The 55,525-nt window shown below is 41.1% G+C and carries 53 protein-coding genes; 37 read left to right on the top strand and 16 right to left on the bottom strand.

The annotated features are described in order from the left end of the window. Positions 1 to 355 precede the first annotated feature (355 nt). From ED605_RS08010 to ED605_RS08000, 3 genes are all read left to right on the top strand, one after another. Positions 356 to 1,264, top strand: a complete 909-nt coding sequence (locus ED605_RS08010; RefSeq protein ID WP_121978384.1) for a magnesium transporter CorA family protein — start codon at positions 356 to 358, stop codon at positions 1,262 to 1,264. Positions 1,265 to 1,544: 280 nt separating this feature from the next. After that, positions 1,545 to 2,399 (top strand): tyrosine-protein phosphatase, encoded by an 855-nt coding sequence (locus ED605_RS08005; RefSeq protein ID WP_121978383.1) that lies wholly within the window; start codon positions 1,545 to 1,547, stop codon positions 2,397 to 2,399. 135 nt (positions 2,400 to 2,534) lie between these two features. Beyond that, on the top strand, positions 2,535 to 2,786 hold the full coding sequence (locus ED605_RS08000; RefSeq protein ID WP_121978382.1) for an SHOCT domain-containing protein: 252 nt from the start codon (positions 2,535 to 2,537) through the stop codon (positions 2,784 to 2,786). Between the two features lie 80 nt (positions 2,787 to 2,866). Here ED605_RS08000 and ED605_RS07995 read toward each other — a convergent pair whose 3' ends face one another. Together ED605_RS07995 and ED605_RS07990 are read right to left on the bottom strand one after the other, a co-directional pair. Next, positions 2,867 to 3,886, bottom strand: a complete 1,020-nt coding sequence (locus ED605_RS07995) for a sugar kinase (RefSeq protein WP_121978381.1) — start codon at positions 3,884 to 3,886, stop codon at positions 2,867 to 2,869. Positions 3,887 to 4,359: 473 nt separating this feature from the next. After that, complete coding sequence (locus ED605_RS07990; RefSeq protein WP_121978380.1) at positions 4,360 to 5,019, bottom strand: GntR family transcriptional regulator; 660 nt, start codon at positions 5,017 to 5,019, stop codon at positions 4,360 to 4,362. Between the two features lie 253 nt (positions 5,020 to 5,272). Between ED605_RS07990 and uxuA the strand changes: the two genes are divergently transcribed. From uxuA to ED605_RS07975, 3 genes are all read left to right on the top strand, one after another. Further along, positions 5,273 to 6,349: a mannonate dehydratase gene (gene uxuA, locus ED605_RS07985; RefSeq protein ID WP_121978379.1), complete on the top strand. Its 1,077-nt coding sequence runs from the start codon at positions 5,273 to 5,275 to the stop codon at positions 6,347 to 6,349. A gap of 392 nt (positions 6,350 to 6,741) precedes the next feature. After that, entirely contained in the window at positions 6,742 to 8,040 is a 1,299-nt protein-coding gene (locus ED605_RS07980) for an MFS transporter (RefSeq protein WP_121978378.1), read from the top strand. Positions 8,041 to 8,192: 152 nt separating this feature from the next. Next, positions 8,193 to 9,764, top strand: coding sequence for a glycoside hydrolase family 30 protein (locus tag ED605_RS07975; RefSeq protein WP_121978377.1), 1,572 nt, complete (start codon positions 8,193 to 8,195; stop codon positions 9,762 to 9,764). Positions 9,765 to 9,860: 96 nt separating this feature from the next. Here the strand turns inward: ED605_RS07975 and ED605_RS07970 are convergent, their stop codons facing one another. Further along, the gene (locus tag ED605_RS07970) at positions 9,861 to 10,847 is read right to left on the bottom strand and encodes a LacI family DNA-binding transcriptional regulator (protein WP_121978376.1); all 987 of its coding nucleotides are present in this window, start codon (positions 10,845 to 10,847) and stop codon (positions 9,861 to 9,863) included. A 184-nt stretch (positions 10,848 to 11,031) separates the two neighbouring features. After that, entirely contained in the window at positions 11,032 to 11,670 is a 639-nt protein-coding gene (locus tag ED605_RS07965) for a bifunctional 2-keto-4-hydroxyglutarate aldolase/2-keto-3-deoxy-6-phosphogluconate aldolase (RefSeq protein ID WP_162919778.1), read from the bottom strand. A 376-nt stretch (positions 11,671 to 12,046) separates the two neighbouring features. Here ED605_RS07965 and ED605_RS07960 point away from each other — a divergent pair, with 376 nt between their 5' ends. Both ED605_RS07960 and ED605_RS07955 read left to right on the top strand, forming a co-directional pair. Further along, the gene (locus ED605_RS07960) at positions 12,047 to 13,951 is read left to right on the top strand and encodes a glycoside hydrolase family 2 TIM barrel-domain containing protein (protein WP_121978374.1); all 1,905 of its coding nucleotides are present in this window, start codon (positions 12,047 to 12,049) and stop codon (positions 13,949 to 13,951) included. After that, a complete protein-coding gene (locus ED605_RS07955; protein ID WP_121978373.1) occupies positions 13,938 to 14,894 on the top strand; it encodes a beta-galactosidase small subunit in 957 nt (318 codons plus the stop codon). The genes ED605_RS07960 and ED605_RS07955 overlap by 14 nt, the downstream gene beginning before the upstream one ends. 404 nt (positions 14,895 to 15,298) lie before the next feature. Here the strand turns inward: ED605_RS07955 and ED605_RS14620 are convergent, their stop codons facing one another. Continuing rightward, the gene (locus ED605_RS14620) at positions 15,299 to 15,466 is read right to left on the bottom strand and encodes a hypothetical protein (protein ID WP_162919777.1); all 168 of its coding nucleotides are present in this window, start codon (positions 15,464 to 15,466) and stop codon (positions 15,299 to 15,301) included. Between the two features lie 641 nt (positions 15,467 to 16,107). On the opposite strand from ED605_RS14620, the gene ED605_RS07950 reads away from it, so the two are divergent. The 4 genes from ED605_RS07950 (at position 16,108) to ED605_RS14615 (ending at position 18,575) form a co-directional block, all read left to right on the top strand. Next, a complete protein-coding gene (locus ED605_RS07950; RefSeq protein ID WP_121978372.1) occupies positions 16,108 to 16,890 on the top strand; it encodes an HAD-IIB family hydrolase in 783 nt (260 codons plus the stop codon). A 185-nt stretch (positions 16,891 to 17,075) separates the two neighbouring features. Further along, on the top strand, positions 17,076 to 17,270 hold the full coding sequence (locus tag ED605_RS07945; RefSeq protein ID WP_121978371.1) for a hypothetical protein: 195 nt from the start codon (positions 17,076 to 17,078) through the stop codon (positions 17,268 to 17,270). Positions 17,271 to 17,385: 115 nt separating this feature from the next. Further along, positions 17,386 to 18,180: an alpha/beta hydrolase fold domain-containing protein gene (locus ED605_RS07940; RefSeq protein ID WP_121978370.1), complete on the top strand. Its 795-nt coding sequence runs from the start codon at positions 17,386 to 17,388 to the stop codon at positions 18,178 to 18,180. Between the two features lie 218 nt (positions 18,181 to 18,398). Next, positions 18,399 to 18,575, top strand: coding sequence for a hypothetical protein (locus ED605_RS14615; protein WP_162919776.1), 177 nt, complete (start codon positions 18,399 to 18,401; stop codon positions 18,573 to 18,575). 84 nt (positions 18,576 to 18,659) lie between these two features. Here ED605_RS14615 and ED605_RS07935 read toward each other — a convergent pair whose 3' ends face one another. After that, positions 18,660 to 20,282 carry a peptide ABC transporter substrate-binding protein gene (locus ED605_RS07935; RefSeq protein ID WP_121978369.1) on the bottom strand — a complete coding sequence of 541 codons (1,623 nt, stop codon included), beginning with the start codon at positions 20,280 to 20,282 and terminating at the stop codon, positions 18,660 to 18,662. 359 nt (positions 20,283 to 20,641) lie between these two features. Between ED605_RS07935 and ED605_RS14610 the strand changes: the two genes are divergently transcribed. Further along, positions 20,642 to 20,803 (top strand): hypothetical protein, encoded by a 162-nt coding sequence (locus ED605_RS14610; RefSeq protein WP_162919775.1) that lies wholly within the window; start codon positions 20,642 to 20,644, stop codon positions 20,801 to 20,803. Here the strand turns inward: ED605_RS14610 and ED605_RS07930 are convergent. Beyond that, positions 20,800 to 21,102, bottom strand: coding sequence for a hypothetical protein (locus ED605_RS07930; protein WP_225419088.1), 303 nt, complete (start codon positions 21,100 to 21,102; stop codon positions 20,800 to 20,802). The genes ED605_RS14610 and ED605_RS07930 overlap by 4 nt on opposite strands. Positions 21,103 to 21,248: 146 nt before the next feature. Between ED605_RS07930 and ED605_RS07925 the strand changes: the two genes are divergently transcribed. Together ED605_RS07925 and ED605_RS07920 are read left to right on the top strand one after the other, a co-directional pair. Beyond that, a complete protein-coding gene (locus ED605_RS07925) occupies positions 21,249 to 22,043 on the top strand; it encodes a CPBP family intramembrane glutamic endopeptidase (protein ID WP_121978368.1) in 795 nt (264 codons plus the stop codon). 22 nt (positions 22,044 to 22,065) lie between these two features. Then, on the top strand, positions 22,066 to 22,581 hold the full coding sequence (locus ED605_RS07920) for an LURP-one-related/scramblase family protein (protein WP_121978367.1): 516 nt from the start codon (positions 22,066 to 22,068) through the stop codon (positions 22,579 to 22,581). On the opposite strand, the gene ED605_RS07915 is transcribed toward ED605_RS07920, so the two are convergent. Continuing rightward, positions 22,582 to 23,019: a hypothetical protein gene (locus tag ED605_RS07915; RefSeq protein ID WP_121978366.1), complete on the bottom strand. Its 438-nt coding sequence runs from the start codon at positions 23,017 to 23,019 to the stop codon at positions 22,582 to 22,584. A gap of 142 nt (positions 23,020 to 23,161) precedes the next feature. Between ED605_RS07915 and ED605_RS07910 the strand changes: the two genes are divergently transcribed. Both ED605_RS07910 and ED605_RS07905 read left to right on the top strand, forming a co-directional pair. Further along, positions 23,162 to 23,455 carry an ArsR/SmtB family transcription factor gene (locus ED605_RS07910; RefSeq protein ID WP_121978365.1) on the top strand — a complete coding sequence of 98 codons (294 nt, stop codon included), beginning with the start codon at positions 23,162 to 23,164 and terminating at the stop codon, positions 23,453 to 23,455. A 52-nt stretch (positions 23,456 to 23,507) separates the two neighbouring features. After that, positions 23,508 to 24,710 (top strand): MFS transporter, encoded by a 1,203-nt coding sequence (locus ED605_RS07905; RefSeq protein ID WP_121978364.1) that lies wholly within the window; start codon positions 23,508 to 23,510, stop codon positions 24,708 to 24,710. Between the two features lie 283 nt (positions 24,711 to 24,993). Here ED605_RS07905 and ED605_RS07900 read toward each other — a convergent pair whose 3' ends face one another. Next, positions 24,994 to 25,815, bottom strand: coding sequence for a matrixin family metalloprotease (locus ED605_RS07900; protein WP_225419087.1), 822 nt, complete (start codon positions 25,813 to 25,815; stop codon positions 24,994 to 24,996). 331 nt (positions 25,816 to 26,146) lie between these two features. Here ED605_RS07900 and ED605_RS07895 point away from each other — a divergent pair, with 331 nt between their 5' ends. Beyond that, positions 26,147 to 26,935 (top strand): helix-turn-helix transcriptional regulator, encoded by a 789-nt coding sequence (locus ED605_RS07895; protein ID WP_121978363.1) that lies wholly within the window; start codon positions 26,147 to 26,149, stop codon positions 26,933 to 26,935. Positions 26,936 to 27,045: 110 nt separating this feature from the next. On the opposite strand, the gene ED605_RS07890 is transcribed toward ED605_RS07895, so the two are convergent. Continuing rightward, positions 27,046 to 27,264 carry a hypothetical protein gene (locus ED605_RS07890; protein ID WP_121978362.1) on the bottom strand — a complete coding sequence of 73 codons (219 nt, stop codon included), beginning with the start codon at positions 27,262 to 27,264 and terminating at the stop codon, positions 27,046 to 27,048. A 33-nt stretch (positions 27,265 to 27,297) separates the two neighbouring features. Continuing rightward, positions 27,298 to 27,903, bottom strand: coding sequence for a hypothetical protein (locus tag ED605_RS07885; RefSeq protein WP_121978361.1), 606 nt, complete (start codon positions 27,901 to 27,903; stop codon positions 27,298 to 27,300). A gap of 254 nt (positions 27,904 to 28,157) precedes the next feature. Between ED605_RS07885 and ED605_RS07880 the strand changes: the two genes are divergently transcribed. After that, positions 28,158 to 29,612, top strand: a complete 1,455-nt coding sequence (locus ED605_RS07880) for an endonuclease/exonuclease/phosphatase family protein (protein ID WP_121978360.1) — start codon at positions 28,158 to 28,160, stop codon at positions 29,610 to 29,612. A gap of 91 nt (positions 29,613 to 29,703) precedes the next feature. Here ED605_RS07880 and ED605_RS07875 read toward each other — a convergent pair whose 3' ends face one another. Further along, on the bottom strand, positions 29,704 to 30,198 hold the full coding sequence (locus ED605_RS07875) for a GNAT family N-acetyltransferase (RefSeq protein WP_121978359.1): 495 nt from the start codon (positions 30,196 to 30,198) through the stop codon (positions 29,704 to 29,706). Positions 30,199 to 30,295: 97 nt separating this feature from the next. Here ED605_RS07875 and ED605_RS07870 point away from each other — a divergent pair, with 97 nt between their 5' ends. The 4 genes from ED605_RS07870 to ED605_RS07855 all read left to right on the top strand — a co-directional run bounded on the left by ED605_RS07870 (position 30,296) and on the right by ED605_RS07855 (position 35,287). Continuing rightward, on the top strand, positions 30,296 to 31,771 hold the full coding sequence (locus tag ED605_RS07870) for an MFS transporter (RefSeq protein ID WP_121978358.1): 1,476 nt from the start codon (positions 30,296 to 30,298) through the stop codon (positions 31,769 to 31,771). A gap of 146 nt (positions 31,772 to 31,917) precedes the next feature. Next, a complete protein-coding gene (locus ED605_RS07865; protein WP_191981359.1) occupies positions 31,918 to 33,945 on the top strand; it encodes a KUP/HAK/KT family potassium transporter in 2,028 nt (675 codons plus the stop codon). 70 nt (positions 33,946 to 34,015) lie between these two features. Continuing rightward, a complete protein-coding gene (locus ED605_RS07860) occupies positions 34,016 to 34,213 on the top strand; it encodes a hypothetical protein (protein WP_121978357.1) in 198 nt (65 codons plus the stop codon). 105 nt (positions 34,214 to 34,318) lie between these two features. After that, positions 34,319 to 35,287, top strand: a complete 969-nt coding sequence (locus ED605_RS07855) for an aldo/keto reductase family protein (RefSeq protein ID WP_121978356.1) — start codon at positions 34,319 to 34,321, stop codon at positions 35,285 to 35,287. 65 nt (positions 35,288 to 35,352) lie between these two features. Here the strand turns inward: ED605_RS07855 and ED605_RS07850 are convergent, their stop codons facing one another. Beyond that, positions 35,353 to 35,709, bottom strand: coding sequence for a hypothetical protein (locus tag ED605_RS07850; protein WP_121978385.1), 357 nt, complete (start codon positions 35,707 to 35,709; stop codon positions 35,353 to 35,355). A 471-nt stretch (positions 35,710 to 36,180) separates the two neighbouring features. After that, a complete protein-coding gene (locus ED605_RS07845; protein WP_121978355.1) occupies positions 36,181 to 37,083 on the bottom strand; it encodes an ArsR/SmtB family transcription factor in 903 nt (300 codons plus the stop codon). A gap of 346 nt (positions 37,084 to 37,429) precedes the next feature. On the opposite strand from ED605_RS07845, the gene ED605_RS07840 reads away from it, so the two are divergent. The 7 genes from ED605_RS07840 to ED605_RS07810 all read left to right on the top strand — a co-directional run bounded on the left by ED605_RS07840 (position 37,430) and on the right by ED605_RS07810 (position 48,472). Beyond that, positions 37,430 to 38,881, top strand: coding sequence for an alpha-N-arabinofuranosidase (locus tag ED605_RS07840; RefSeq protein WP_121978354.1), 1,452 nt, complete (start codon positions 37,430 to 37,432; stop codon positions 38,879 to 38,881). 85 nt (positions 38,882 to 38,966) lie between these two features. Continuing rightward, positions 38,967 to 40,256 (top strand): MFS transporter, encoded by a 1,290-nt coding sequence (locus tag ED605_RS07835; RefSeq protein ID WP_121978353.1) that lies wholly within the window; start codon positions 38,967 to 38,969, stop codon positions 40,254 to 40,256. Positions 40,257 to 40,382: 126 nt separating this feature from the next. Then, positions 40,383 to 42,695 carry an alpha-L-arabinofuranosidase family protein gene (locus ED605_RS07830; RefSeq protein ID WP_121978352.1) on the top strand — a complete coding sequence of 771 codons (2,313 nt, stop codon included), beginning with the start codon at positions 40,383 to 40,385 and terminating at the stop codon, positions 42,693 to 42,695. 13 nt (positions 42,696 to 42,708) lie between these two features. Further along, the gene (locus ED605_RS07825) at positions 42,709 to 45,132 is read left to right on the top strand and encodes a beta-L-arabinofuranosidase domain-containing protein (RefSeq protein ID WP_121978351.1); all 2,424 of its coding nucleotides are present in this window, start codon (positions 42,709 to 42,711) and stop codon (positions 45,130 to 45,132) included. Positions 45,133 to 45,228: 96 nt separating this feature from the next. Continuing rightward, complete coding sequence (locus ED605_RS07820; protein ID WP_121978350.1) at positions 45,229 to 45,609, top strand: hypothetical protein; 381 nt, start codon at positions 45,229 to 45,231, stop codon at positions 45,607 to 45,609. Between the two features lie 156 nt (positions 45,610 to 45,765). After that, positions 45,766 to 47,160, top strand: coding sequence for a glycoside hydrolase family protein (locus ED605_RS07815; RefSeq protein WP_121978349.1), 1,395 nt, complete (start codon positions 45,766 to 45,768; stop codon positions 47,158 to 47,160). Then, a complete protein-coding gene (locus ED605_RS07810; RefSeq protein WP_162919774.1) occupies positions 47,129 to 48,472 on the top strand; it encodes a DUF5776 domain-containing protein in 1,344 nt (447 codons plus the stop codon). The genes ED605_RS07815 and ED605_RS07810 overlap by 32 nt, the downstream gene beginning before the upstream one ends. Positions 48,473 to 48,650: 178 nt before the next feature. Here ED605_RS07810 and ED605_RS07805 read toward each other — a convergent pair whose 3' ends face one another. Continuing rightward, a complete protein-coding gene (locus ED605_RS07805) occupies positions 48,651 to 48,974 on the bottom strand; it encodes an ArsR/SmtB family transcription factor (RefSeq protein ID WP_121978347.1) in 324 nt (107 codons plus the stop codon). 252 nt (positions 48,975 to 49,226) lie between these two features. Here ED605_RS07805 and ED605_RS07800 point away from each other — a divergent pair, with 252 nt between their 5' ends. Both ED605_RS07800 and ED605_RS07795 read left to right on the top strand, forming a co-directional pair. Further along, entirely contained in the window at positions 49,227 to 49,919 is a 693-nt protein-coding gene (locus ED605_RS07800) for an acyl-ACP thioesterase domain-containing protein (RefSeq protein WP_162919773.1), read from the top strand. A 184-nt stretch (positions 49,920 to 50,103) separates the two neighbouring features. Continuing rightward, positions 50,104 to 51,075: an alpha/beta hydrolase gene (locus ED605_RS07795; RefSeq protein ID WP_121978345.1), complete on the top strand. Its 972-nt coding sequence runs from the start codon at positions 50,104 to 50,106 to the stop codon at positions 51,073 to 51,075. Positions 51,076 to 51,230: 155 nt separating this feature from the next. Here ED605_RS07795 and ED605_RS07790 read toward each other — a convergent pair whose 3' ends face one another. Beyond that, positions 51,231 to 51,668, bottom strand: coding sequence for a universal stress protein (locus ED605_RS07790; protein ID WP_121978344.1), 438 nt, complete (start codon positions 51,666 to 51,668; stop codon positions 51,231 to 51,233). Positions 51,669 to 51,839: 171 nt separating this feature from the next. On the opposite strand from ED605_RS07790, the gene ED605_RS07785 reads away from it, so the two are divergent. The 5 genes from ED605_RS07785 (at position 51,840) to ED605_RS07765 (ending at position 55,409) form a co-directional block, all read left to right on the top strand. Beyond that, a complete protein-coding gene (locus ED605_RS07785) occupies positions 51,840 to 52,295 on the top strand; it encodes an NUDIX hydrolase (RefSeq protein ID WP_121978343.1) in 456 nt (151 codons plus the stop codon). 129 nt (positions 52,296 to 52,424) lie between these two features. Next, on the top strand, positions 52,425 to 52,661 hold the full coding sequence (locus ED605_RS07780; protein ID WP_121978342.1) for a hypothetical protein: 237 nt from the start codon (positions 52,425 to 52,427) through the stop codon (positions 52,659 to 52,661). A gap of 243 nt (positions 52,662 to 52,904) precedes the next feature. Then, positions 52,905 to 53,879, top strand: a complete 975-nt coding sequence (locus ED605_RS07775; protein ID WP_121978341.1) for a zinc-binding dehydrogenase — start codon at positions 52,905 to 52,907, stop codon at positions 53,877 to 53,879. Between the two features lie 95 nt (positions 53,880 to 53,974). After that, positions 53,975 to 54,709: a glucose 1-dehydrogenase gene (locus tag ED605_RS07770; protein WP_121978340.1), complete on the top strand. Its 735-nt coding sequence runs from the start codon at positions 53,975 to 53,977 to the stop codon at positions 54,707 to 54,709. Between the two features lie 175 nt (positions 54,710 to 54,884). Then, positions 54,885 to 55,409: a hypothetical protein gene (locus ED605_RS07765; protein WP_121978339.1), complete on the top strand. Its 525-nt coding sequence runs from the start codon at positions 54,885 to 54,887 to the stop codon at positions 55,407 to 55,409. Positions 55,410 to 55,525 lie beyond the last annotated feature (116 nt).

Raw genomic sequence — 55,525 nt, 5'->3', positions numbered from 1 at the left:
TGGTTCATACCGCCCGTCGCATTCAGTTAAAGTTAAGTGCGACCCACGTCTATCAAGCGGTTTTCAAGCGGATTCTCCTGAATATCCAGCAATTATAGGTAAAAGCAACTGAGCGTGGTCTAAAAAATTTAGGATTTTAAAGGGGCTTATTTGGCGTGCTTTCAGCAGCTGGATAAAGCCCCTAATCCCTCAAAATGTGACGGTTAGTGACCAGTTAAGTTTTGTCAGCGATCAAAAGTGCCTGAAAGGATAAAAAATGGCCCTCAAAAGGACCAAATCAGGCAAATTTTAAAAGTAGAGATTATTCAGGGGTAAAATGATGATGTAATTTAAAAAACATAAGGGAGCGGGGCCGATGATAAAACCAGAGCAGCGGGTGGCGGGCATTCAGTGGATTGAAACGGAACGATTAACGGTTAATGAACGACAGTTACTTCAAGAGCGATATGCCATTGATGAAGATATTATGACCTATGTTACCGATAAGGATGAAAGTGCAAATTACGTTCATGATATTAATGAGGGTGACCAGTTGTTTATTTTCTTGGCCCCTTATCCACTCGATCGGAAAAACCTGCGTTATATTACCAGGCCATTTGCCATTTTGCTACATAAGGGTCGGCTGTTTACGTTCAATGAAAGTCGAATTCGAGAAGTTAATGCGGCTTTTCGCGAAACTGTTGATAATCCGGAAGTCCAGGATGTGGATACGTTTATTCTCGAATCACTGTTTGCACTTGCAGATAGTTACATCCCAATTTCCAGAGAGGCGTCGAAGCGGCGGAACCATTTGGATAAAATGTTGAATCGAAATACCAAGAACGCTGATTTAATTGCGTTATCCCATTTGCAACAGACCTTAACGTTTTTATCAAGTGCCACTCAAATCAACTTGAATTTATTGAACCGACTGCCGCGAACTTATTTTGGGCGGGATGCCGATCAGGATAAGAAGGACTTATTTGAGGATGTGCAGATTGAGGCAGAGCAGGTGCAGCGGATGCTCGAAATTGAGACCCAAGTCGTCGATCGAATTGATCATACTTTTAATAATATTGCCAATAATAATCTAAACGATACGATGAAATTTTTAACAATTTGGTCATTAACGATGGCGGTGCCAACAATTATCACCGGCTTTTATGGAATGAATGTGGCGTTGCCGTTGTCAAAGATGGAAGACGCATGGGTGATTGTGATCTTAATTTCCGTTACTTTAATTGTCTGGCTGTTAATTATGTTGAAGGTGCATCACAAAATGTAGTGAGTGGATTCAAGCGGTTAACACCCGGATGATAAGGGATCAATCTGGGAAATCGTGGTTTTGGATTTTTCAGATTGATCCCTTATCAGGAGCGGTGTTGCTTGGTGAAGCTGTCCTAAGATCAGTGAGCGAACAAGTCGCTTTCCTGACATGTCGGTGTCAACTCAATGATACGCAACTTTTACTGAATTTTTACAGGAATTAAGCCAAACTAATTACTAAACGAACTACAATGAACGTGTTACATTAGATTATGTGAGACTAAAAGGGGGTTGAGAAAATGAAGCGTCATAATGCAGCATTTTCAAACACAACATCATCATTGGAAGCCGGTGCCATTCCAATCTCCGAATCCCAAGATGTTCAAATTAAAACTCTGGCACCTGTAAAGGCGGAAGCCGATCATGAAATTAAGTTGACCGGTGCGTTTAACGTTCGTGATCTCGGTGGCTTTGTCACTCGGGACGGTCATCGAATTAAAGATCACGCGCTTTTGCGATCAGCTCGTTTGAACCAGCTAACAAAACATGACGTTGACATACTTATCCATGAATATAACGTCGGAATCGATTTCGATTTACGACGACCCCAAGAAGTTGCAGCACAACCGGATGTTAAAATGCCGGGCGTTCAGTACATTAACGATTCAGTTGATACGGACGAAAGCTTTCACTATCAGATTAATCATCGGAATAATCGGCAGCATTACCGTTCCTATATCACCAATCAACGGGCACGAACGGCTTATCACGACTTATTCATGGCTTTGCTGAAGACCGATGGCAAAGCGGTTTTGTGGCACTGTGCGTCTGGTAAAGACCGAACCGGCCTTGGTGGCGCACTGATTATGTATGTTTTAGGCGTCGATATGCAGACCATTTTTTCTGATTATGTTGCGTCAAATGACTTTTTGCGGGCACATAATCAAAAGCGATTGGCGTTAATGAAAAAGGCTGGTGCGACTGAAGCTGAACTTGCAACTGCAAGAATTGATGGTGGCGTTGACCGGTCGTATCTTGAGTCCGCGTTTGATGAAATTGCGCGTGAATTTGGGTCGATTGACCAGTATTTAGTTGACGGTTTAAAAATTTCAAGACGGCAACAACGCAAGTTACGAAAAAAATATTTAATTTAATAGAACGTTAATTTCTCAACTATTCGAGCAGGTAATTCGCCTAATTCGGATAGTTTTTTCTTGGGGAGGGTTGTTCTCAGGATACCTATGGGGGTATGATGAAAGTAGAGAAATTAAGAAAGAAGGCCGATGCTTATGATGAGATCTTGGGGTTGTGGTTCCGGTTGGTCCGGGTTTGGTCACATGAGTGGCTGGATGGGATCCGGCTTCAGTTACTTAACCATTGTGTTGGTGGTTATTTTACTAGTCGTGATTTACTTGGCTTTTCGGAATAACCACCGCTCTAATCCACAATCGTCTGCTTTGACAATTTTGGACGAACAATACGCTATGGGAAAAATTAACGAAGATGAGTATTTGAAACGTAAGAAAACCTTGGAAAAATAGATCTTTCTTAAATAAAATGGCCCACCTCAACCAAAGTACGAATTAGTTGGGATGGGTCACTTTGTTTTAAGAAAGGTGGCTTATCGGTTCATAGCTGAGCCACCTTGAGCAGCTAATTTGGCAATTTCGTCAGCATATGCTAAGTTGAAGTCTCCGGAAATTGTTAGTTTAGTGACACTGGCAGCGATCGCGAAGTCAACTTGGGCTTGCACATCTTGATGGTTTAAAACCCCATGCATCAAGCCGGCTGCAAACGCATCTCCACCGCCGACGCCTTCATACACGTCGACATCGTAAACCGGACTTTCGTAATAATGGTCATTTTTTAGGAGGATTGCGGACCACTGGCTTTTTTCAACTGTATAGATATTTCGAAGTACCGACCCCACCATTTCCAAGTTTGGATAACGAGTGACTAATTGCTTCATAGCCGCTTTAAACTGCGCCTTTTGGGCAATCCCGTTTGTCATATCGCCATCAAAAGCTTTAATTCCAAATGAAGCTTCAAAGTCTTCGTCGTGGGCAAGGACAATTGAAACAAATGGCATGATTTTTTTGGAAAATTGTTGGGCATCCTTTGAAGACCATAATTTTCCCCGGAAATTAGCATCGTAAACGACTTTAATCTGGTGAGTATGGCAATAGTTGGCCGCGTCCAGTACCGCTTGCTGCAATTCCGATGAAAGGGCAGGGGTAATTCCGGAAACGTAAAAATAATCGGTTCCTTTTAGCAATTGATCCCAGTTGTATTCGTCACTGGTCGAAGTCGCAAATGAGCTGTGGGCTCGATCATAAACGACGTTAGTGCCACGAAGGCTAGTCCCCTTTTCAAAATAATAGGTGCCGACTCGTTCACCGCCGCGAAGAATCTGGTTCGTTTCAACACCGTATCCGCGTAGACGATATAAAGCTGCTTCACCCAGCATGTTCTGAGGCAGTTTGGTCAGATAACGGCTTTGATCGCCAAATAGTGCCAATGAGACGGCAACATTAGCCTCTGCACCACCAAATGAAGTTTCAAAAGCAGTGGCCTGAATGATTCGGGTCCGATCCGCTGGTTTGAACCGTAGCATCAATTCGCCAAAAGAAGTTAATTTCATTATAATCCTCCTAAATTCGAAAGTGTGGTTCCGCTTACACTTAATTATATATTAATATATCAGATCGTCAACTGCCAAAACTAAAAGCCACACTGCCAACAAAATTTGTTGACAGTGTGGCTGGGAGTGTGGGGGAATTGCTTACTCCATTTGAAAAAAATCCAAGTTCCGGCTTTTCACCATAAGACGCCTTAGTCTTCGTGAATTAGCCGCTTGAATCCGCTCACTGCTATCAGGACAGCTACACCCGGCAGACTCCTCCATGTAAGGGATCACTTGGAAAAATCCAAAAACAGGATTTCCCCAAGTGACGCCTTACACTCCGGAGTCTAACCGCCGGGCTCCGCTCACTGATCTTAGGACAGCTATTTCAAGCAATTCACTGCGTCTAAGGGATCTCATGGCAAAAAGCCAAAATCCGGCTTTTCACCATGAGACGCCTTAGTCTTCGTGAATTAACCGCTTGAATCCGCTCACTTCACAAAGTAATCCGGGAACTCCGCTACCAACGTACCTTTTTCCGCTAACATTAGGTTGAGATGATCGTAGGCGCGCTGACCACTTAGCACTTTATCATGGTTTTTAACCGCTTCTAAAATTCCCTGATGTTGGTCAATCAGTTCCTGCCACGGCATTTCAGTTTTTTGAATTCGCAGGAATCGGTACCGATCCAGTTGCAGTGTGAGGACTTTTAACCAAGTCCACACTTCGCCCTTTTGGATGGCAGTGTAGAACTTTTTATGGAAATCATCATCCAAAGAAAAGAAGTCGACACTACTGTGATTGCTTGCCGCCAGTTTTTGTTTTTCAATCACATTTTGGGCGTCCAGAATATCAAAATCGCTCATTGTCTGGGAGGCTTCTTCCACCACACTTCTTTCGACACTTTGACGGACAAAGCGGGCGTTTAACGCACTCTTCAAGCTGATTTTAGTGACGTAGGTACCACTTTGGGGAACTGTATCCATTAAGCCGTCGTTTTTTAATCGCAAAATAGCTTCTCGGACAGGGGTTCGACTGATGTTTAACTGGTCAACCAGGTTTTTATCCTGAACCCGTTCGCCAGGCGTTAATTTTAATTTTAAAATATCTTCAAGAATTGTTTGATACGCAATTTCGTTAAGACTCTGCATGAGTAAACTCCTCGGATCTTATATTGATTAAGATCAAGTATACTAGTATTCCGTTATTCCGACAATGTTTTAGTGATTAAAGCCGCTCAGTTTATTGGTAAACTATCGTTGTAAGGGTGGCCATTAACGATAATTTCTTTATTTCAATTTGTGAAATTTCATTTGACAGCGTTTTCTATCAGTGTTAAATTATTAGCTAGGTAATATACTAGAATATTAGTTTTGGTAGCTTTTATTGATTAAGGAGGAAAGTATGGCAAATCTTAAAATGGGATTTCGCTGGTTTGGTGAAAAGGATGACCCAATCTCCTTAGCCGAGATCAGACAAATTCCCCAAACAAAACAGGTGGTTGGTGCGTTATTTGATGTTCCGGTGGGCGATGTTTGGCCGCAGGAAAAAATTAACGCTTTGAAAAATCAGGTTGAAGATGCCGGCTTGAAGTTGGAGGTCATCGAGTCGGTTAATATCCACGATGATATTAAGATCGGACTTCCCAGCCGGGACCAATACATTGAAAATTACATTCAAACAATTAAAAACCTTTCCAAAGCGGGGATTAAGGTCATTTGCTACAACTTTATGCCGGTTTTTGACTGGTTGCGAACGGATTTACACCATCAACTTGCTGACGGGTCAAATGCCATGATGTACGAAGAAAGCAAATTACCAAAGGACCCCGAAGATTTAATGGCCGAAATGAATTCTGGGTCACACGGCTTTAGTCTGCCGGGATGGGAACCTGAACGCTTGGCTGCTTTAAAAGAGCTTTTTGCGGCCTATAAAGATGTTGATGCCGATAAACTGCGTGAAAATCTAAAATACTTTTTGGATGCTATTATTCCGGTTTGTGATAAATATGATGTTCGCATGGCGATGCATCCGGATGACCCGCCTAAGCCATTATTTGGACTGCCAAGAATCTTTAAAAATCGTGACGACATGCTAAAGATTGAACAGCTTCATGAATCACGCTATAACGGTTTTACGATCTGTACAGGTAGTCTTGGTGAGAACCCAAAGAATGATTTACCGGCAATTATTCGTGAATTTGTTCCTAAAGATCGGGTCCCATTCATGCATGTTCGAAACATCAAATATGTTGGCCCAGCAGCCTTTCATGAGTCGGCCCATCCTTCTTCAGAAGGCTCATTAGACATGTTTGAAATTATGAAAGCCTTACATGACACCGACTACGATGGTTACATTCGGCCAGATCACGGTCGCAACATTTGGGGCGAAGACGGTCGTCCCGGGTATGGCCTATACGATCGGGCACTTGGCATTACGTACCTGTTAGGATTGTGGGAAGCGCTTGAGAAGAACGCTTAAAACAGGTTAATTAAATTGAATAAGCTAAAAACGGTTTTGACGAATTTGTCGAAACCGTTTTTTTAACAATTTTTTGATATGAAATTTACTAAAATACGTTTATTAATCCAGGATATTTTTGCAATAATTTATTGCATAAAAATCAATTTAGTATCAAAAAGAGACTTTTGGTGTTGAAAAATAAATTCGAATAATATTGACAGCGCTTTCTGTAAGTGTTAAATTCTAGATAATTGATATATTAAAATTTCAATTCGACCTAATTTTTTAGTAAAAAATATATCAATAAAATTTAAAAAAAGGGGGGGCTTGGGTCACAAGCTTTGATGTGGGGGCATGGTTTCTCAAAAATGTAAGCGAAACCAAAATTAATTATATGAGGAGTGAACAGTATGTCTCAAAATAACCAACCTGATGAACCAAAAGAGGTCAAAACGGCTGTTGGTGAAATTACAAATGCGCGGGTCAAAGATTCACAACAGCCCAAGCTGCCTTGGATGATTTCCTCAGCCATGTTTTTAGCACCACTTTGCTGGTATGGGCCAATTGGATCGACTCGAAGTGTGTTAATTCCGCAATTATTCAGTCAAATTGATCCGGCTCAAAAGGTTTGGGCTGTCGGCATTTTAGCCACGGTCGCTTCAATTACCGGTGCGATCGCTAATCTGTTATTTGGCGCCTTTTCCGATGTAACCCGTTCCCGGTTTGGTAAACGGAAACCATACATCGTTTTAGGAACCATTGTGATTGCGATTTCTTTAGTCGTGATTGCTAACATTCAATCGATTCCAGCTATTATTGCGATTTGGATCATTGCGGCTGCGGCCGAAAATGCGATTGCCGCGGCGATTTATCCACAGATTTCTGACCGGGTAGCCCCGAAATGGCGGGGAACCGTGTCAACGTTCTATGGCGTTGGCTTTACGATTGCCCAACAAGGTTTTGCATTATTAGCAGCTCAATTCCTGGGCAATGTTAAGTTTGGGATTTATACAATGGCTGCCTGCACGGTAGTTTTAGCGATTATCCATGAGTTGTTGATTCAGGAAAAAGGAAACTTGGATGAGCCAAAAGTTCATTTAAACAAGGATACCCTTAAGAAGTACTTCTTCTTCCCAACACATGATGCTCGTGATTTTTACCTGGCGTTAACTGGAAAATTCTTTATGGTGGTTGGCTCAACGATTGTGACCACTTTTCTATTGTTCTTGTTTACCGATTACATTGGTCAAAGTACCGGGGCAGCTGGTAAGTCAATTTCGGTTTTCTCAATGATTATGTTAGTCATCGGTGTCTTCTTCGCACTGGTTGGTGGCCCGTTAGCCGATAAGCTCAAGCGGGTTAAAGCACCAGTTGTGATTGCCACGTTTGCCTTGGGTGGCGCAGCACTGTTTCCACTGTTTGTTCAAAAGCCATGGGCCATGTTTGCCTACGCTGTTATCGCCGCTTTTGGAAATGGGTTGTATAACTCCGTCGATGGTGCTTTGAACATGGATGTGCTGCCATCATCCGATACTGCAGGTAAAGATTTAGGTTTAATTAATTTGGCCAACACCCTTGGGCAAATGTTGGGGGCCATGGTGGCCTCAGCTATTGTGGAAGCCTTTGGTTATCAAGCCATCTTTATCTTTGCAGTCTGCATGGAAATTGTTGGTGGAGTTGCTATTGCAATGATTAAACGAGTCCACTAAGTAGGATTAAACGAGTTAAACTTGATTTTGAACACATGGAACGAGACACCTGGGAGCTTGCCAAGGGCAGGCGTTAAACCAAAGTGGCGACTGTCATCGCCAATCATTAAATTTTGTTATGAAAGTTGTTTTTAGAAAGGATGTTTAAGTAAATGTCAGAGAACACATCAAAGGGACTATTTCCAACCGAATTTTGGACGGCAACAGCGGGGGATCTTTCGCAAAAGCGGGATCACATCGATACGCCACAGCCACAAGATGATGCTAGGGATGCCGCAAAGATTGTGATCGATCCTGCCGACAAGCACCAGGATTGGTTGGGCGCCGGTGCAGCAATTACCGATGCGGCTGCTTCCTTAATTTGGAAACAGAGTAAGGAACAACGAAGTGCGTTGCTGCACGAACTATTTGATCCAAAGGAAGGGAATTACTCAACGATTCGTATTCCGTTGGGCTCATGTGAACCGGCTAGTCAACCGTATTATACTTACGACGATGTCCCATTTGGCGAGCACGATGCCAGCTTATCGAAATTCTCGATTGGCGAGGGTCAGCCGGGTGCACCGGATGCGACTAAGGACTTGAAATATATTGTGCCGGTGGTTCAAGAAATTTTACAAATCAATCCAGCGGTTAAGATTATGGCGTCACCTTGGTCGGCACCGGCTTGGATGAAGAATACTGGCGAATTAAAGATGGGTGGTCACTTCCGATTCGGTGAATATACCGGTAATGGTTACGATCAACAAAAGGATACTTTTGAAGGCGTTTACGCCCAATACTTCGTTCGTTATATTGAAGCCTACAAGAAACTGGGGATTCCGATCTATGCGATTACTATTCAAAACGAACCGTCGAATGCCGCAGCTTGGCCGGCAATGATTTGGAAGATTCCGGAATTGGCCAACTTTGGCTATAAGTACTTGCGGCCGGCATTGGATAAATCTTTCCCTGATACGAAGATTTATTTCTGGGATGGCAGTTTGAACGTCTTAAATGATCAGATTGCAAATGAAATTACCCCGGAACAGGCCAGTGCCTTTGACGGGTTTGCTTTCCACACATATGATGGGCCGTATACCAACCTGTTTAAGGGCAGTCGCTCGTTTCCACATTGGAAATTGGCCATGACGGAACGTCGCTGCATGATTGAAGAAACACCAGAAGATGCTTCTCACATTATGTTTGGCTTGATTGGTAATTGGCTGGTTCGTCAGGGACTCTCATCGATTTTTCTATGGAACATGGCGCTTGATGAACGTGGGCTGCCAAATATGGTCGGCTCAACTGGTCGACGGGGTGTCGTGACGATTGATCATACAACTGGTAAGGTGCAACGAAATTTGGAGTATTACATGCTCAGAAACTTTGGCCAAGACGTTGTTCCCGGTTCAAAGGTGATCGGCTCAACCACTTACACGCAGGATGGGTATACAGGCGGCCTTGGCTCGGTGGCTTTCTTGGCACCGGATGGCTCGATTTCAGCACACTTGTATAATCCAACGGGTAAGCCACTTGAAGCGGCAGTTACCGTTAACGGTCAACCATTAACTTGGCAGCGGGTAACTGTCCCGGCTTGGGGAACCGTGACGCTTCACAAAGCCTTTGGCGAGGTTAATGAAAGTGCGCCGCGTCAGGACGAAGCCTTTAAATTGAACCCTTATCCGGCTAATTTGGCAGACGATGAAGCACCGGGCAAAGGTGTTAATAAAGATAAAAAGTAGTCAACAGTTTAACTTGATGGTTGACCATAAAAAATCGGCAGTTCTCTCAGATAAATGCGAAGGACTGCCGATTTTTACATGGTGGTGTCAAAGAAGTTAAGTGCTTTGGCGTTCTGTAATTTTAATTGGCGTATGCCGCGATTGAAATTGGCCTCGGGTTTGACTAACGATGGTTTCGACACCCTTGACGCCCATTTCGTGGAATGATTGGGTGACACTGGTAATTTGGGGTCGCATAATCGAGCACAAAAAAGTGCCATCAATACTGATAACCGCAAAATCTTCCGGGATTCGCAGTCCCTGACTTTGCGCCTGGTTCAGCATGCCAATTGCAGCTAAGTCACTTGAAGCCACAGCGGCCGTCAAAGCCGTTTTTTTAGTGTAGTGGGCCATGGCGGCCAAGCCATCGTCATAGGTGAATTCGCCGTCGTAAACCCAATTCAACTGTGGGGTGATGTGATGATCTGACAAGGCCTTCCAGTAACCGGCTAATCGCAGTTGACCGATCACCGTTTCAGGATCTGCAGCCGCAAAGCCGATTTTAGTGTGACCTTTCCTAAGCAGAAAGTCGGTTGCTTGGTAGCCAACCTGAAAATCGTCCGATGAGATAAAGGGAAAGCGATTTTTTAGGAAGCCAATTGATAAGAATAAAAATGGAATGTTGGCCGATTTAAGTAATTGATCGTTCTGTGGATCCAAATCGATTGCCACTAAGAGAATCCCCATTACAGACCGTTCAATCACCGTTTCTAACGCCCGTTTTTGCAAATCAGCGTTCTTCTCACCGGCGTACAAAATAATCACGTCGAGATTCTTTTTAATGGCAGTTTCCTGAATGCCGTTAATAATTTGGTCGGCGGCGTTGGTTTGAATCGTACTGATGATCACAGCCAGCACGTGGCTCTTTTGGGTAACCAGTTCGACGGCATTGGTATTTTTCTGATAGCCTAATTTTTTAGCCGCCTGACGGACTTTCTTGGCGGTTTTCTCTGAATAGAAGTCACTTTGATTGGCTAAAACCCGCGAAACTGTCGCTGGTGACACGCCCGCCAATTTGGCAATATCTTTAATGGTGATTCCCAAAATACCCGCTCCTCGTTTTTCTACTAAAATAATGAACTTAACTCATAGTTTACCATATTCGGCCAATTGACAAAAAAGCACTGTGTTTAAAACCAGCTAAACTAACAGTTTTAAACACAGTGCTTTTGAGGTTACAAATCAAGTGGTGCAATTCTTTAAAAAGGATGGTTTAAAGCAATTGTGACTACTTTGACTTAATTTCTTGGTACTTCTTGATATAAGCCTTGGCGTTTTCAGTAACCTGATCATAATCACCAGTTGCACCTGGGCCAACCAAATTACCACCGGCACCGACACAGACGGCACCAGCCTCAAACCAGTCTTGGAGATTATCCAAGTTGACACCACCAGTTGGCATCACGTTGATTTGTGGGAACGGACCGTGAAGTTCCTTGATCATACTTGATCCTGAAACGACAGCCGGGAAGAGTTTAACAATATCCGAACCGCCCTCAAGTGCTTTTTGCATCTCACTCATGGTACTGCAACCAGGAAGGTAAGGAATTTGATATAGGTTACATAACTTAGCAATATCGACATCGAAAGTCGGACTAACAATGTAGCCGGCTCCGGCCATAATTGCTAACCGGGCGGAAGTAGCGTCCAGAACAGTTCCGGCACCAATCACACCATTTGGTAATTCAGCAGTTAATTTTCCGATCACTTGGTCAGCGTGGGGAACCGTAAAAGTTAATTCGATTCCGGTCACACCGCCCTTAATTGCAGCCTGACTAATTGCCACTGCTTTTTCCGGAGTATCAGCACGGACCACAGCGATAATACCGGCGTCGACAATTTTCTGCAAGCTGGTTAATCGATTCATTGACATCTCAGCGAAATCTCCTTTGACATTTTTGAAAACGGGCAAATAAATAATTTCAGTTTAGTATATCAGTTTCATATATTAATATATTACTTTTACGATAAAAAATCAACCATTCTAGTCCGATATCTAATTAAAATTGAAAGCGGTTGAGGTTTGGCGGCAGTGAGCGTTGGCACTACTAATTCACACTGAGTTGGTTAATGGGCTTTTAGGAAACCAGTTCATGTTGACTGAGAGGAATGAAACGTTCTGCAATTCTCATTAAAAATAATTAAACATCAATGAAAAAATTTAATAACAGATTGACAAAATAATGTGAAGCGCTTACATTAATGGTAGGACGTTAATTTGTTAGTTAGGAGTGTGAGAATTCATGAGTCAAAAAACGGTCACTCAAGCAGCATTACGTTGGTTGGACGACCCGGAAGTCTTTCGGGTAAACGAAATACCGGCTCATAGCGACCACCAATTTTTTAAAAATCAGGATGAAGTAAACCAGCACCAAAGCAGCTTCGTTCAGAGCCTGAATGGGGATTGGCGGTTTGCCTATGCCCAAGATCCAATGAGTCGTCAAAAAGACTTTTATCAAGCTGATTTTGACAGTAGTAATTTTGACACCATTCGAGTACCGGGATTAATTGAATTTGCCGGTTATCATAAAATTAAGTACATTAATACCTTGTATCCATGGGAAGGTAAAATTTTCCGCCGGCCGGCTTATACGATGGGACCGGATCAGGACGGTGCCGGCATGTTCAGCGAGGGTAAAGACAACCATGTTGGTCAATATGTTAAGAAATTTACGTTGGCTCCGGCTTTGCAACATCATCAGGTTCGCATTCGGTTTGAAGGTGTTCAAACGGCGATGTATGCATGGTTGAATGGCCATTTTCTGGGATATGCGGAAGACAGCTTTACGCCGCATGAATTTGATTTAACCCCTTACTTGGTCGATGGTGAGAATACGCTGGCAGTCGCCGTTTTTAACCGAAGTACGGCCAGTTTCCTGGAAGATCAGGATATGTTCCGATTCTTTGGGATCTTTCGGGATGTCTCGCTCATCGCCCAACCGGCAGTCCATTTGGAAGACTTATCGATTAAACCAACGGTCAACGATGACTTTCAATCTGGCCGGTTAACGGTCGATGCGCAGTTCAACGGCCAGCAAGCCGGAACGGTCGCTCATCTAAACGTAACGGATGCTGCAGGCCATCAAGTTTATGAGAGCAGTCAAAAAGCCGATGGGGATGTTCGCCTGGCCGATACGCCACTTGAAAGCATTCACTTATGGGACCACGATAATCCTTATCTTTATCAATTAACCATTACGTTGACGGATCAGGCCGGTCAACCATTGGAAATTGTGCCATATCAGTTTGGGTTTCGCCGAATTGAAATTAATCAGGCCAAGGTAATCACCTTAAATGGTCAACGCTTGATTATCAAGGGCGTCAACCGCCACGAGTGGGATGCCAAATCCGGTCGGGTTGTAACGATGGCTGATATGCAGGCCGACATTGCTACCTTTAAGAAGAATCATATTAATGCAGTGCGGACTTGCCATTATCCGGATCATCTTGCCTGGTATCGCCTATGTGATGTCAACGGCATTTACATGATGGCTGAAAATAATTTGGAATCCCACGGAACTTGGCAAAAGTTGGGAGACGTGGAGCCTTCGGATAATGTGCCGGGCTCACTACCTCAATGGCGGGCAGCGGTTCTTGATCGAGCCAAAAATAATTACGAGACGTTTAAGAATCACACCAGCATTTTATTCTGGTCGCTTGGAAACGAATCGTATGCCGGGGATGATATTGAGGCTATGAATCAGTATTATAAGCAAACGGACCCATCCCGGCTGGTTCATTATGAAGGGGTCTTCCATAATCCGAAATATAAAGCCACCATTTCCGATGTTGAAAGTCGAATGTATGCCACCCCAACTGAAATTGAAGATTATTTGAAACATGATCCACAAAAGCCGTTTCTGCTTTGTGAATACATGCATGACATGGGCAATTCCATTGGTGGCATGAAGTCGTACATGGACTTGCTTGATAAGTACCCGATGTATCAAGGCGGCTTTATCTGGGATTTCATTGATCAAGCGATTGAAGTTAAAGATGAAGTAACCGGTCAAAAGGTCCTGCGTTACGGTGGGGATTTTGACGATCGGGTTTCCGACTATGAATTTTCCGGTGACGGCCTCATGTTTGCCGACCGAACTGAAAAACCAGCCATGCAGGAGGTAAGATACTATTATGGTAAATACTAAGCAATTAAGAGTTGTTTACGGTGATGGCACGCTTGGCGTTGGTGGGGATGATTTTCACTATATCTTTAGTTATTCACGGGGCGGCTTGGAATCACTGGTAATTGGCGGTAAAGAATGGTTATATCGTGAACCCAAACCGACTTTTTGGCGGGCAACCACCGATAATGACCGGGGCAATGGCTTTTCAAAAAAGTCAATTCAGTGGCTGGGGGCTGACATGTTTATTGACGTTAAGTCGATTGACATTAAGGTTAATGGTCAATTAATTGAGTTCCCCAAGCCACCGTTAAATAATCAATATTCCGATCACGAAACGGCGGCACAAGTTGAAATTAGTTACCATTACCAAACGCTGACGATCCCTCAAACAACCGTCGATGTTACTTACTCGGTTACCCCTGACAGTGCCCTTCAGATAAAGGTGCACTATGCGGGGAAGAAGGGACTCCCGGAATTACCGGTCTTTGGGATGCGGTTTATCATGCCCACCAAGGCCGTTAGCTATCAATATAATGGCCTATCAGGGGAAACCTATCCGGATCGAATGGCTGGCGGCATCCCAGGAACCTATCAAGTAGCAGGTTTACCGGTAACGAAGTATTTGGTCCCGGAAGATAATGGCGTTCATATGCAAACCAATTGGGTCACGGTCACCCGGCAGAGTACCAAGGATAATTCGGATGCTTCAACGGTGCCGTTTAGTTTGAAGTTTGAAAAATTAACTGGACCATTTGCCTTTAGTGCCTTGCCTTACACGGCTGAGGAGTTGGAAAACGCCACCCACATTGAAGAACTGCCATTACCAAGGAGAACGGTGGTCTCAATTTTGGGCGCAGTTCGGGGTGTTGGCGGTATTGACAGTTGGGGTGCCGATGTGGAACCACAATACCATATTCCGGCTGATCAAGACATTGATTTTGGCTTTGTGATCAAAAGAGGTTAAACTGAGGAGTGTCCATTGAGATTTCTTTTCTACTTCGAATGGGGCTTCGATTAGAGTGAAATGAATTCGAATGGTAAAGGACCTTTAGGTCAGTTTTTAGACTGATTTAAAGGCCCTTTTGAGGTTTGGCTTCGTTAAGGAAGCCTTATTTTTTGTTTTGAAGCTTTTTGAGAAATAGGTGATTTATGATCATAAAGACAGGAATGTAGATTATAAATGAAATAGCAAAAAAGATAACCCATTGCGGCAAATGAAGTGGATGCCAGTTATTTAAGAAATAGTCCATCATCAAAGTAGTTAAAATTATTGGAATAAGAGTTGTGGCAGCCAAAGCCAACCGCTCTTTTTTAGTAATCCTTTTTTAGCCATTAGTAATTCCTCCTTAAATAATGACGATTGAAATACTATTTGTATTTTTCAAAAAGGAGTACCAACCAAATACAGAGTGTGTAGCCGGTTGCCACAACTAAAATTAGAAATGGTTTGTCAACGGATTGAAACTCTGTAAGAATGTAGATTATCCAGAAGAATGCCAAGAATAGTGGTGTTAGTTTAATGACAAAATCTCTCAATGTTGATCATCTTCCTTGTGAGCGTATTTATTACCAACCAAACACTAAGAAGCAATATGATGATTGCCTACCGATCAAAATTCATCGCAATTCCATTTATGAAAATTTTATTTTTGGCTTCTAAATTTTTTAAGAAACAGTCGATTCATGATCACAAAGACAACAGTAGAAATCGTAAAATAAATAGCAGCGACGATTAGCCACTGTGGCAAATGAAATGGGTGCCAATTATCCAAAAAATATTCCATTATCAGATCAGTTGAGATGAATGGTGTAAGAACGACGATGACTAGCCAAACTAATCGTTCTTTTTTGTAATTACTTTTTTAGTCATTATTAGCGCCTCTTTTAGCTTAATATTCATTAAATCTCAAAGGAACTACGCAGAAATTACCCATCAATTTAAACTTATCATACTGCTAATCGAAAAATAGTAAAATGAAATGCTTATAAATATCGCGCATATTTAATTTTAATCGTATTTTTATACAATGTTTTAACTATAATGAATAAAATAATACTGAGCTATTGTAGAAAATGAAAATGTTTTGAATCGATCTCAGTTATGCTATATTTTTATTAAACGTAATGTGAGATTTTGAGAACATTTATTTTTTAAAATGGACGGTGATATTTAAGTTATGAAACTAGTTTTTGATGTTGATGGTACCATTAGTTTTGATGGTCAAAAAATTGACGATCAAATCATTAGGGAGATTAAAGCACTGCCAGTTAAGCAAGCTGAATTAGTCTTTGCTTCTGCAAGACCAATTCGAGATTTGTTGCCAATTGTCAGGATGTTTTCTAATTCAAGTTTAATCGGCGGAAATGGCTCAATCATTTCCTTGAAAGGACAAGTTTGCGTGACCAGCCCCATCAAGAGTCAGGATTACCAGTTTTTAAAGATGCTGATTAAAGCTAATCATTTGGATTATCTGATTGATGGAAAATGGGATTATTCAGCCCATGTCCAACAGGGAAGCCCTATTTTGAGGCAACTTGATCCTGATCACCTAGCACACAATGTTGACTTAAAGGGGTTAAGACAACCAATTAAAGCAATCTTATTGAATCTGAGCAACCAACAAATGCAATTATTGGTAAAGCGGTTAAGGGGCCAGACAGCCCTTTCCATTGTTGAACATCACGGTGAACATAATATAGATATGACGGCAACCGGCATCAACAAGTACGCAACCCTTAGAAAATTGTTTCCAAAAGATGATTATATTGCGTTTGGAAATGATGATAACGATCGTGAATTATTAGCTGGTGCCAGAAAAAGTGTTTGGATTGGGCCGTTAGATCGAGCTGAACAGGCGGGCGTTCTTCATCCGGATTTTAATTATTCAGCCAATGTTTCAGGTGCCATGCAGGCAATCGAGCATATAAGAAACTTTCTGAAAAATGATATGATTCGCTAATCCTTGGTTTTAGAGGCGACGTTGTCCAGATAGTCAGCGGAAAAATATTTAGGACTGTGTCAAGTTCTAACCAGGTTTGCCCTCCACCTGTTTAACCATGATGACATGGCACAAAATATTTGATAAACTTTCAATAGTTAACGGCTGGTATACATTTAACAGATTGAACTTGAAAGGAAAAATTAATGAGCGTTTATCTATATATTGGCCTGGTCATTGGCATCCCGGCAATTCTAGCAGTTGGCCTCGTTCTTTTTGGCAAACAGGTTGTAAAAAGCCGAGATGAAAAAGACACTTATTTCAGACGGTTAAGGATTTTGGGACCAATAATAATCGTTTTGTATGTGCTGATTTTTTGGTTATCGGTTCGTTTAGTGTAACCAGTATTGGTACTTAGTAATCCAGCAAAGCGTTTTAGTTGATTTGTCCCAGACTTGGGTAGATACTGCCTGTGAGAAGTATTAATTGGTAAGATCTATCTAAGGGGATTTTGACATGGCAAATTTAGTTGTTAAAACCGACATTGAGTATGATGCTGTTAATCATCAAAAGACTGACATCTATTATGATGGGGATGTACAAACCGCTAAGGGCGCCATCATTGATATTCATGGTGGTGGTTGGTTCCGCGGTAATAAATCAAAGGATGCCGATTCATCCAAGTGCTTTGTTGAACTCGGATATTTGGTTGTGACACCGGCTTACCGGATTACGCCAAAAGCCTATTATCCGGCGCCACTTGAAGATATGGATCGGTTATATGATTGGCTAAAGCAGTCAGATTTACCATTTGATCATGATCACATTGGCGCCTTTGGCTCATCAGCTGGCGGCAACATGGTCGTTGAGCTGGCGATTAAATATGGCATTCCGGTGGCGTCGCTTTCTGGCATTTTAGATATCGATCATTGGCTGAGCCAGCACGAAGATGTGGTGGCCGCAGAAGGTGATACCAGCGGCTTTAACAGTACGGCCAGCGCTAATATTAATCAGACCGGTGCCAATGATCCATTTTATAAATGGTTTGTCACCAACTACTTTAACGGCCGCACAGATCAGTATGAAGCGGCTACCCCCTATCATCGGGTGACTGACCAAACCGGACCGATGTATCTGGCCAACTCGTTAAATGAGTTTGTGCCGACCAGCGGCGTTTTGACGATGGCGCAAACATTAACTGAGCATCAAATTCCCTATACAACCAGGATGTTGACGGGAAGTCGACATGCCAAAGGGTATTTGGATGATGTCTGGGATGATGTGGCCGCATTCTTTGCTCGGACTGTTTAATGTATTGGCAAAATTAGTTTAAAACCTGATATGATTGAAACCATTAAGGAAGTAATGCAATTACCTAAAAATCGTGATTACATCACTGCTTTTTTGCCAATAGCCATAGCACAAGCCTATAGAAAATGGTTGCGTCAGTAACCGGACCTATGATAAGTTGATTAGGTCGACAATTTATTGTCGCGAGTACAAGTTAACCATCCAAAAGGAGATTTCCTATGACGGTTCTGATACCAATCTTTTTTCTGTTACTGATTATTTCAATTATTGTGGCATTCACTGATCTCATGAGAAAAGGACGTGTGCGAAAACGGCGAATTGGTTCGATTATTTGTTTTGCCGTCCTTTTAGGGTACAGTCTCTACGAAGCAGTTTTTGTTTATCATCTTTATTAATGGCTTCAAGTGACACGCAGAAAATTGAGTCACCATTAAAAAAACGATTGCGTCCTTCTTTTTAGGGATGTAATCGTTTTTTAACTATTTAACGTAAGCCTCTTTGAAATTATAGTTTGGTCCAGCAGTATTATAAATGACGTTTTTAACTTTTGAGCGCACAAGCCATTTTTCACCTGATTGATAAAGCGGCACGATGGCTTGATCTTTCAAGGCCAGATTCTGGGCTTGGATCATATCCTGCCACCTGGCAGTTGGTTTGTCAGCATCCTGATCGTTACTCTTGGCAATTAAGCGATCGTAAGCAGCATTTTTCCATTTCGAAATATTGCTTGGATTTTTAGAGGTCAAAATGTTTAGGAAGGTCACCGGGTCTGCGTAATCTGCAAACCAGTCCGCTACTGTAACCTGAAATTGATGGTCGGCTTGACGGGAAAGCACTACTCGGGCCGGGATGTTGTTAAGCGATACTTTTAATCCCGGCAGCTTTTCAAGCGCACTTTGCAAATACTCGGTCAGCTGCTTGGTGTCGTAATCATCTCCCGCCATCAAGGTGAACTTAAGTGATTTCATGCCGACCTGTTTTAATCCCTGCTCGAACAGCTTTTTGGCTGCTGGTAGATTGTAGGTCATTGAAGCTGGTGCCGTGGTTTCGGCGGTAAAATCTTTGCCATTTTTAGGAGAAACTGCCAGCCCCTTTGAGACAAAGTTGTCGTTTTGAATAGCACCGCCACCCACCACTTTATTAACTAACATCGGCCGATTAATGGCCATCGAAATGGCTTGACGGATTTTTAAATTCTGAAAGACCTTTTTCTTTTGGTTGAAGGCGATATAGTAGCTGGACGATTGTTTTCGGGTGACCAAGTTTTGATTATGGCGATATTGCTTGGCCTGATCGTTGGAAAGACCGTTCATATCTAGCTTCTTTTGATTATAAAGGTTCAAACCAGTTGATGGATCCTTGACGACACTGTATTTAACGTCATCTAATTTAACATGTTGATGATCCCAATAATTAGGATTTTTCTTCAATGTCCAAGAGAGGTTGGAACCGGTCCACTTGGTTAGCGTAAACGGCCCATTATAAACTTGTTTGTTGGCCGCGGTACCGTAGCGACTACCATATTTTTGAACAGCTTTAGCATCCTGTGGGAAGAATACTGGAAAGCCCATCAATAATTTAAAGAAGGGTAGCTTGCTTTCGAGGGTCACCGTTAATTGATAACGTCTATTAGCTTTGATTCCCAAGGACGAAACTGGTGCCTTGTTGTTTTGAATCTTATCAGCGTTTTTAATGCCTGAAAACAGGTAACCATATTGTGAAGACGTTTTGGGATTCAGCGTCCGTCGCCAGGAATAAACAAAGTCCTGAGCCGTGACCGGATCACCGTTGCTCCACTTGGCGTTTTTGCGAAGATGGAATGTATACGTTTTGCCGTCTTTTGATTCAGTGTAACTTTTCGCGATCCCTGGCTCGATTTTACTATTTTTGCCAAGTCGAAAAAGTCCCTCATCAACGTTATTTAAAACGGTGAAGCTATTTAGTGCCGTTGTTTTGGACAAATCGACCGATGTTAATTCAGAATCGATTGATGTGCGGATGACTTGCTTCTTAGCGCTTTGTTTGGCCTGCCCGCAACCGACCAGTAATAAGGCGGTTGCGGCCAAACCTAACCACAACTTTGTTCGTTTAAATGACCCCATATGATAATCCTCCCTATTTTGCCAACTTTTCAGCAAATGCATCAAAAAATGACTGGTGTTTTACTATCAACTCATGTTAGCTTTCTTAACATTTTAATCTCATTATACTTTAATGGAAATTTAATGCAATCTTTTTTTGACAAAATAGGGAAGGCTGCTTTTTAAAGCGTGTTAATTATTTTCTGAATTTGCCAAAAAACTCACGAACGGAGTTCCCAGTTGTGAGAAACCTAATTCGTGAGTTTTTGATAATTGTTTAAAATGATCACTAAGATTTGTCCACCAGACTTCAATTGGTTGGCAAACCGCATTAAGCTGAAACATAACTGAATACTTGAAATGTCGGGAGGTAGTTTGAAGTGTTAGTGATTGGTTTTGTTATTTTAATCATCACGGTTTTGGGAGGCTTAATTGAGTTGATTCAAAGAAAGAAGCTGTCATCGACTGTCGTTGGCGGCTTCTGGTTTGCGATGGTTGTTATTTTTGGATCGCTTTTGCTTTTCTTTATTCGGGATTGTTAAAAATAGTTGAGCGCCAGCACGGCAGCTAAGTAACCAATGCCGATTACCAACACCAGATAGTGCAGTTGATTAGTCAGCTTTAGTAGCCTAGTGGTGGCGTAATCCTTATTGAAAAAAGTATGAAACCAACTCAATGGCAGTAAAATTAGCAGAACGCCATAGCCGACCTGCTCGTAGAAAGTGCCCATCGCTATGACAACAGGGGCCAGTAAACTCATCATGGCCGAACCGATGAGGTACATGATGGCAAATTTACTCATGAATTTTGGTTTAATCAACTGGTGATTTGAATTCAACAACTGACATCATCTCCATTTTGAAGTGGTTACACTGGCATTATAACAAGTCAAAGTTGTTAAAACCATATTGAAAATGAAAATCTAAATTTAATCGACAGTCAAAATATGATACTCTGTCATTATGTTACCAAGAAAGTAGGGATAATTTGAAACAGACACGTTGGACATGGCAAATTCTTTTAGTACTTGCCATTATCTTATTTGCACTTTTGTTTGGCATTGACTTGGGTGCTAAACTGATTTTATTTCCGGGAACCAGTGCGACAGCCATCAATTTACGAGCGGCCATTCGATTTACGTATGCGGTGATTGTTGGCGGGATCGCATACTACGGCCTTGGCGGGACTCGCTTGTTAAACCGGCTTCCATCAATGACTAAGTTTTTAAAAATCATGATGACGGTGATCGGTGTACTACTGGGGTTGTTATTGCTGATCAGCAATTTTCCGTACCGTGTGATTCTCATGAGCCATTCAAATTTATTTTTGGCTAATACATTAGTGGCACTTTCCGCCGGCATTTTTGAAGAGTTTACCTGCCGGGGGTTGCTATTGTCGACGTTTGCGACGACGTTTAAATTTAGTAAATACCAGTATACGTGGGCGGCAATTGTGTCCAGCGGTTGCTTTGGCTTGCTACATCTATTTAATATAATTGCTGGTCAAGGCCTGATGATCACGATTCAACAGGCCATTTACGCCTTTATTTTAGGAATCTTATTTGTGACCATTCGCCTCACAACCAATTCATTAACTTGGGTCATTGTCATTCACTTCTTTATTGATTGGCAGCCCGCAATTGCCTCGCATGTGATGACCGGGGCTGGGAGCCCTTGGGGACCATTTTTAATGATTTGGTTACCGGTTCTGATAGTTGGCTTGATTTATATGATCGGTTTTGACAGAAATGTTTGGCGGCATGCTGGCCTCTCGTTCTTTTAAAAGTTGGGAGGAGTGAATAATAGTGACAACATTAGTCGTTAGACGAAAGTGGTGGCAGCTGGGCGGTCGATTCATCGTCACAACTCAACAGGGGCAGGTAGTTTATACTGCTCAGGGGGATTTTTGGAAGTTTTCCAAGCACTTCGTCATTGATGATCGAACTGGCCAAGAAATTGCCCAAGTGACCCGGCAAAAATTAACATCACCACCCGTTTTTGAATTAAGAATGCGTGGTCGAATAGTTACGACATGGTCGCCCAAAATAAGACTTTGGCGACTTGATTATGGGACGGCTAATGATGAGATTCAGTTCTTGAGTAATTGGGCAAATCTAACTTTTTCGGTTGTTAGAAATAATCGACCAATTGCGATCGTTCATGAACCCATTCACGGTTTAGGTCACGCTTACAAAGTTGAAGTGAAGGACGATCATTATATTGACTTGGTAATGGCAATGTTGCTGATGATTGATCATGTGAAAGTAACCCGTTGGTGGTTGGGTTTGGGGAACTTCATTAGTTTTTTTAGTTTCTGGTAGTTAGCTGCGGTGAACCAAGTATCGATGCTTGAGGTAATTAATCACTAAAATGATTGGACCAAATAATCCATAAACCAGACTCATCCCGATATTAATGACCAGTCCCCATTGATCGTCGTGCAGCTCCAAATAGAAAAGTTCCTGTGATAGGCGTTGCTTTCGGTGATTGAAAAGGGACTGATTTTGAGGATTAATGGTGGTGATTTCTTCGTTTTTTAGTTTAGCCATCCCTCGAGTTGGTAGAGATCGATTGTGCAGGAAAAACTGCTTTTGATTAACCAAAACTAATTGTGAAAGCCATGATCCGATTAACCATAGATTCCAAGCGTTCAAGGTGAAGACAAAGTGCATGTTGCTATCTGCGTTAAAGAAGTATATCAAGCCAATCATAACCATTGATTGGCAAATGAAACGACTGGCTTTTTTGTAGAAGGGCATGGGAGACATCTCCATTCATACTAAATTTCTTAAGGCTATCATGATATAAGCACTAAAGAATGTAAATGGTTATTTTTAAATAAATTTGAGAAGGCATTTTTATACTCTGGCTTTTTTATTGAGTTAATGTTATAACAGTTTTATGGATATCGAAGTAATTGAAGACAAAAAACGTGCAGAAATATTTAAATGTTTATCCGACCCCAATCGGTTAAAGTTGATTCGGCTTTTATACAAAAACAAAAGGGAGATGAGTTGTTCCGAACTTGGCGATAACTTGGATTTAAGTTTATCAACGGTTTCGTATCATTTTAAGGCCCTTCGGCTAGCCGGATTGACCAACACGGTTAAGGATGGAAGAACTAAGTATGTATCTTTGAGATATGATACATTCGAAAAGTATTTGCCAGGATTTTTAAATACGCTCCTTGAGTAAAGGAGTTATTTTTCTTTCTGACACTTCGATACATTTAAAAGTATAGAATAAAATGATTGGAAGTAATAAGTTGATTTCAAAAAGCTACAAAGTTTCAGTAATCTTCTTCTTGGTTATGTTTGTCATTGGGACAGACACCTTTTTAGTTTCACCGCTATTACCGACGCTTGTCAATTACTATGGTATTTCGACAAGTTTATCAGGCATGATTGTCAGTGCATATGCGTTGGGCTATACGCTTTCGGCTCTAACGGCAGGACCAATTTCTGACGGTCATAGTCGCCGAAAAATTCTAATTGGTGGGTTACTTTGCTTTTCAGGGGCCACTGCATTTTGCGGCTTTGCCAATACCTTTTTTCTAATGATTAGTGCACGCTTTTTGGCAGGTGTGAGTGCGGCCTTCGTAGGGCCACAAGTATGGGCATCAATTCCAGTCGTTGTGTCAAAGGATAAAATTGTCTCAACAATGGGAATTGCCTCTGCCGGATTAGCCGTTTCGCAAATTATTGGCATTCCAATTGGAAGTTACTTAGCTGTTTTTTCATGGCGATTTCCATTTTTCTTTATTTCTGCTATTTCAATATTATTGTGTTTAGTTACATCGTTACAATTACCAGCAATTGATGTCGATACTCAAAAAAGCAAAACAAGTTTTTGGCGTATTTACAAAAATTTATTTATTAATCGACGAGCGTTACTTTATCTGGTCGCATACTTCACCTTTCAAATTGGTAATTTTTGCTCATTATCATTTATTGGAACGTGGTTTAATAAAAGTTTTTCGTTATCAGTCGGTCAAATCGGATCAGCGATGATTTTAATTGGCGTCGGTAATCTGCTTGGAACAATTTGTAGTGGTAAAATTGTTAACCAAATTGGGATTCCCAAGGCCCTTTTCTTTGAGCTGATTGCATATATTGGATTATATGCATTAGTATCTTTCTCCACTAACATTTGGATCGCTCAAATATTACTTGCACTTATTTTTCTGATTGGCGGTTTCATTTTCCCATTATTCATGACCACTTTGCAAGCAACCACTGATACTGCGAGAAGTACAATTTCATCTCTTTCGAATGCCGCAATGTATTTAGGTGAAACCTTAGGCGGTATGGCAGGCGGTGTTTTAATTACCAAAATAACCGGTTTTTGGGGAATTAGTCTTTTTACAGTCGTTTTAGCAATGATTTCGTTACTTCTGTATGGTAAAGCTGGGTTATTTAGAGGTGTGAAAAGGTTTCACACTGGTAGTTGAAGATCCTGCATAAGCTTTTTACAGCAATTGATGCCAAATTCTTTAATTTTTGCTAAACTCCATCTAGGTTTTACTTCAAAAGTGGAATGTTATTTAGTTAAAGGTGATGGGGAATGTCAGGTTTATTGTTCGATAATAATTACTTCCAAAACTTAGATTTAGAATTTTTTTATTATATGCTCAACTTCAATTGAGATTGAGTTAGGACAAAAAAATCGGAAAAGCAATTTGCTCTCCGATTTTTGAACTATTGACTAATTTGGGCTTAAATTAAGAATCTGTCTCACCAATACCCCAATAATTTAGTCAATTTAGCCCGGTTAACATCCCGCTCAGACAGCACATTAGTAAACCCGGCAAAGGTACCATTACCTTTTTTGGCCGTTGTCCACGAATATTTAATACTGCCGGAACGTTCGCCTGATTGGGCATACATAATATCATCCTGATAAGGGGAGTGATCCAATCCCAGACTATGGCCAAGCTCGTGGGTGATCGTGGCTTCCCAGAATTTTCGATAATAATTTTGGTAGGCGGCTTTGTCCGCAGCCGTTTTGGCCTTTGTTACTTTTCGGCCGCTGACGGCACCCAACACCGTCAAAATGTAATCGTTGCTATAGAAGTGGGATTTGTTGATCCAGAGTTTATTGGTTTTATATAGGCCGTCCCACAAGCTGCCATCCTTACCGCCGGTGCCAAAGCCAACCCGAATGGTGTAATGATGGCTGGTTCCGGTTTTGAAAACGGCACTTCCCAAGGCGTGGTTCCACGTCTTCATTGAGACGGTTAAGTATTTTCTGAGTTGAGGTGAAGCTGTATAGACCCACGCGTGGTGTTGACGGAAAACACCTGTCAGACTCATCTGGTCCACGTTATATTCTTTATTAAAAGTCGACTGATATCGCTGATAAGTTGAGCTTGAAAATGATCGGACACTAGAAGTCGGATTTAAATCAGGCGTTTTTTTGATTTTAGAAATCACCGTTGCTTTAGCAGTTGTCTTGGCAACTACGGGTGCTTGAAAAACAGTAGCTGAGATTGGTAATGTCGTGACGATTGCTAAAGAGGTCAGTAGGCTGGTAACTAAACGTTTGTGCTTCATCATTTAATATTAACTCCTCATATACTAAAAGCCATTATAAGTTAGTGGCATCATACCACCATCATGTTAAGAGTACAAATATGATGGCGTTAAACTTTAGAAATTTATTTTTTTGTTGAAAAATTTAGGCTTAAACGATGATAAAAAACAATGCAGTTATCAAAATGTGGATAATTCAGGAAAATGATTTATACGCTATTAATATTCACTAATAATTCATACTTTTTTCAAGTATTATTCACTTTTGTTTACTAGAGTTGAACACTAATGGTTATTTGGGTTTTAACTTTTAATATTGCTTTGAATTTTTTGTACTTACGGAAAGGAAATTAAAATGAAATTATTTCAAATTTTAAGAAGTAAGCGTAAAGCAGTTCATTTGACACAAGATGACGTTGCAAAAAAGCTTCACGTTTCTCATCAAGCTGTATCTAATTGGGAAAACAACAAAACTATTCCTAGCCTGGACTTTATAAAATTATTGAGTCAATTATATTGTTGCTCAGCCGATGATTTTTTGATTCTTGAAAAGGAGAACAATCTAAATCAATTTTCGAATAATTCTTTTGAAAATTTTCAGTTATCTAGAAAGTACAGCGAAGCAACAATTGAAATGAGAAAGAATAGCGAGCCTTCATCATCTAAAAAAATTGATATTTATAGGGCTACCGATCCGCGGATAGATATAGATATTTCAAATGTTCCGTTAGATACTGGCTACTTTTGTAATTTGCCCAAAAATTTGGTTTTTCAGGGTAAAAATATCTCTTTAAGATTAAGATCAAAGTACAATAGCCATTCAGTAAGATTAAAAAAGTCTGAACTTGATCAATCTAGTCAAATAGATCGAGTTGAATTAATTGGGACAACTGTTGAAAATTTAAAAATTAGTAAGCATTTAGGGATCCCTTCGCCGATTATTAAAGTCAATTTATTGAGTAGAGCTTGTGATTTGTTTTGTGAATTTATGCGGAAGCAACGTGATTTTTCAAAAATAGCAATGATGATTGATCCGTTAAGGGTTCAAGTATTTCTGGAAACGGATAAGGGGCATTCAGCAGTTAAACTAGAAACTAAAATTTTGGATACTTGTGCGCTTTCGGTTATCAATAACAAGATTTAAAGACAGAAAATCCTTAACGACATGATTGATAGAATACGAATTATGTCGTTAAGGAAAATGAATAGCGAATTTAATTGACTAATTAGCTGCTTGATGAAAGACAAGCTGCCTTATAGTTTCTTTTGATTATAAAAATAGATAATAATTTTCATAATCAAATAAAAAATGTAAAAGATCACCATAAATACAATAAGGTCAATCCAAAAATTCTTCATTACCGGTAGATTTTCATCCACTAATGCGTACACTAAGAAAGTGAACAAGAGAACCAAGGTATAGGGCCAGAAGTTTGTTGCTTTAGTATTGAAAATTTTCTTGAATAAATCCATTTGCATTCCTTCTTAAAATTTTTGGGCTTTTGATTAAGCTTTAATCCAGGTGTATTTTTTAACCACGGTTGTTACACCACCTGAAGTATTTTTTACGTCTAAAATGTGTACACGCAGTTTGTAGCCAATTTTATACCTTTGAATAATGTATTCGGCCACAGGAATTACCACTGGGGCTAATGGTGGCACTTTTGCAGCAATAATGCCACCAGCTGCAATTGCAGTGAGGTCTTTTACGGTGTTAATCGTACCTTTTGAAATTGTATACGTGTGTTTGCCTACAATTTCAGAGCCACTTTTGAGCATGCTGTTCAACTGTTCTCCAGAATAATTTTCGTTTGGACTTGCATATGTTGTGGTTGAATTAAACGATTCATCATTCGATGAAAGGGTTGATGCAAGAGAGTTATCTGTATCAGTAGAACTTTGGGTTGTTGGACCATCTTGTCCTTCGGTAGTGTAAACAACATTTTGATCACTACCTGTATTTTGTTCAGAAGATGACTCATCCGTTTGTGAATCATTATTCACGGTTGCCTGCTGAGACGTCGCACTGGTAGCAGCTTGAATGGTTGGAGCTGATAGTCCACCTAAGATTGTTCCAGCGAATAAGGCAATACCAAATTTCTTAAATTTCATTTAAAATATCCTCCACTAGTTATTGTAATGTGTAAGCAATTGAAAACGATTACTTACACACATAGTACTTTCTTCTTCATCGAAAATGTAGCAATTATTCATTGCATTAACGCAATGGATAGTTGCTTTACTTTTTGTAAAAATTACCATTACTCAATCGATACAAAATAATTGCAAAATTTTTACGTTCAGTTGCTAAACTATTTTTGTCGCAAAAACGTGACGACAAAAAATAATCCGAGGAGAGTTAGAAGATGACAGTTAAATCGCAACTGGCACTAGTAGTTTCATTATTGGCATTAGGAGTATCAGGAAGTGGCATGGTGGCGCAAAAGGCTCATGCGGCAGAGGTTAATAATTCCGACATTCACATGAGAGTTGGGGAATATAACATTGCCGCCGGCGCTGACAGAAGTGACACGGTTGGTCAGGCTCAGTTAATCAAAGAACAGAATTTGGACATGATTGGTCTGTCCGAAGTCGACAAGAATACCACCCGTAATCCGTTTGATATGGTCAATCGATTTGGCCAATTTTCAGGCATGACCAATACCTTTTTTGGGAAGACATATGATTATGATAAGCAGGGCGGTCAATACGGAATCGGAATGGCTTCAAAAATTAAATTAGAAGACCCAACCATGAATCTGTATCCACAAACGCCCGGTCAATCTGAACCATGGGGTTATGAACGCGCCGTGGTTACCATTAATGGCGTCAAAGTGGCTTTCTATAATACCCATTTGGAATACGAATATACCCGCCGTAAGGTTCGCGACGTTGAAATGGCTTACCTGAAGGACGTGGTCCAAAAAGATAAAACGCCGTATAAAATTATTGTTGGGGACTTTAACACCGACGATAACAAGAATGAGTGGGATAGCTGGAAGCAGGATTTCAACCTTGGCAACGGTGGCCCTGATGGTTGGCAGGATACTTTTAACGTTTACGATGACACGATGCGTAATTACGCCATCGATAACGTGGTCACCTCCAAGAATATTAACATTAATCATTTTAACGTGATCAAAAACACCACGCTTTCTGATCACTATCCAGTAGTTGCCGATATCACTTTGAAAAACGCGGTTGATATTAGTGGTGCAGTTACTAAAGCCAAAACTGACGGGGCGGCCGATGAAAAAGCCGGTAAGGCATTAAATAACAAATACAACAGTAATCAAGCCGTTCAGTCAGCCTATGCCAAAGCTTATAATGATGCTAAAGCTGCCGCAACGACGCCAACAAATAATTCAACTCAGCCAACGCCGGCTGCTTCTTCATCGAGCACGACGTCAAGTTCGGCGGTTTCCTCGTCGTCATCAAGTTCCTCAGCTGCAGTTTCTTCCTCAGCAGCAACGTCAAGTTCAGCGACGCCAGCAAGTCAGCCGAGCTCAAGTATCAATCAGTCGAGTTCGTCGACATCAACATCGTCAATTGATGAAGCCAAACCAGTGACGGTTAAGCAAATCATCTCGATTCAACCAGTTAAATCCCAAAAGAGTCATCTCTTAAAGCCTGGGACTGTTCTGTATCGAAATGCCAAGCTTTCCAAGCATGCTGACCAAGTTAAAAAGGTTGGCCATCAGAAATGGCGATTGCTTAAAAAAGAAATTATCAAGATCAAAGGTAAAAAGCACGTTTACTACCAGTTAACAAATCATCAAGGCATTAAAGTTTGGGCTAAGCGAACTGCTATTAAAAAATAGCCCACTAACAATCATTGTAAAAAGCCGGTGATTAATTAATGAGGCGTTGGGACAGTCATTGTCTTAAGCGCCTCATTAATTTTTGGACTGCTTATTTTAGGGTAAGAACCATGTTGTACCAAGTTTCAGCCGCGTGATTCGATGCCGCGACGCCCTCGTTTTGGTAGCCGTGGCGTTCATAGAAAGGGATTAGTTTCTTTAAACAAGTTAAGCTGATGGCCCGGCGATCTTGACGATGGGCAATTTTGGCTAATTCGAGTAAGAGTTGACCGGCAATGCCACGGTGCTGATAATGTGGCGCGACAACCAAGCTGAGAACGGTTTGGTAAGGGTCGTGAGGATCGTTAGGTGTGGCCTTCTCGTAAAGCTCGTCGGTTAGATAGCGCTGACTAAATGATGGGCCAACGATGTAGCCAACCACTTGGGCGTGATGATTCTTGGCAACGATAAACGTATCCGGATAAAATTTAATGCGATCATGCATCGCGTCAGTTGTTGCGGCCTCAGCAGTTGAAAAACCGCTGTGTTCAATGCGCATGATGTCATTTAAATCCTGCAATTGGGCGTGTTGATAGGTAAAGTTCATTAATTCTTCTCCCGTTCTGATTAGTTTCGTATTTTCATTTTAACGAAGAATGTTAAAATTTTCTACGTAGACTATTTTGAGAGAAAGAAGCGACATCATGAATCATCAAACAAATCATTCGGTAAAGCAACCGATTCACAACAAACGCTGGCTGATTATGACGGCCGTTTTCATTGCAACGTTTATGACGTCAGTGGAGGTCACCATTGTCACGACGGCATTACCCGCGATTATCAGTGAGCTGCACGGTTTGGCTTTCCAGAGCTGGATTATGAGTGCCTATTTACTAACAACCGCGATTACCACGCCAATTTATGGTAAATTGGCCGATACAATGGGTCGGCGAAATCTGTTTCAATGGGGGGTTCTTATTTTTACCCTGGGCTCACTCTTCAGCGGATTGTCGCCATCAATTTTGCTGCTAATTGTTTCTCGAGCACTTCAGGGAATCGGCGCCGGAGCCGTCATGCCGTTAACTTTTACCATTATCGCGGATAATTTTAGTTTTCAACAACGGGCTAACGTCCTGGCTTTTAACAATACTGCCTGGGGCCTGTCCGCATTGGTTGGCCCGCTGATCGGTGGCTTTCTAGTTGACCAGCTTTCCTGGCACTGGGTCTTCTTTGTTAACGTGCCGTTGGGCGTGATTGTCATGCTACTGGTTTGGTTCGGCTACCATGAGCACGTTTCTCTAACCAAGAAGTTAACGATTGACTGGTGGGGGATCACTTGGCTGGCGGTTTGCTTAGTTGGTCTGTTATTAGCCATTCAAGTTTTGGACAGTCAACCGGCTTGGGCATTTGGACTATTGCTGATTGCATTAGTCAGTCTGGGTCTTCTCATCAGGCAGGAACGCCGGTTTGAAAATCCACTTTTGTCACCCAAAATGTTTCATTCAGCTACTTTTAGCATTCAAATTGTCACTGCCACTATTTTAAGTGGCGTTTTGATTGGCTATCAGGTTTATTTCCCGATTTGGCTGCAGTCACTCTATGGTGTTTCGGCGACCACGGCGGGGCTGGTTGTGACATCGAGTTCGATTATGTGGCTGATTGCGTCATTTACAGTCGGCACGCTAATTGCTAAATTTGTGCCAAAAGCAATTGCGATCAGTTTGATTGTGGTGATGCTACTGGGATATGTAACCCTGATCTTTGCCGGCAAAACGTTTCCGGTTTGGGGATTCTATGTGATAGCAATGGTTAACGGGACCGGCATGGGCATTGTGATCAGCATGAATACGGTGTTGAGTCAACACTTGGTGCCATCAACCATGGTTGGTTCAGCCACGTCAATTTTGACGCTGGGTCGGTCACTGGGCCAGACCGTGATGTCCGGCGTGTACGGGGCGATTCTGAATCTCGTTATTCGGTTGAACCTTCACAGTGGCATCAGTTTCTCACAGGTCAACAGCGTTGTTAGTTCCAACCATGCGCATCATCTTGCGGACCAGGCGTTGATTAATCCAATTATTTTAGCAGCGCTGCACGCCGTCTTTATCTGTGTGGTCATCATTTTAGTCAGCGTAATGGTAATTAACTGGTTGGATCCTAATAGAAAAGTTATCCATTAAAAAACTGATTTTGCCTGAAAATGTTGGTACGATCGTTATTGTCAAATTTTAATAGGCCATTTTAGTTAACCGGGTTGCTTTATTGGCTCGTTTGGCCTAACATTCATCAAGATATCAAACTATGGAAATGTTGGAGGCCACTTATAATGAATAAGCAGCTGGAACGCGTCTCGCTGGCCGGGATGCTGGTGACTTTAGGAATTGTGTATGGTGATATTGGGACATCCCCGTTGTATGTGATGAACGCCTTAATTGGGGATGCTGGTAAAATGGGAAATATCTCACCGGATTACGTTGTGGGGTCGATTTCGCTTATCTTTTGGACATTGATGATTATTACCACCTTAAAGTATGTCGTCATTGCCATGCGGGCTGATAACAACCATGAAGGTGGGATTTTTGCACTTTATGCACTGGTTCGTAAAAATGCCAAATGGTTGATTTTTCCGGCACTGATCGGTGGGGCGGCGATTTTAGCCGATGGGACATTGACGCCGGCAGTGACCGTGACGTCAGCGATTGAAGGATTAAAGTCGCAGCACTTGGGGCCGATCACGTTCAGTAGTTCCCAACATGATGTGTTATTGGTGACCACCGTGGTTTTATTGTTGCTGTTTGTGATTCAGCGATTTGGTACCGGTATGATTGGCCAATCATTTGGACCAGTGATGGTTTTGTGGTTTGGCTTTTTAGCCGTTTTCGGCGTCGTTAATCTGATAGCGTATCCCACCATTTTAAAGGCCCTGTCACCAGTTTATGCCATTGAAATTTTGTTTAGTCCAGCCAATAAGGTCGGCATTTTCATTTTGGGCAGTATCTTTCTGGCGACTACCGGTGCGGAGGCGCTCTATTCAGACATGGGGCATGTTGGTAAGAAAAATATCTACGCGACTTGGCCACTGGTTTATGCGGCACTATTTCTAAATTATTTGGGACAGGGTGCGTGGGTGATTAATCATGCGCATGACGCAGCCTACCGTGACTTGACCGATTTAAATCCATTTTATGAAATGCTGCCGGGACATTGGCGCTTGCTGGGCATTGTGATCGCGACTCTGGCGGCCATTATTGCCTCACAAGCACTGATTACCGGATCCTATACGTTGGTCGATGAGGCGATTGGGTTAAAATTTTTGCCACGCTTAATCGTTAAGCATCCCAGCAATGTTAAAAATCAAATTTATATTTCAAATGTTAATTGGATTTTATGCATTGTGACGTTGAGTGTGGTTTGGTATTTTGGCAATTCGCAGAAAATGGAAGCGGCTTATGGATTGGCCATTACCATCACGATGCTGATGACGACGGTCTTGTTATACGAATTTTTGAAGAATAAAATTCGGCCGGGCTTGGCGTTGATGGTGGCATTATTCTTTGGCACCATTGAAGCAATCTTCTTAATTGCCAGTTTGGTCAAGTTCATTCATGGTGGTTACGTTACTTTGGCCATTATGTTGGCAATTCTTTACGTCATGTGGGTTTGGTACTTCGGCAATAAACGACGTGAACATTATGAACGAGAAAGTGAATATGTCTCGCTGTTGGATTACCGTGATCAGCTTCAGGAACTCAGCCAGGATGAAAGTGTGCCGATGTTTACGACTAATTTAGTCTTCATGACTAAGATCAAGGGCGATTATCAGATCAAACGCAGTACCATGTATTCCATCTTGGATCAGGAACCTAAACGGGCTAAAGTCTACTGGTTTGTGACGGTTAATGAAACCAACGTCCCGTATGAAAGCAACTATACGGTCGATATGTTAGGCACCACCAACATTGTTAACATTCAGCTGTATTTAGGCTTTCGCAAGTCCCAGTCGGTTAGTGTCTATCTGCACCAAATTGTTGATCATTTGGTTGAACAAGGAGTCTTGGATCCACAGGTCCCGAAATATTCAACGCAGCGACACCGAAAAGTTGGCGACTTCAAATTCGTGATTATCAACGAACAACCGGCCGACTTGGTTGCCAACGACCAATTAAGTGCGCTGGATAAACGGTTGATTGGTGGACGGATTTATCTACAAAACATTACCGCTTCGCCAACTTCTTGGTATGGCCTGGAATTCAGTAACGTGGTGGAGGAAAGCTCACCATTGTTTATTGTGCAGGAGAAGGACCAATATTTAGTCCAGCGGAAAATTTATCATGCTGTCAAAAATAAGCATTAGAAGAATCATTAGTATATTGACTTAACACAGCAAATTAAGTTATCAATTTTTAAATGAAAGGGTGATTTTAATGAAACCATCTAAAAAAGATCCAACCAGGGATGAGAATGGCAATTTTCGCTTTAAAGGTGGCTTAGCCGGGATTGCGTTTGGGGCTGGCTTGGGCCTAATCTTTGGGTATCAAGCAGAAAGTGTGATTCCTGGCTTAGGCATTGGCCTCATTTTAGGGAGCTTGGGGATTTTTGACTTTGAAAAATATCCATGGTGAGATTGATTGGGTAATTAAAAAATAAAGACTTGACCTCGAGTTAACTCGAAGATCTAAACTAAGTGTTGTAATATCAAATAATTAAACACTTAGGAGATCTTGATAATGAAATACCGACAACTTGGCAAGCAGGGACTGCGAGTCAGTGAATTAGCCCTTGGCAGTTGGATGACCGATGTCAGTAATGCGGATAAACAAGCATTGGCCGCTTCGAGCATTCAATTAGCTTATGAAAATGGCATCAACTTCTTTGATTGTGCTGATGCTTATAGTGGCGGCGCGGCTGAACGCTTTTTGGGCAAGGTCCTGAAACAATTTCCCAGAAAAGAAATTGTTCTATCCAGCAAGGTTTATTTTCCGACCGGTTCAGGCGTCAATGACCGTGGCTTATCCAGAAAGCATATTATGGAATCAATTGACCAATCGTTAACTAATTTGCAGACGGACTATCTGGATCTTTATTTTTGTCACCGTTTTGATCCAACCACACCGCTTGCCGAAACGTTGACCGCTTTAAGTGATTTGGTCGATCAAGGCAAGATCCTGTACTATGGGGTCAGTGAATGGCGACCGGTTCAACTTTTGGAAGCCCAACTGGTCATTGAACGGCTGGGCCTTCACCCGATGTCGGTGGTCCAGCCGCAGTACAATATGTTTGATCGATACATTGAACATGAGTTGTTGGATGTTTGTGAAAAATTAGGCTTGGGTGTTGTGCCGTTTTCACCATTATCGCAGGGCTTGTTAACCGGTAAGTACCGAAAAGGTCAACCGATTCCGGCAGGCTCGCGAGCAACGTATCAGGACCAAATTCAAGCCTTACTGACGGCAGATAATTTAGATAAGGTAGAAGTATTGATTAAAATGGCTGATGAATTACACACTGATTTGGCCACGTTTGCCTTAGCGTGGGCCTTGCGTGATCCCCGGATCAGCAGTTTGATTACGGGTGCCAGTAAGCCGGCTCAATTAAAAAATAATTTAAAAGCGATTGACTTAACGATTCCAGCAGCTTACTTTGATAGAATTGATAAACTATTTGGTTTTAAGAAATTTGAACGAAAAATTGGTTAAACTAAAAACCCGTTTTCAGCGATTAGTTGAAAACGGGTTTTGTTGATCATTCTTAAGATTTAGTTTTAGCCTTTAACGGCATCCGGCACACCGGCAACGGTCTTGAAGACGTCAGCCAGTGATGTGTGCATGTCAGCGAACTTCTTGTTAAGAATCAGTTGACGGAATTGTTCAATCGAAAGTTTTTCAACGTCCTTGAACGGAATTGGGCTAACACCCGTGTTACCAGTGGTATTGATGCCAGTGGTCAAGGTGATGATTAAGCCGTCCTTGCTGTCCAAACGAACCGTGTAATATTCGTAGTATGAGGTATTTTCGTAGTTACCGGTTAATTCTTCGTGCTTTGCGAAGTAGTCGGTAATAAAGTTCTTGAAATCTTCTTTTGAGTTTAATGCTGCTTTCCAATCAGTGGTATTTGTCATCATAAAGTGCTTCCTTTCATGTCTTAACTAAACTAGGTATCTAACAGATGAGGAGAAGCAGGACTGATATGTTAGTCGTTTGTTTCTCATCTCATTTACAACTTTCATTCTAAACTCATTTAAATTAAATGCAAGTGAAAATCCTTATGAAAACGTTGACAAATAAGGATTTTTTAAATATTTATTTTGTAACCGTTCTCTCAGCTAAAACGGCTGTTAAATTCAATTTTTAGTTCTTATATATCAGTTTTAATTAAAATAGCTACTTGAAATCGTTATCAATTTGGCTGATTTTTTATTGATTTTCGTTAACCTTACGATAGCAAGACTTTTGATCAATCTGCTGATTATCGGAGCATTGGTAAACTAACAAAACTGATGACCAAGCTGAAGAAATCCGTTCGCTAAACAGGTAGTTTGAGAATCAAAAGCACCCCTGCCTTTTGCTTCAACAAGGGTGTGACTAACAATCTAATCTTCAATGTCACTAAAATAAAATAAGCCTTTAATGCCTTGATCGTGGTTGCCGAATTTCTTGCCAAAAATCGTGCAGCCACCCACATTTTTGGCTGTGTCTTTAACTTCAAATCGCAGTGTCCACGAATTTTTGCTGGGATCAAGGTCGGTGACTAAAGTATCAGCCGCATGTTGGCCATCAATGTAGGAACCATGCTTGGAGATCCGAAAAGATTTAAGCATCCCATACTGATTCATATCGTTATAGACCCATTTAGGCGTATAGCGGCCCCGAATATCGGAGAAGTCACCAGGGCTGGTCCACGTGCCGATTTCATGACCATCCAGACTAACCGTGATATCGGAAGGCCAATTATTGTTGGAGAAAGGAAATTCGGAGCTTAACTCTGCGGATAGTTCAACCATTTCCAGCTGTTGATTATCTTTTAGATAGTTTGGTACTTGATATTCAACAAACCCCTTAGAGAACCAAAGCATCCCAGCGCGGTATCGTTCGGGATCCATAAAGTAGCTGGGATTATCGACTTTACCAATAAAGCCGTTTTGGCCCGCTAGACCGCAAGAAGGCTGGACATCGAAATTAGTGTATTGGCCAATTGGTAATTCAATATCCCAATTTTCATAGGGAATGTAGAGTTGTTGGGGAAAAGAGATATTAATGGTGTCCACTCGCAGACTGGAGATGCGTTGGTTGCCTTTTTTTTCGGTTCGGATAATGTTGGCAGCTTGCAATTTATTAAGATGCATGATCGTAATAGGGCTGCTTAAACCAATTGCTTTGGAGATTTCCGAAACGTTCATTTTCTTTTCTGAAAGTAATTTAATGATATGCACCCGTACTTTACTGTCTAAAGCAGCAAAGACGGGAATTGATTTATCAGAGATATCGAGATCCATCATAACCGTCCTTCGTAATGTTTTAGTTAATATCTTACTGCTTTCATCTAGTAAAGTCTATTGTTGTTAACACTTATTATAAGCATTTTAAAATTAGGTATGTTCAAAAAGTTAATATTAAAAATGTTAACGAGGGATCGCAAAAACATTCGAAACACTGGCAGTTAATAATATTATTGATAATTTACGAAAATTAATCTTATATTTAGTAAAAATACTATTTACTTTTCTAAATGAAAGCGCTATATTGATAATGTTAAAAGATACATCGATGGATTTTAACACGCCTAATTAACATTTATACTATTATTACTTTTGAAAGTAATCGCAGAAAGGACCTAAAACAATGTCAATTGAACTATTAACTCAAAAGAAAGGGCCGACGATCAGCAAATATATTTACGGTCAATTTTCAGAGCATTTAGGCCATGGCATCTACGGTAGCCTTTACGTTGGTAAAGATTCCAAAATTCCCAATGTGAACGGCATGCGCAGTGATGTTGTGAATGCACTGAAAAAAATCCACGTGCCAGTTCTACGGTGGCCCGGCGGATTGTTTGCCGACACATACCACTGGCGGGATGGCATTGGCCCTAAAGACACCCGAAAGAAAATTGTGAATACCAACTGGGGCGATGTGACTGAAGATAACTCTTTTGGGACTCACGAATACTTCGAATTGTTGCACCAATTAGGGGCGGATGCATACATTAACGCCAACATTGGTAGCGGGACCGTTCAGGAAATGGCCGAATGGGTTGAATATATGACCATGGCCGGTGAATCACCGATGTCCAAATTACGTCAAAAAAATGGTCGTCAAGATCCTTGGAAATTAAAGTTTTTTGGGATTGGCAATGAATCCTGGGGTGGCGGCGGTCACATGCGTCCTGAATACTATTCGGATGTTTATCGTCAATATCAGACATTTTTGCCGCAATATGATAAAGATCACCCGATTTATAAGGTGGCTTGTGGCCCCAATGAAGATGATTATCATTGGACAGATACAGTGATGAAGTTAGCCGGTCAATATTTAGACGGCATTAGTCTTCACTATTATACGTTACCAACGGGTCAGTGGGGTCAACATAAGGGCGATGCCACTGATTTTCCGGAAGATCAGTGGACATCAACCATGACCCGGGCCAAACACATGGATGAGCTGATTACCAAACATTCGACGATTATGGATCACTATGATCCTGATCACAAAGTTGACTTGATCGTTGACGAATGGGGGACTTGGTACAACGTAACGAAAGGCACTAATCCAGGCTTTCTTCAGCAACAAAATACCATTCGAGATGCGATGGTAGCCGCTATCACACTAAACATTTTCCATCAACATGCTGACCGAGTTCACATGGCTAACATTGCCCAGATGGTAAACGTCTTACAAGCCATGATTTTGACGAAGGGCGATCAAATGATTAAAACGCCGACCTACTATGTATTTGATATGTATCAAAAACATATGGATGCCGAATTAGTTGAAGGCGTTGGTGACCTTCCGAAAAATGTCACCTACACCGCTTCACAAAAGAATGACCAGTTAACCATTTCGTTAGCGAACTACGACTTGACCGAAGAAAAAACGATTGACTTTACGGCTGCTAATTCGTACAGCAAGATTGATTCAGCAATTATTTTAACAGCTGATCGGATGGATGCCCATAATACGTTTGAAGAGCCGGATGTGGTTCATGAAACAACATTTAAGGGCGCTTCTTTGGAGAATGGTAAATTGCAGCTCCGCGTCCCATCCAAGAGCGTGGTAACAGTAACACTTAAATAAGATAAGACAGCTAAGTGAGGGCTTGGCTGTTGCCAGATGATGTAAACGGTTACAATATCTGGCATAAAATATGGAGGGATTTTAGATGGCAGATAAGAATAATAATAAAAAGCAGCAGGAAGTGCCAGTTGAACCGACAAACGCTAAAATAACCAATGCCGAACAACCGAAATTTCCTAAACTTTTTGGATTAGCCATGCTGATTGGGCCATTTGTTTGGTTGGCACCAGCTGGAAATGTTCGAAATACGTTACTACCACAATATTTTAGCCAAATTGATCCGAGCGGTAAAGTTGCAGCGATTGCGTTAATGGCTTCTGTTTCGTCAATTGTTGCCGCGGTTGCCAATATTATATTTGGTGGGTTGTCCGATATCACCAGAACCCGTTGGGGGAAACGTAAGCCATGGATTCTTGGCGGCACAATTGTTGAATCCGGTTTGATTTGTTTAGTTGCCAATTTACATGATATCTGGGCGATCGTCGTGATTTGGGGCTTTGTTGCTGCAGCTGAAAATGCGGTTGCGGCCGCAATGGTGGCCCAGGAAGCCGACCGAATCGCACCTAGATGGCGAGGAACGATTTCCACTCTATATGGAATTGGTTACACGGCCATTCAAGTGATTACCATGGTTGCCGCCCAGTTCTTGGGTAATCCTAAGCTAGGGATGTATGTAATGGCTGCCATTGGGTTTGTTATGGGGATTCTTCATGTATTGCTGGCTCATGAAGGTAGCAACATTGATGAACCGCGTGAAAAGTTCTCGTTCCGCGCACTTTGGCTTCACTTTTCTTTGCCAACTAAAGGCGCTCGAGATTACTGGTATGCAGTTGCCGGTAAATTAATGATGGTTATGGGTGGTACAATTGCCACAGCTTACATGTTGTACATTTTGACAGATTACATGCACTTGGGTCAGCAAAGCGCCGGTAAAACACTTTCCGAAATTTCTATGATTAACTTGGTTTTTGGGGTTGTCTTTACCGCAATTTCTGGACCAGTTGCAGATAAAATTGGTCGGTTAAAGGCTCCTGTTGCGTTGTCAACGTTATTAATTGGGATTGCTCAATTCTTCCCGTTCTTTGATAATAAACCTTGGACAATCTTAACATACGCTGTTTTGGCTGCCATTGGTAATGGTGTTTACAACGCTGTTGATGGTGCCTTGAACTTGGCGGTTTTACCTAATGCTGAAACATCAGGAAAAGATATGGGCTTCATTAATTTAGCCAATACGTTATCTCAAATTTCAGGAACTGTGGTTGCTTCGTTAATCGTGACCTATCTTGGTGGTTACAAAGCAATCTTTCCGGCATCATTTTTGATTGAATTAGTCGGAGCTTTCCTAATCTTTAGAATTAAATCAGTTAAATAATCCTCGGATACTAAGCGGATAAACACAGGTGGTATCTAATCAAGGTGAGTAGATTTTAGATATCGATTTCTAAAAATCAACTCGCCTTGTTTTTGTAAAAACAGCGGAATTAAAGGAGAATCGGCCATGTTACAAGGTAAGCTAACAATTGAAAATAAATTTGGTGCGCCGCTAAATGATTTGTTTGGCATCTTTTTTGAGGATTTAAATCACGCGGCAGATGGTGGCTTATATGCGGAGATGGTTCAGAACAGATCGTTTGAATTTGAACCGGTTGACCATCCGGATTATCATGAAACTTTTGCATGGACTGTTGATCATCCTAATGATGTTCAAGTTCGAACGGATCACCCGCTTAATTCAAATAATAAGCATTATTTAGCCGTTAATTCAACGGGTGAAGCAGTTAAAATTGCTAATCACGGGTTTAATCAAGGAATGGACTTTCAGGCAGATCACACTTATTTATTTTCAGTCTTTATTGCAGCGAGTCGCCGAAGCTTCATTCAGGTCATTTTAGAGGATGAACAACATCATCGATTGTCGGCACCGCTCACCATTACCACTGATCGTTCTGATTGGCAAAAGCATCAGCTTGTCATCCGGGCCAATCGAGACAGCCATCAGGGTCGGCTAATTGTTGAGGTACTGCCAGATTCACAAGTGAATTTGGACATGATTTCACTATTCCCGACAGAAACGTTTCATCATCGAAAGAATGGTGTCAGAAAAGATTTAGGTGACGTTTTGGCGGCAATGCAGCCGAAATTTATGCGGTTTCCTGGTGGATGCTTAGTTCATGATGGCACACTGAATCCTAACGATCGGGAATCGATGTATCGGTGGAAAAAGTCTATTGGCCCGGTCGAACAGCGACCAACCCGTCGGAATAAGTGGGGATATAATCAGACGCTTGGACTTGGCTTTTATGAATATTTTCAGTTAGCAGAAGATCTTGGTGCCAAACCATTACCAGTGCTTCCTGGTGGTTATGATCCTCACCATAAACGTGCCGTTCCAATTGATCAATTACAGCCTTGGATTGATGATGCGTTAGACTTAATTGAATTTGCCAACGGTGACCAGACGACTAAGTGGGGTAAAAAACGCGCGGAACTTGGTCATCCTGAACCGTTTAATCTGGAATATCTGGCAATTGGCAATGAGGAGGTTGGCCAGCCTTTCTTTGATCGTTATCCATACTTTCATCAAGCAATTCGCCAGCGTTATCCAGAAATTAAATTGATTAATACCAGTGGTCCGTTTGCTTCCGGCAGCGAATTTAATCGTGGTTGGAAAAGTGCTAAAAAATATGGGTCAGACTTTGTGGATGAGCATTATTATATGGCAACGGATTGGTTCCTTGCTAATCAGCATCGCTATGATCACTATGATCCAAAGGGGCCCAAAGCTTTCTTGGGTGAGTATGCATCAAAGGAAAACAAATGGATTAACGCCGTTGTTGAAGCAAGTTACATGCTTGGGTTGGAACGAAATGCTGATAAGGTCGGGTTAGCCTGTTACGCGCCGCTCTTTTGCAATGTCGATTATCCTAATTGGACACCGGATTTGATCTTTTTTAATCAGTATCAAGTCAGTCCTTCGGTTAACTACTATGTTCAACAGCTGTTTATGAATTACCAGGGAACCCGGAATGTGCCGCATTCAATTGATGGCCTGCCGACACCCACGGTTAAAGATGCGCAGCCAATTATTGGCCAATTTGGATTTGAAGGCGATTTAGCGGACGTGACTTATCAAAATGTCACGTTTATAGATCATGAGACCAACCAGCAACAACAGTTTAAGTTTAAAAACGGAAGATTAGCGGAACGGGCCCGTCACATGCTGGGTAAAACGAGCAGTCAAAACTATTCACTAACGTTTGATGCAACCAGGACAGGTGGCCGGGTTGACAAAGGATTTCATTTAATTTTTGGCCAGACAACCGATGAGAAGTATTTCATGTGGGTGCTTGGTGGTTGGGAGAACCAAGATTCCATTATCAAACAACGTGGGCGTAATCATACAGAAAGCGATTGGAATCAGTGTCAATGGACGATGAAAAGCAACCATCAATATCATTTTGAAATTCACGTTAACCATCGGCATGTGGCCACGTCGATTGATGGGCAACCCTTTAATGACATTGAGATTAAGCCAACTGTGGTTCAACCGCTATACAGCAATCTAACAGTTGATGAAAAAACGAAACGTTATTATCTTAAGCTGGTCAATGTGACCGATCAGCCGGTTTCAATTCAAACAACTGATTCCAAGTTTCAAAATGGTCGGTTTCGCGAATTATTAGCTCAACCGGGAACGGAAAATCAAATTGGTCAATCAAATAAGCTTAAAATAAAAGAAACTCAAATTGCGACAGGAACAGTAACAGTTCAACCGTACTCAGTAAATGTGTTGATTGGTAAACAAAATTGATTGAGGTGAAAAGATGAAACAGACGATTCCTTTGGAAAACGTCAAAGTGACGGATTCAGAAGTTTTAGCGGCCCAGACGAATACCATTCATTATTTAATGCAATTAGACCCAAAGCGGTTTTTATATGGTTTTGATCAAGTGGCTGGTTTAAAGCCGGAAGCAAAAGCACCGTATGGCGGCTGGGAACGCTTAACTGGCCATAATTTTCGAGGTCACTTTTTTGGCCACTATTTGTCCGCTCTTTCTCAGGCGATGACTTCTGAAATTGAAGAGGAAACGCGCAATCAATTGAGGTCAAAATTGGCTATTGGCATCCAGGGGCTATCTGAAGCACAAGCGGCTTATGCCAAAAATCATCCTCAAAGTGCTGGTTATGTTTCAGCCTTTCGAGAGGTGGCTTTGGATGAGGTTGAAGGCAAACCAGTTCCGGAATCTCAAAAGGAAAATGTGATTGTCCCTTGGTATGACCTCCATAAAATTTTAGCAGGTTTAATTGAGGCATCTGAAGACCTGAAAAGAATTGACCCGGATTTATCTCGACAGGCGCTTCAAGTTGCCACAAATTTTGGGACCTATGTTTATCGACGAGTGAGCCGGTTAACTGATCCTAAAAAAATGTTGGCCGTTGAATACGGTGGGATGAATGATGCGTTGTACCATCTGTTTTCGATTACTCAAGATGAGCATCATTTAGTGGCCGCCACCTACTTTGATGAAGTTGAGTTGTTTCAAGAGTTAGCCAACGCAAACGATGTGTTGCCTGGAAAGCATGCGAATACAACGATTCCAAAGTTGTTGGGGGCCATTCGACGATATGAGATTTTTAGTGATCCCCAAATGGCCAACCAATATTTAAATAACGAAGCACAGCAACGGCTTCCGATGTATCTAATGGCTGCCAAAAATTTTTGGCAAATTGTGATTGATCACCATTCATATGTGACCGGTGGTAATAGTCAAAGTGAGCATTTTCATGATCCGGATCAACTGTATCACGATGCGGTGATTGAGGATGGGGCAACCACTTGTGAAACTTGCAATACGCATAACATGTTAAAACTCAGCCGAGAGCTGTTTAGGGTGACCGGTGATAAAAAGTATTTGGATTACTATGATCGAACGTACACGAATGCCATTTTAGGCTCTCAAAATCCGCAAACGGGTATGATGACCTATTTTCAACCGATGGCAGCCGGATATCGAAAAGTTTTTAATCGACCTTTTGATGAGTTTTGGTGTTGTACTGGAACCGGGATCGAAAGTTTCACTAAATTAGGCGATAGCTATTACTTTAAAGATGGCCAGACGCTTTATGTCACGGGATATTATTCAAATCAGTTGAGGCTTCCGGCGGAAAACTTGAAAGTAGCTTTGCGAGTCGACAGGAAAACCGGCAAGGTTCAATTAAGTACCTCACAGCTAACGAGTGGACGGCCCTCTGAACCGATCACGATTAAATTTCGGCACCCTGATTGGAGCCATCGTCGCCTAATAATCGATGAAAATGGTCAGCAAAGTAGTTCGGAATCTGCCGGTTTTGTTGAGGTGACCCGGGTAGTTCCTGGCAACTCAATTCAATTTCAACTATCAATGACGCTTGATGTTAGTGAGACTCGGGATAATCCGCGGTTTCTTTCTTTGAAATATGGACCGTACGTGCTTGCTGGGCAATTGGATCATTCAGACATGAGGAACGATCGACCAAATGGAATTTTAGTCCGGATATCGACCCTAGATCAACTGGCTCCAACGACCCTGACAGCACATATGGATTGGCAATCGTGGTTAAGACAATTGTCAGATCGGTATCAATTGGTAACAGATGATGATCACTACCTGTTTAAAATTAGTTTGCCAGGAATCGATGAAAAAATTCAGTTTGTGCCTTACTACCAGATTTATGACTGCCGTTATGGAATTTATTTCCAGTGGCAGCAAGCCGGTAGCTTGGCGGCTAAACAGCAACAGAAGAAATTAGCGGCTGTTAAGGCTTATCAAAGCCGGATTGTTGATCAATTAACGAATTTTGATCAAAATAATTGGGAATTTAATAAGCATCTTAAAGCCGAGAATTCTAAGATTGGCTATGCATCTGGCAGACGATTCAGGCAAGCTGATCCGGCCGGCCATTTTTACTACGTGTTTGATATGGAAAAAGCACAGCCCGGAATGGAATTGACTTTGATTTTTAATCAACGTGATGATGGCCAACTGATCAACCTGCAAGTCGGTGATGATCCTCATTCGCTGGTTAAAAAGCAAATTACGGTGGCTTCAGCTCAAGCAAAGTCAATCGACCAGAATGGCTTCTTTGAGTGGCACTTTAAATTACCTGAACAGCTTTATCAAGGAACAACGTCCTTAGCGGTTCGCTTTTCAAGTGTTCATGAAGAAAGTGCCCGGGTGTTTGGCATCTTATTTCTAAACGAGCATTAGTCATGAAAGAGGTGATGCAACTGAACGTGAATTTTTAGAACTTTGTAACATGGCGTGATTTTAGCAACTAAATTGATAGAAAGAAGCGATGAACAGATGGCAAAAGTTGATGCAACAGAATGGCGCGATGCAATTAAATCACAGGAAGCATTTGAAAATTATATCAGAAAATACTTTGAGGAAAATCAAGAGTTGGTTGGAAATTACGAGACACCAAGTTATTATGAGTACTATACGGTGACACTGGATAGTAAAGAGGGCTTAGTGGTAACTTTAAAAACTGGTTTAAATCAGTCAGCCAACCCATCAGCGTTACCGTTTAAAGACGTGGAGCATCTGTCAATTGAAGAATTTCGGCAATTGATTCTAAACAAAAAGTTTGAAGATAAAACCAAGACGTTGACCGATGTGTTTACAAATATCATGGCAACGGATCCAACCGCACGTTTTCATAAAAAAGGTCACAATAAAGAATAGTTCGAAATAAGCATCATAAAGGGTTCTAAACTGACAGAATAATTTGAAGTTAACTTTGAATTGGAGAAGTCAAGGAAGAATCCTTTTTTAGAAAAAGAAACTGTAACCGCTAACATTAGGCGGTTATCCATGTAATTATTGAAGGGAGCATTCATAATGGCCAATCAACATCATTTTAAGCTGACCAGTTTTTTGAAAACGAATTTATTGGTAGCCTTGTTTTCAATGATTGGATTATCAGCAACAATCATTTCCTCAAAAGCAGCCACGGCGATTCCGAAAAAAAGTGTTTCAATCGTCACGACGGCTTCGAGTTCAAGCTCGTCGTCCAAGATCAATTCAAGTTCGTCATCAAACTCGAGTTCAAGTGCAGTGTCTCAATCATCTGCCAGCACTCAGACTGTCAACAAGGACAATTTAAAAAATGCGTTGAAACAGGCAGACAATGTGGCCGCTCATCTCAGCGATTACGCTAAAATCAGTCAAAATTTACTTAGAACAGCCATTTCAAACGGGCAAATTCTAGCCAAAAAATCAGATGCATCTCAAGCAGATATTGATCAGCAAACTGATGTGATTAAGGCGACGATGGCTGGAATGGTTAAGGAAAACTACAATCCAAACCGATATGCTGCAGTGGTTAATCATCCGGATAACACTCAGTGGTTGGATACTGATGGGGCACCAATTCAAGCCCATGGTGGCGGATTTGTTCAGGTAACTGGTTCAGACGGCACACCAACTTATTACTGGGTTGGTGAAGATAAAAGCCATAATCACGCCTTCTTTAATGGTATTAATCTCTATACTTCCAAAGATTTGAAAAATTGGACGTACGTTAATACAATTTTAAAGCCAAATGCTAACGATCCTGCTATGTTTGACGTTATTATGGAGCGACCCAAAATTTTGTATAATCAGAAAAATAAACAGTTTGTTGTATGGGCACATTGGGAGAGACAAGGCAGCTATTCCTCAAGTCAAGTAGCGGTTGCTACCAGTCAGCAAGCTGATGGACCTTACAAATTTTTAGGTCACTGGCGTCCTGGAGCTGATAGTAATAGTAAATATCGCAACTGGGGTGTTAAAATATTGAATCCGAATAGTAGCACCGACACACAACCGACTGGGGTTTACGATAATGGAACCAAAATGACTGACTATAAAACCGAAACGGCTGATACAGCTCACTGGGGAACCCCATCCAGGGACTTTACTTTGTTTGAAGAAGGCAATAAAGCTTACATTATTTCCACTGAAAGTGGCACAATGATGCGGATTTATGAGCTTAATTCCGATTTTACAGATGTTGATAAGCAGGCCATGAAGTCTTACGAACTGTTTGCTAACGCTAGACGAGAAGCACCAGCACTGGTAAAAGCGGGAAAGTACTATATTCTGGCAACTTCTCAACAATCTGGGTGGTCACCTAATCAAGGACGTTATTCTTACACCACTGATTTGAGTGATCCAAATGGTTGGAAAGTTAATCGAACAACAAGTAGTAGTGGGAATGAGGTTGATACCCCCCATTGGTCTGCTAGGGGATAATTCGACGTATCATAGTCAGCCCACTAATATCATGAAAGTAACCCAAAATGGTCAAACCAATTACATTTATATGGGTGACTCATGGCTACCTTCAGAAATTGGTCAATCCGGTTATATTTGGTTACCTTTGACTATAACTGGCTTATCAGGTAATGAACCAAGCGTTGTGATGGCTTATACACCGAAATGGTCATTGGATTCACAAACCGGTAAAGTTGATGTGCCAAATAATCCATTATTGTCAAAAAACATGCCAGTGACGGCGTCAACTACTAAGCAGGGTCACGAGGCAACTAAAGCTGTTGATGGGGATGCTTCAACCACCTATTACCAGCCAGAGAAGGTCCCGTATACCTACACGATTGATTTAAAAGCATCTCAGCCATTGAGTCGAGTTGATCTGAGTTTTAGGTTAACTAACGGTTCTGAAACTTATAATCAGTACACGATTGAAACCAGTAACGATAACAAAACTTGGACTAAGCAAGTGGATGAGTCCAATAATCAGACGTTGGTTGGGTTCTTAAGCCATCAATTGACGGGAAGTGCCCGATACATCAAATTGACGGTTAATAAGGTGATCAAGGAAAATGGTAATCAAGAAGCTGATTGGGCAGCTGGCTTAGTAGAAATGTCGGTTTATGGCCCAGAAGCGTCAGTCCCTGATACAGGAACATCTTCGACTAGTGGGCCAGCAACTAGTTCTTCCTTGTCAAGTGCAGTTTCAAGCTCGAATGTTGCACCATCTTCGAGTACCTCGACGGCTAGTTCATCAAGTGCAACTTCAAGTTCAGTGACAGCAAAACCGTCTCACGTCGTCAAGGCTCCTCGATCAGCCGCTAAAAAGGGGTCTGTCGTCATGGCCTTAAAGAAGATCAATCTTTACAAGACAGCTACTTTTAAGATCATCAATAAAATTGCGACTTATAAAAAGATGAGTCGGGCTAAACGGCCAGTGTTTAGCGTAACCGGATATGCACGCTCAACAAATGGTCGTTTGCGTTACCGAGTTCGAGATATTAATCGTGATAGCAAAAATTATGGTAAGCAGGGCTACATCACCGCTAAGGCTGATTATGTCAGTTCACTTTATTATAAATCTATGCCAAAATCCAAAACAGTTGCGGTCATTAGCAAACAAGGGATTAATGCCTATAAGAATAAGCACTTAGCTCATTCAGTAACTCATTATAAATTTGGCACTCGATTGAAAATTAAAAAATGGATTAATTATCGGTTGGTCACTCGTTACCAGCTTTCGAATGGTCATTATATTACGGCAAACAAAAAGCTTGTTGTTCAAAAAAGATGACTAATTGCGAGACTAAATACAAGTAAGCAATATCTGCATAAAAAATGCCTACATCGTTAACACAAAATCCGTTGACGGTGTAGGCATTTTTTATGATCAAATTTATACTCAAATTTATAACAGTGATTTTAATACACGGCATTTCTAACCTACTTTTATTTTTAGAAAATTGTCTGTACTAATGTTGATAATGCTGATTAGCATATTGAAGTTCAGAAATTAATGATGATAATTGTTGAATTAGGTCTGTTAAGTCCACTTGACTAATCCGTTGTGTTTTTTGTTTTTTTATTTTAATAATGTTCCTTTCTTCCAAAATTTTCAAATGATGTGATACTGCCGGCCGGGAGAGTTCTGACATATCCACTAATTGATTAACGCTTAGCGGACCGTGTTCTATTAAGTTAACGATAATCTCCTGTCGATTCTTATCTTTTAGCATTTCAAAAATCGGAATGCACGTATTTAATGTCTCAAGAATTGCCTGACCACGATCGTTCAAGAAAAATACCTCCAATTATTTTTAATTAGTATGTTCAAATGTCTAGACGTTCGAACATACATATAGTATCATTTACTTAATGATAGCATACATTTTAACCAGAAATTTTTTAGGGAAAATTCTATTTTTGAAAAGTCAACAGAGAAAGAATATCCGTAAAAGCAATCCAGATTTTAAAGAGTTAAAACAACGTATGTTTTACTAAAACGATGACAGATAAAAGATATGTCTTAAATGATTGGAGATTCTGCAATGTTTGAAAAAGATAGCGAAGTTTTTTTGTCCGAAGTAGGTAAGGATTCCAAAATTAAGATGGGTCGTTTAATTGATAAATTTCAAGACGTTGGCTGGCTGCAACTTCAAAAAGTTTTAGCTTCGTTGCCTAGATTAAATGCATCAACGGTATTCTTCGCGACTTCCCAACAAATTAAAATTTATCGAGATCTTTTACTGGGAGAAAGAATTCATTTTCGTTCGTTGTTTCTGAATGCAAACCGGCATAAGATTACCCGAAAAATCGATATTTTGGATAAAAAGGCCAATTTGTTAGTTTCACAGATTGAAGATGCTTTTTTTATTGATTTCAAAACAAAAAAGTTAGCTTCTTTGCCACAAACTTTTCCGATTAAAATGATTATAGATCAGTATGAAAAGGTTTCATCCCGCAAAAAAATTCGGATTCCTGATCTCTCTAGAAAAAGTGTGGCGTCTTTTAAAATTTTTGATCGACAATTGGACAATTATGGGCATATGAATAATGCGCGTTATTTAGATTTTATCGACGAAGAACCGACGCAAATAAAGAATTTGTTCATTAATTATATTAGGCCGGCAACTGCCGGAATGGTTTTGACTTATGAGCGCGTAAAAGTGGCACAAGAAATTTATTACAACATTCGATCTAATGAAAAATCAATTGCTAAAGTTGAATTAGCATTAAAATAGTGTTGTTTTTTAATTTAAGCATGGGAGTTCTGGCAATGAAAAAGGTCATTTTTATTCTAAGCTGTTTATTGAATGCAGGATTGTTGATTAGCCTGTTCTTATCTAAAAAACGTTTAGATATTTTTAAGCGGCAAATCATCCGGACTGATAAAGAAAACTATCGAATATAGGAGGTAATTTTTAAATGAACGTTACAATGGATATGATTCATCCGGATCTAAGAAGTATCGCCCCAATAGGCACATATTGGTCTTGGATCGGTCACTCGAAAAAAGGGCTGAAAATGTTTAACCGAGTGTCAAAATTTGCCATTGAAGGCCTTGACACCGCCAAGAAGATCAATTTTGAACAGCATTTTATTTTACGGCCGAATGGCACCGAATTAAGAATATGTGTTTATACGCCAAAAAAACTAAAGAAAGATGTACCAGGTATCTTGTATATCCATGGCGGAGGGTACTCGACATTAGTACCGGAAATTGAAGGGCCGATGATTCAAAAAATTATTGAAAGAACTGGTGCGATGGTTGTTTCACCGGATTATCGGCGTTCTTTGGATGCTCCTTATCCAGCTGCTTTGGATGATTGTTATTTGGCTTTAAAATGGTTAAAAAGTAATGGCAGTCGATATGGAATGCGGTCTGATCAGATTATGATTGGCGGGGAAAGTGCTGGCGGTGGTCTAACAGCAGCCCTTTCAGTGTATTCTCGTGATCGAGGTGAAATCGCAATTGCTTTCCAAATGCCACTTTACCCCATGATTGATGATCAAAATAATTCTGACTCTGCCCAAAATAATAATGCACCTATGTGGGATCAAAAATCAAATGGGCTTGGGTGGAAATTGTACTTAGGGAGTTTATATCAAAAGGATAATATTCCTCCATACGCAGCACCAGCTCGGATTACTGATTATTCAAACTTGCCACCAACTTGTACATTTGTTGGGGATATTGAAGTTTTTCATGATGAGACGGTGATATATGTTAATAATTTGAAAGCCAGCGGGGTTCCAACTCACTTTAAAGTTTTTCCAGGATGTTTTCATGGTTTTAATATTGTTTCCCCAAATTCGACACCGGGAAAAGAAGCAAATAAGTTTATTTTAGATATGTTTGAATTTGCAGCTGAAAATTATTTTGCTAAGCAACCTTAATTTAGTATGATTGATAGTGATTACATTTTAATTATCTATATTTTAATAGAGCTTTAGAAAGTGATTGTGTTGGATAATCATGATGATTTAAAAGGGGCTCCCTCAAATAAAAATAACTTGAAGGAGCTCCTTTTACAGCCTAATTAATTTAAGGGTTAATTATCATTGACCACAAGGACCTGCACCGTTGCGTTTCGAACAACGTAGGCGGTGGTTGAACCGATCAGCAGTCGATCAACCGCACCCCGACCGGATTTGCCAATGACAATTAAGTCAATGTTTTGTTCTTTTGGAACGTCGGTTGCAATGAGTGATTTCGGATAGCCTTGAGAAACGATGGTGTCGGCGTCCAAACCATTTTCTTGAACCGTTTTAAGACCGGCATCGACAATGCCCTGGGCATAGCCCTTTAATTCAGTATAGGCATTATTAACCGGTGTGGCGGTCGTTGTTGGGACTGCCAGTGTCCGGTTATCAACGACTGATAGTAACGTTAATTTGGACGAAAAAGTTTTGGCAATTGTGATTGCAACGGACAACGCTTTTTGTGAATTCTTACTGCCATCAAGTGGTACTAAAATGTGTTGATACATTAAAATCACCTCTCAGTTAAATTGATAAGTAACCGCTTACAACTATAGTGTAAACCGTCACAAAGGTCACAGCAAATTTAAACACTTTTGGGAATGAATTTACGATTGTCTTTCACCAGGGTATTATAAAATTAGTTTCAATTAACTAAAAAAAGATGGGATGGATGATGAATGGCCAAGGATTACGTTTCAATGATTCGTTCAATGGTTGGTCACACGCCAATTATTATGAATACGGCTTGTGGCATTTTATTGAACGATCGCGGTCAAGTGTTACTGAATTTGCGAACGGATACGCATAACTGGAGTCTGCCAGGTGGCTATCTGGAATATGGCGAAACCTACGCACAGGCTTGTGTGCGGGAATATAAAGAAGATAGTGGGATTGACGTTGAAATTGTCAGGTTCTTAAAAATTTTTGATCAGGGTGAGGTTCACTATCCAAATGGGGATGTTACTCAGACCATCTCCGCACTTTATCAAGTCAAACAAATTGGGGGCCAAGTGTTACAATCAGCCACTGATGAGACGGTTAAGTTAGCCTACTTTGATTTTGATCAGTTACCACCACTTTTGAATCAGCAAACGGCCGACATGCTGGCATATGCGGCTGAAAAACTAGGCTAATTATTAGTGATAGAAAGAAGCAGCTTTTTCAAAGAATTGTTGAGGAAAGGCTGCTTTTTGAGTATTTGGTTATAATTAATGGCTCACTTACCTATCACGCACTATAATAGATAATGGAGGTGTAAATGAATGACAACTATTTATATCGATCCTAAGAAGAAAACTGATCAAATTGTGAAGTTGTCGGATGGCAGTTTTGGCGTGATGAAGCCGGAAAAACAAAAAGCCGGCATGGCCTATCGATTTAATTTTACCAGTCATCAACATCCCGGCTTTATTATGACGCATACGCCGGTTAATGGTGATGTTGAAAATGTTGATTCGATTGATGGTAAGCAGAGCTTTAAAATTGCTTGGCGTTCGTGAGTTTATTCATCGGATTATCAGGTGTTTAATGCATCTTGATGAGCAAATGAATAAGCTTGTAAATGGGATTTAAGATATTATTTGATTATTGATTTAAAAAACGGAGACAAAGGTAGCCGACAAGCTGGATTTGTTTCCGCTTTTGTTTTTGCTGACATTTCACAAATCGCTTCAAGTTAAATTAAAGTTGATTCAGCTTATAATAAAACTGATGATACAAATAATTGAAAAGGAGTGCGTTTTATGAAGGCAGCCTACATTAAAGAAACTGGTAGTCCGAAAAATATCATAATCGGTGATTTACCAGAACCTGAAATTGATGATGACGAAGTATTGGTAAAAGTAACGGCCGTTTCGGTCAATCACGTTGATACCTTTGTGCGAGCGGGATCTTACAAGACTGATTTGAGTTTTCCGTTTGTTATCGGCCGTGATGCGGTTGGTCAAGTGGTTAAAGTCGGCGAACAGGCCGCAGCACGATTTGGCGTTGGCAGTTGGGTATGGACCAACAGCATGGGCTACGATGGCCGTCAGGGAACCACCAGTCGTTACATTGCCGTACCGGCTGAACGGCTTTTTCACATTCCAGAAAGTGTGGATCCGATTAAACTGGTAGCGTCAGTTCATTCGTCGACGACAGCAGCAATTTTGTTAAAAACTGTTTTTCGGGCAAAAAGTGGCCAAACGATTTTGGTTGAAGGTGCGGCCGGTCACGTTGGCACTAAACTAGTTCAAATTGCCCATCGAATGGGCCTTGAAGTGGTAACGACTTCTAATAAACGGGATTTTGATAAGTTGGATCAACTGGGGAGTGATTGCCCATTGGATTATCAGAAATCGTTAATCAAGCAACTGGCTAAACGTGGCTTGGATGGGGTTGACTACGTGGTTGATACATCTGGAAAAGTCGCCCTTCAGGAAAATATTAACGTCCTAAACGAACGCGGCACAGTTGGCTTAATTACGGCACCAGCTGATAATAAATTTACTTTTAACGTGCGGAAATTTTATACGACTGATAAGACCATTCGTGGATTTGTTTTAAGTCATGCGCTGATCGATCAGTTCACCGAAAGTGCCAAGTTGTTAAATGAACTGATGGTTGATGGCTTTTTATTAGACGATGCGATTATTAAGAAACCAGTTGACGATGCGGCTTGGGCTCACCAGGCACTGGAAAAGCAAACAGTTAAAGAGCGCATCGTGTTAACGTTTTAGCGATTAACAAGCAGATAATTTAATGAATATCGGTCGCTTCGCTATAATAAAGATGGAAACTGTTTTTGCTTATATTATATCGAGGAGGCATATTTATGGGTAAATTAGATGATAAAGTTGCGATTATTACCGGTGCGTCACAAGGCATGGGTGCCAGTCACGCAAAATTGTTTATCAACGAAGGCGCCAAGGTAGTCATTACAGATATTAATGAAGAGAAGGGTCAACAACTGGCCAAAACACTGGGTGACAATGCACTATTTGTTAAACAGGATGTTTCAAGCGAAGCTGACTGGCAAAAGGTGATTCAAACCACGCTGGACCACTTTGGTAAATTAGACATTTTAGTCAATAATGCAGGCATTAGTTTTAATAAATCGCTTGAGGAAATTACAGTGGACGATTATTTGAAGATCTTCAAGATTAATCAGTTATCTGTCTTTTTAGGAACGAAGTATGCAGCTGAGGCCATGAAGAAAAATGGCTCTGGTAGTATCGTGAATATTTCGTCAATGAATGGCTTGGTTGGTGGCGCCGTTGGTTATACGGATACCAAATTTGCGGTTCGTGGCTTGACCAAGGCGGCTGCTTTGCAATTGGCTCACGATGGCATTCGAGTTAATTCCGTTCACCCTGGCGTTATCTCCACGCCAATGATTCATCAAGGAGATAGTGAAGCGGTGATTAAAGAATTTGCTAAAGCCATTCCGCTACAACGGGTAGCTGAACCGGAAGAAGTTTCCAAGATGGTGCTGTTCTTGGCATCGGATGATTCCAGTTATTCCACGGGTTCAGAATTTGTAATTGACGGCGGAATGACGGCACAATAATGATTAAGTGATGAGATATTACTATTACTTAAAACGGGGTTGGTTGATTAAAGATGCCAACGCCGTTTTTTGAATGCCAGTGGATTCATTTTAAACTTAAAAAGTCGCGATTGTGGTCATTGACGTGGCAATTGGGTAAAATCAGATAACATTAACGATAAAGGAATTGGAAACAATGGATTTATTTGGGATCGCACTCATTCTATATTTTATAAAGGAACAGTTCACTTATGAGCGGCCAACCTGGTTTGGCTATTGGTTTTTACCTCTCTATACAGTTGGGATGATGTTGATAAGTTTTTCCTACCAGTGGCAAAACATGCCGACATTCCTAACACTTTTAGTAATTGGCAGTCTGATTGGCGGCTTTCAAGGACGCACTGCTAAATTTAAAGATTATCTGAGTGTCGGTGGTCAGCTTCGAACACAAGTCCGCGGTGGCGGTGTTTATCTATTAGGATGGCTTTTGATTTTGGTGATTCAATTAATCGTGGATCTGTTGTTACTTCATCAGACAATTTCTTCTACACGATTTGGTAAAGAGCTGGTGGGCACCGTGATGGATGACTTGTTTCCCTGGTTGGCTTTTGGCAGTTCGCAGGCTTGGCCTCTTTGGACGTTGGCAGCTAGTTCAACGATTATCTACACGTTGACATTACAGTTGCGAAGCCCAGTTTTTCAAGCAACAACTGAAACTTGAAAGCTAAAAATTAACCGAACACCTTAGTCGTCCTGGAATAATCCGTCAGAAAATGGAAATTCAAGCTGACACTAATTCCCTGGTCAAAACGGCCGGTAGATGCGTGAGAAAATGGC

Source organism: Lentilactobacillus raoultii, assembly GCF_900411375.1.
Classification (GTDB): Bacteria; Bacillota; Bacilli; order Lactobacillales; family Lactobacillaceae; genus Lentilactobacillus; species Lentilactobacillus raoultii.
The sequence above is the reverse complement of the archived record's forward strand: the minus strand, read 5'-3'. Positions and strand labels throughout refer to the sequence as shown.

Bases quoted from the DNA above. Each gene is read 5' to 3' on its own strand.
- ED605_RS08010 (WP_121978384.1), top strand. From the start codon at position 356: ATGATAAAACCAGAGCAGCGGGTGGCGGGCATTCAGTGGATTGAAACG.
- ED605_RS08005 (WP_121978383.1), top strand. From the start codon at position 1,545: ATGAAGCGTCATAATGCAGCATTTTCAAACACAACATCATCATTGGAA.
- ED605_RS08000 (WP_121978382.1), top strand. From the start codon at position 2,535: ATGATGAGATCTTGGGGTTGTGGTTCCGGTTGGTCCGGGTTTGGTCAC.
- ED605_RS07995 (WP_121978381.1), bottom strand. From the start codon at position 3,886: ATGAAATTAACTTCTTTTGGCGAATTGATGCTACGGTTCAAACCAGCG.
- ED605_RS07990 (WP_121978380.1), bottom strand. From the start codon at position 5,019: ATGCAGAGTCTTAACGAAATTGCGTATCAAACAATTCTTGAAGATATT.
- uxuA (WP_121978379.1), top strand. From the start codon at position 5,273: ATGGCAAATCTTAAAATGGGATTTCGCTGGTTTGGTGAAAAGGATGAC.
- ED605_RS07980 (WP_121978378.1), top strand. From the start codon at position 6,742: ATGTCTCAAAATAACCAACCTGATGAACCAAAAGAGGTCAAAACGGCT.
- ED605_RS07975 (WP_121978377.1), top strand. From the start codon at position 8,193: ATGTCAGAGAACACATCAAAGGGACTATTTCCAACCGAATTTTGGACG.
- ED605_RS07965 (WP_162919778.1), bottom strand. From the start codon at position 11,670: ATGAATCGATTAACCAGCTTGCAGAAAATTGTCGACGCCGGTATTATC.
- ED605_RS07960 (WP_121978374.1), top strand. From the start codon at position 12,047: ATGAGTCAAAAAACGGTCACTCAAGCAGCATTACGTTGGTTGGACGAC.
- ED605_RS07955 (WP_121978373.1), top strand. From the start codon at position 13,938: ATGGTAAATACTAAGCAATTAAGAGTTGTTTACGGTGATGGCACGCTT.
- ED605_RS07950 (WP_121978372.1), top strand. From the start codon at position 16,108: ATGAAACTAGTTTTTGATGTTGATGGTACCATTAGTTTTGATGGTCAA.
- ED605_RS07945 (WP_121978371.1), top strand. From the start codon at position 17,076: ATGAGCGTTTATCTATATATTGGCCTGGTCATTGGCATCCCGGCAATT.
- ED605_RS07940 (WP_121978370.1), top strand. From the start codon at position 17,386: ATGGCAAATTTAGTTGTTAAAACCGACATTGAGTATGATGCTGTTAAT.
- ED605_RS14615 (WP_162919776.1), top strand. From the start codon at position 18,399: ATGACGGTTCTGATACCAATCTTTTTTCTGTTACTGATTATTTCAATT.
- ED605_RS07935 (WP_121978369.1), bottom strand. From the start codon at position 20,282: ATGGGGTCATTTAAACGAACAAAGTTGTGGTTAGGTTTGGCCGCAACC.
- ED605_RS07915 (WP_121978366.1), bottom strand. From the start codon at position 23,019: ATGCCCTTCTACAAAAAAGCCAGTCGTTTCATTTGCCAATCAATGGTT.
- ED605_RS07910 (WP_121978365.1), top strand. From the start codon at position 23,162: ATGGATATCGAAGTAATTGAAGACAAAAAACGTGCAGAAATATTTAAA.
- ED605_RS07905 (WP_121978364.1), top strand. From the start codon at position 23,508: ATGATTGGAAGTAATAAGTTGATTTCAAAAAGCTACAAAGTTTCAGTA.
- ED605_RS07900 (WP_225419087.1), bottom strand. From the start codon at position 25,815: ATGATGAAGCACAAACGTTTAGTTACCAGCCTACTGACCTCTTTAGCA.
- ED605_RS07895 (WP_121978363.1), top strand. From the start codon at position 26,147: ATGAAATTATTTCAAATTTTAAGAAGTAAGCGTAAAGCAGTTCATTTG.
- ED605_RS07890 (WP_121978362.1), bottom strand. From the start codon at position 27,264: ATGGATTTATTCAAGAAAATTTTCAATACTAAAGCAACAAACTTCTGG.
- ED605_RS07885 (WP_121978361.1), bottom strand. From the start codon at position 27,903: ATGAAATTTAAGAAATTTGGTATTGCCTTATTCGCTGGAACAATCTTA.
- ED605_RS07880 (WP_121978360.1), top strand. From the start codon at position 28,158: ATGACAGTTAAATCGCAACTGGCACTAGTAGTTTCATTATTGGCATTA.
- ED605_RS07875 (WP_121978359.1), bottom strand. From the start codon at position 30,198: ATGAACTTTACCTATCAACACGCCCAATTGCAGGATTTAAATGACATC.
- ED605_RS07870 (WP_121978358.1), top strand. From the start codon at position 30,296: ATGAATCATCAAACAAATCATTCGGTAAAGCAACCGATTCACAACAAA.
- ED605_RS07865 (WP_191981359.1), top strand. From the start codon at position 31,918: ATGAATAAGCAGCTGGAACGCGTCTCGCTGGCCGGGATGCTGGTGACT.
- ED605_RS07860 (WP_121978357.1), top strand. From the start codon at position 34,016: ATGAAACCATCTAAAAAAGATCCAACCAGGGATGAGAATGGCAATTTT.
- ED605_RS07855 (WP_121978356.1), top strand. From the start codon at position 34,319: ATGAAATACCGACAACTTGGCAAGCAGGGACTGCGAGTCAGTGAATTA.
- ED605_RS07850 (WP_121978385.1), bottom strand. From the start codon at position 35,709: ATGACAAATACCACTGATTGGAAAGCAGCATTAAACTCAAAAGAAGAT.
- ED605_RS07845 (WP_121978355.1), bottom strand. From the start codon at position 37,083: ATGGATCTCGATATCTCTGATAAATCAATTCCCGTCTTTGCTGCTTTA.
- ED605_RS07840 (WP_121978354.1), top strand. From the start codon at position 37,430: ATGTCAATTGAACTATTAACTCAAAAGAAAGGGCCGACGATCAGCAAA.
- ED605_RS07835 (WP_121978353.1), top strand. From the start codon at position 38,967: ATGGCAGATAAGAATAATAATAAAAAGCAGCAGGAAGTGCCAGTTGAA.
- ED605_RS07830 (WP_121978352.1), top strand. From the start codon at position 40,383: ATGTTACAAGGTAAGCTAACAATTGAAAATAAATTTGGTGCGCCGCTA.
- ED605_RS07825 (WP_121978351.1), top strand. From the start codon at position 42,709: ATGAAACAGACGATTCCTTTGGAAAACGTCAAAGTGACGGATTCAGAA.
- ED605_RS07820 (WP_121978350.1), top strand. From the start codon at position 45,229: ATGGCAAAAGTTGATGCAACAGAATGGCGCGATGCAATTAAATCACAG.
- ED605_RS07815 (WP_121978349.1), top strand. From the start codon at position 45,766: ATGGCCAATCAACATCATTTTAAGCTGACCAGTTTTTTGAAAACGAAT.
- ED605_RS07800 (WP_162919773.1), top strand. From the start codon at position 49,227: ATGTTTGAAAAAGATAGCGAAGTTTTTTTGTCCGAAGTAGGTAAGGAT.
- ED605_RS07795 (WP_121978345.1), top strand. From the start codon at position 50,104: ATGAACGTTACAATGGATATGATTCATCCGGATCTAAGAAGTATCGCC.
- ED605_RS07790 (WP_121978344.1), bottom strand. From the start codon at position 51,668: ATGTATCAACACATTTTAGTACCACTTGATGGCAGTAAGAATTCACAA.
- ED605_RS07785 (WP_121978343.1), top strand. From the start codon at position 51,840: ATGGCCAAGGATTACGTTTCAATGATTCGTTCAATGGTTGGTCACACG.
- ED605_RS07780 (WP_121978342.1), top strand. From the start codon at position 52,425: ATGACAACTATTTATATCGATCCTAAGAAGAAAACTGATCAAATTGTG.
- ED605_RS07775 (WP_121978341.1), top strand. From the start codon at position 52,905: ATGAAGGCAGCCTACATTAAAGAAACTGGTAGTCCGAAAAATATCATA.
- ED605_RS07770 (WP_121978340.1), top strand. From the start codon at position 53,975: ATGGGTAAATTAGATGATAAAGTTGCGATTATTACCGGTGCGTCACAA.
- ED605_RS07765 (WP_121978339.1), top strand. From the start codon at position 54,885: ATGGATTTATTTGGGATCGCACTCATTCTATATTTTATAAAGGAACAG.